This is a genomic window from Paenibacillus amylolyticus, from assembly GCF_003719335.1.
GTDB lineage: Bacteria > Bacillota > Bacilli > Paenibacillales > Paenibacillaceae > Paenibacillus > Paenibacillus amylolyticus_D.
The window spans coordinates 1-57,671 of record NZ_RIAS01000010.1; the positions used below are offsets into that span (position 1 = coordinate 1).

Below are 57,671 nucleotides of genomic sequence, written 5' to 3' on the forward strand. Positions count from 1 at the left end.
GCCGGTGTAGCTCAACTGGTAGAGCAACTGACTTGTAATCAGTAGGTTGGGGGTTCAAGTCCTCTCGCCGGCACCATTTTAGTATTTTGCAATTAGAGGTTTATAAGCTGTATAATATAAGCTCTGATGGTAATACTAAAATACTCATGCATTAATGTTTGATATTATGGCGATCGTGGCGAAGTGGTTAACGCACCGGTTTGTGGATCCGGCACTCGGGGGTTCAATTCCCCTCGATCGCCCCATAGTTTTCTTTATTGGGGATTAGCCAAGCGGTAAGGCAACGGACTTTGACTCCGTCATGCATAGGTTCAAATCCTATATCCCCAGCCATTTACTATGAGTCATTAGCTCAGTTGGTAGAGCACCTGACTTTTAATCAGGGTGTCGAAGGTTCGAATCCTTCATGACTCACTTTTATTATATGCGCGTGTGGCGGAATTGGCAGACGCACTAGACTTAGGATCTAGCGTCTTTGACGTGGGGGTTCAAGTCCCTCCACGCGCATCCCTTATTTTGCGGAAGTGGCTCAGCGGTAGAGCATCGCCTTGCCAAGGCGAGGGTCGCGGGTTCGATTCCCGTCTTCCGCTCCAATATTTGCGCCCTTAGCTCAGCTGGATAGAGCGTTTGACTACGAATCAAAAGGCCGGGAGTTCGAATCTCTCAGGGCGCGCCATTATTTCCTTTATATCGGGATGTAGCTCAGCTTGGTAGAGCACCTGGTTTGGGACCAGGGGGTCGCATGTTCAAATCGTGTCATCCCGATTTTTCGTTTATGCGGGTGTAGTTCAATGGTAGAACTTTAGCCTTCCAAGCTAATAGCGTGGGTTCGATTCCCATCACCCGCTTACGATTCAAAGAGTTCTTGCATAATGCAAGAACTCTTTTTTTATTATTAGTGAGTATCAATGGGCTTACACGGATCAAGTGAACCATATGATGAAATTTTGTGGTAATCTAGTCTTGATAAATATTAGAAAAGATACAGGAGGGTGTTAAATGGGTCCTATTATATTTCTTGTCCTTGTAATGATCGCCATAATTATTTTTGGAAGTACTCAAACGAGAAAATCGAACAGATTAAAGAAAAAATATGGTGCAGCATTACATTCAGTCGGAATTCATCATTCAGGTCTACCTCAGGTGCCGGAGGGTAAGAAAGTGGATATACTGCTAGGTAACGGAAACTTGTACATACAAGCAGATCAACAGATGTTTGAACTTTCACTAAATAAAGTGAGTGGCGTACATCACCCTGACCAACGAGAAATAATGAAATTTCAAAGTTTTCTGATTATTGGTTATCATATGAACGGCAGACATCGAAAAATAAAATTAGCTTTTTTTAAGTCAGCAGTAGCTAAAACATTTTTATGGGAGATCGAGAGACAGTTGTTCACGAATGATTCAAGTAATGGGGTTATTCGATTGTGATTCGTGATTGCTTAGTTTTAGTGGTATAGAATATAAATAGTTTAACTATATCCCCCGAAAAAAAACATTAGTCTTGTGAAAAATAGTTTTTAAGTATCGGCTAAAGATGATGAAAATTAAAAGCTCCTCCTGCTTCTATCTAAAGAAGCAGGAGGAGCTTTCGTTTCTACTGCATATCTTTTTCCATTAATACCGTTCCAGGATGGTCTGTGTTTTCAAACCATCGGCAGGGATTAGCCAGTTTTTGTTTTGAAGCAATTGTAGTAATTGGTTACGTAGGCCAGATACGGCTGCTGAGTCATCTGTTTTAAATGAAACCTCGATGATGTTTTCAGTACCCGTGCCTGCTGCATTTCGGATCGGCCATACTTCCAGGGTAAGCTCCTGACCATTCCATGTCCCTTCGTACCGTTGGAAGATGATTGGGCCGTAGGCACGAGCCTGGGTAAGCTGTTGTTTGCCCCAGTTGGAGGCAGACCAGTTTTTTAATTTGCCGGGAAGCTTGTCCAGCAGCAGGTTCAAGGCATCCTTTTCGGAAGGCAACTGTATGTCTGTTGTTTTGGTGTCTACTTTTTTCGTGTTGGAGAAGCTCAGCGTCTGTTTGCCATATCCCCAGTCAATTTCAGCCTCGTAGTTATCATCTGATGAATCGAACCCTTCCTGATTTGCAAGTGTCAGTGCTGCATTGATATCCCCGTTCATGACAGGGTAACGCTTCTTGTAGGTTAACTCGTAGTTGTTTTTATCATCTTTTTTGCGAAAACGGACGTTCCAACCTTGGGCATCTAATCCGAGAGCATTGGTGTCAAAGTACTCCACATTGATATTTCGTGGCGTAGCATTCAGCCCTAGAGTCTGGATAACCTCACTGCGCGGTGTTCCATTGGTGTTTAACACAAGCTCCGGCTTGGCGAGGAACTTCACTTCATAAGCGGGAACAGCGTTGGCAGCGGCTGAAGCCGGCGGCGTATCCAGAAATGTTAGTCCACTTCCCAGGGTGACGATGCTCAGCATCAACGAGGCGGTTACTTTTTTCCACTTTTTCAAAACCAATCACTCTCCTAATCTGGATTAACGTACAGACCCCACTTTACCGTGCAAGTTTCTGAATGCGATTAACGGGAAACGCACATTACGTTAACCCTGCATAGATTTCATGAATGGCCAGCGATAGTTTATATAGGTTCAACCGATAGGCTGACGGAGTAAAGACTGTGTGTTCATGACTTCGTGCAGGACTTCGATGAACCGATGGACTTGAGCAGAAGGGTGGCGATCCTTGTTATGAACGGTGTAAATATGGCGTGGTGCCTGCTCTCCCGGAATGGGAAGCACCTGAATAAGACCTTGCTGCTCCTCCCACTGAACGGCCATCCGCGACATGAAGGAGATGTGACCGCCAAGTAACACAAGCTGTTTGATCGCTTCCAGGGAATCCATCTCCACGGTACTCCGCAGCCGGATATCATGCTGTACAAGCCATTGGTTAGTCAGCCTGCGTGTACTGGATTCATCACCGTGTAAAGCAAAAGGTATCTGCGCAATATCTTCAGGCAGCAAGGATTCTTTCTGAGTCAGCCCATGTTGCGGAGAGCAGATGAGCACAAGATCGTCCTCACATAGCGTTTCAGCGTATAATACTGACCCAACAAAAGGTTCGGATGAGATGATGCCGAGATCAAGCTGATGTTGGATGACCATCTCGCGGATAACCGGGGCAGGTTTGACAGACAACGTCATCCGGATACCCGGAAACTCTTGAGAAAACGTATGAAGCATGGCGGGCAACAGATAGGTAGCTGGAACATAACTTGCTCCAATATGGAGCGTGCCCCGGTACAGGCTGTCATATTCCTTGACGACGCGGCGGGCCTCCTGGGTCAGGGCATTGATTTTGACACTGTAATGAAGCAAGGCTTGTCCAGCTTCGGTCAGAAATGTTTTTCCACTGCGTGATTCAAATAAACGGACCCCCAACTCTTCCTCTAGTGACTTCATATGAAAGGTAACCGTTGGTTGCTTGATGCCCAGAATCTCGGCCACACTTGTCATATGATGGTGCTTGTCGATCAACTCGATAATTTGTAATTTGATCAGGTTCAACTCTCTCCACACTCCTCAGTGCTAAAAAAATCTCGGTTATGATGATCCGATGCATTTAATGAAAGATCATACCGTGTCTATCTATAGATTTAATCTATGAACATCAACAGAATTCATCTAAAAAGTTAATTCCCATTTTACAAACATAACAAACAACTCTCGAAAGCGAGCGTTAGACTGAAAACAGTGCAAGAGAGGCAACAAGTAAGTAACACATAAGCAATACATGAAAGCAATACATGAAAGCATTACAAGCGCACTACAAGCGCACTACAAGAGAGCAGTACATCAAGGTAGTACAAGAGCAGTACAAAAGGGATAATCTCAAGCAGAGCAACATAAACGAGATAAGCTAAGTCAGAGCAACAGAAGAAATCTAACAGTGTAAAACAAGAGATTAACCAAGAGATGCGTTAAAAATGTTTAGTAAAGAGGACAGGCAGGGATGCTTATGAAACTGGAGATACAGGGAATTCAAAAATCATTTCATCAAATACCTGCACTATTGCCCACCGATCTGACGCTTGAACACGGAAAATTCACCACTTTGCTCGGCCCTTCGGGCTGCGGAAAAACGACGTTGCTCCGCATGATTGCCGGGCTGGAACAGCCGGACGCGGGGGAGATTCGTGCAGATGGGGAGTACTTCTACTCTACAGCAAAGCGGATCGATACACCGACACACAAGCGTAATCTGGGCATGGTGTTTCAGGATTTTGCATTATGGCCGCATATGACGGTATATGAAAATGTAGCTTTTGGCCTGAAAGCAGGCAAACAGAAGTCTGATTTGCGGCAAAAGGTTAATGAAGCACTGGGCATGGTTCGACTGCAAGGCATGGAAGATCGGTATCCTCATCAGCTGTCGGGTGGACAGCAGCAGCGGGTTGCTTTTGCCAGGGCGGTAGCGGTGAAGCCGGGAGTCATCTTGTTTGATGAGCCTCTTAGTGCACTGGATGCAGTACTTCGGGAAGAGATGCGGATCGAGATGATGTCACTGGTAAGGGATATGGGACTGACCGCCCTGTATGTGACGCATGATCAGATTGAGGCCATGTCGATGTCGGATGAGATCGTGGTGATGCAGAAGGGGCGGATTTTGCAAAAAGGTACCCCGGAAACGATCTACTCCGCGCCAAGTGATCCTTATGTGGCTTCGTTTATCGGAAAGTCCAATTGGCTTACGCCAAACGAATCCATGATTCGGCCGGAACATGTCACCTGGAACAAAACAAACCACGATGATCTGGGCTACACTGGAATAATTCTCAGCGTCAGCTATGAGGGAGAACGCTACGAGGTGCGTGTGCAGATGGAAGGACTGGGCGTGTGGACGGCATATGCGAACCACAGAGTAAGCGTTGGAGAGAAAGTGCAGCTCTATGTATCGCCAGAACGAATCTGCCGGATGCATGTTCCGCAGAGCCAGGATGGCAGTCCAAAGCCGGATATGAAGCATGATATGAGTCAGAACACGAGTGCCAGACAACGAGAAATAATCGCTGCAGCTCGCTAGAGAGCGACTTACCGTGAACTAAAACGACAAGCTTTTCAAAACGCGAAGACAAGCAATGAAGAACAATAGAAAAAGATAGAGAAGATATGATCGATGAAGAAATAGAAACAAACCATTGCAGTTTTGCTACTACCAATCCAAGGGAGATGGAATAAACATGTTCGGTATGAAATCAAGTAAAAAGAGTGCAACACTTTTATTAACAGCAGTAATGAGTCTGAGTCTATTTGGATGTAGCACGGGGAACACCACGACTGGAAACGCAGCACAGCCTGCGGGAGAAGGAACAGCAGCGGCAGCGGAAACGAAGGACAAAGCGGCAGGTGGCAAATTGGTATTGTACAGTGCAGGGCCTCAGAAGCTGGCAGACAATATCGTGAATGGATTTACAGCGAAGACAGGCATTGAGGTAGAGATGTTCCAAGGAACGACGGGTAAAATTTTGGCTCGTATGGAGGCGGAAAAATCCAATCCGGTAGCCGATGTCGTTATTCTGGCTTCCTTGCCTTCCGCACAAGCTTTGAAAGCGGATGGACTCACATTGCCATATCCGGAAGCTGCTAATGCGGACAAGCTGAATAAGGAATGGTCGGATGCAGACGGAAACTATTTTAGCAGCAGTGCATCTGCACTGGGCATCGTGTATAACAGCAAACTGGTGGCAACGCCGCCTACAAGCTGGGCTGAACTCGCAACATCAGCATGGAAAGATAAAGTGAATATTCCTGATCCGACACTATCTGGCTCCGCACTCGATTTCATTACAGGTTACCTGAGTGCCAATGGTGAAAAAGGATGGGATCTGCTGAACGCTTACAAAGCGAACGGTGTAGCTATGGCAGGAGCGAATCAGGAAGCCCTTGACCCGGTGATTACGGGTGCGAAAAGCATTGTGGCAGCAGGTGTAGACTACATGGCTTATTCCGCCAAAGCCAAAGGGGAACCGCTGGATATCGTATACCCTGAAGAAGGTACCGTGATTAGTCCAAGACCGGCAGCGATTCTCAAATCCAGTCCTAACGTAGAGAATGCCAAAGCATTTATCGACTATCTGTTGTCGGATGAAGCACAGAAGCTGGTTACAGATGCATACCTGCTTCCAGGACGTGAAGATATCGAAGCAACAAACCGTGCCAATGTGAAGGATATTCCGCAACTGAAAGTGGATTGGAACTGGATGAGCGAGCATGGTGATGAAACCGCAGCACGTTTCTCCGAAACTTTTAAATAAGTGAACACAAATACAGAAACGGTAGGCAACAGGAGATGCTGCTGTCTTGACGTGGAAATTCATGTGAGGTGAGCGTAGTGAAACCTGTTGTAACAGATAACAACCGCATTTTTCGGAGAGTGGGCGTGGTGTTGGCCCTCTTTCTGCTGACGATTAGCATTGGGGTGCCGCTGTTACTCATCTTCTGGCAAAGTGTGTACCCGAACGGGCAATGGGATTGGATGGCCCCGCTCCGTACAATTACGGGGCATCATCTATCCGGTGTGTTGCTGAATTCCGTGTGGCTGGGCATCTGTGTGGTGGCGATGACAACGCTGCTGGCGTTACCGCTCGCTTGGATGATGTCCAAAACCCGAATGGGAGAGCACCGCTGGGTGGATGTCATCCTGATGATTCCGTTCATGACTCCACCGTATATCGGCTCGATGGGATGGATTCTGTTTATGCAAAAAGGGGGATACCTCCAGCAATGGATACCCTCCTCTGCGAACTGGACGGAGCTGTTCTTCAGTTTCTGGGGCATGGTGATGATCATGAGTCTGCACTTGTTCCCCTTCCTCTATTTGCTGCTGCGGGATGCGTTAATCCGCATCGGCGGTAATTTGGAAGAAGCGGGAGCCGTGCACGGTGGGCGTGCGGGATACCGATTCAGACGTATTATTTTACCCTTGTTGCTGTCATCTTACGGGATGGGGATTATGCTTGTTTTCGTCAAAACGATCGCGGAGTTCGGTACGCCCGCGACCTTTGGGCGCAAAATCGGTTACTATGTTATGACTTCCGAGATTCACAAATATATCTCCAGTTGGCCGATTGACTTCGGTAAGGCGACTTCACTGGCGTCGGTCTTGCTGTCCGTCTGTCTGGTGATGTGGTACATGCAGTCCGCAATCAGCCGGAAGTTCACGTATCGCCTGGTGGGCGGTAAAGGGCAACGGTCGAAACGGTATTCCCTCCGAGGCTGGGCCGGATGGTTATGCGGTGCATATCTTGCCGTTTTGCTCATCCTATCCATCGGCATCCCGTATTTCTCGATCATAGCGGCATCCACGATGAAGCTACGGGGAGTAGGACTTGCTCTGGACAATCTGACATTGGAGCACTACCGGGAATTGTTATCCTGGGGTTCAGTAAGTATGAAGGCGATCGGCAACAGTCTCGGATTATCTCTGGCAGCTTCTACGGTGGCAGTGATCATTGGTACGGGGTTTGCGCTGGCGATTGGCAAGTCATCTTCGTTCATGCAACGGGTTATCGACTTGTTCAGTCTGTTGCCCAACACGGTGCCGGGTATTGTTATGGTGGTTGGTCTGATTCTGTTCTGGAACTCGCCGTGGATGCCCGTGACGCTGTATAACACGTATGGGATGGTGGTGCTTACCTATGTTGTGCTGTTCCTGCCATACACCGTGCAATATGTAAAATCAAGCTTCACCCAGATCGATGGCACGTTGTTTCAGGCGGGTCAGGTGTTCGGCGGTAAGCCGCTGTACATTCTGCGGCGCATCCTTATTCCGCTGATCCTGCCCGGTATGGTGGCGGGCTGGATGATGACATTTACGATTGCCACGCGAGAATTGGTCGGCTCGCTTCTGATTCTTCCGCCGTCGATGCAGACGTCGGCGACGTATATTTTTGCCCAATTCGAACAGGGTCAGGTGTCACTTGGGATGGCGATGGCTGTAGTAACCGTCGGGATGACGGTGCTGATGTTACTGGGGATTGAAATGTTGAATTCAAAGAGAAAGTGGAATGCTTCATGATCAAACTGAATGTATGGGGCGGTGCGGGCGAGCATGGACGTTCCGCCTATCTGCTTAGCGGGAGCCGTTATCAACTGTTGCTGGATTGTGGTGTGAAAAAAGAAGGCAACGGCGAATATCCGCTCATCGAACCGGAGGTTGTGCCACAACTGGATGCGGTGCTGTTATCCCATGCCCATGAGGATCACTCCGTTGCCATCCCGCTTCTCTACAAGCTGGGGTATAAAGGTGAAGTGTGGACAACACGCGAGACAAGAGAGCAGTTAACAACTTATTTTCGAGCTTGGCGTAACAGTATGGAACGTGCGGGTCAATCCTTGCCCTATGATGAAGCGGATGAAAGACGGATTCGCTATCGATTTTTGGAGGATGAGGCTGAGCGTGAGTACTGGTTTGAATTGTTGCCTGGTATATCGGTCATGTGGGGGCGCAGTGGACATTTGGCTGGATCAGTCTGGTTCGGGCTGGAGATGGAAGACAAGCGAATACTGTACTCTGGCGATTACACCTCGGAATCGATGCTATTACAGGCAGATGATGTGGCTAACGGATTCAGGCAGGCTGATCTGAAGAGACAGAGACTGAACGAGGTCATGCCCATTGCTTCTGTAGTAGGTGGAGCGCAACGTTTGTCTTTGTCCAGCAATGCATCCGTTACGAGTAGCAGGCATGCCGTGGAGTATTCTCCCTTGGAAGTACAAATGCAGGTGAAAGCACACAAATACCCACACAAGGGCCAGCACAAAGATCAACATAAATACCGAGAAGAAGGCCAGCACAAGCAACCTGCCATCAGACTGGATTTGGCTATTATCGATGCAGCCTATGGAACAGATCGTGATGCTCAGGCAGACAAGTTGCAGCAGCTGGAAAGTGCCATCCAGAATGCTCTTCATCAAGGTGGTAAGGTGCTCATGCCCATGCCTGCGGTTGGCCGAGGACAGGAACTGATTTTGTGGGCGCAAGAACGTTTTGCAGATGTACCTTTGATTGTGGAGCAGAGGCTTGTAGAGGGCATGAAGCAATTGCATCATGCATCCTCCTGGCTCAGAGAGCAGGAAGGTGAAGTCACCGAAAGTGCGCCTGCTCATAGGATTGCAACATTTCTGAGCGGAGAAGGCTGGGAAAGAGTGAGTACACCCCAAGAACGGACAAAGTTGCTTGAAAAATATGAAGCTTCGCTCTGGTTCATTCCGGATGGCATGATGCAGTCTTCACTCGCACGCTGGTATTACGGGATGTGGGCACCTGAAATGCAAAATCTGATTTTGCTCACGGGACATACTTCTGCCGGTACATTTGCACATCAATTGCTCGAAAATCCTGAGCAATACGGCACATGCAGGGTTGAAAAGGTCCGATACAAGGTTCATCAAGGATGGCATGATGTGGAGCGGATGTTGAACCGGGTCTCTGCCCGGCACAACGTGCTGGTTCATACCGATATTGCAGAGACAGGGCGGCTGAGACAGGGATTGCTCGCCGGACAATGTCAATCTGGTACAGATATTGACCTGTTATCTCCTGGGGATGAGTTAATCTTTTGAAGGATGGCTTGAAAAATAACGCCCACTTTGGTGCATGGATAGTCCAACTGAATGAGAAACTACAGTCAGAATTTTGGATGATTACTATTTGGTTTCGTACGATCCTGCAAGTTCTACGATTATATTCCAATCTTCATTTTTAAAAAGGATGTTTTTTTCATCCTCGGGTTCGCCGATCCGCACTTCAAGGATGACCATCCTGGTTTCAGCGAGAATAGAATAGACGCTATCCGAGGTGATCTTGAACTGATTGCCGATTGTCACCTGGGTGACCTGTCCGTTGATAAGCAAGTGACCGCTGCCTGCAAGTACAGTCCACGCGCTACATCCTGCCCGGTGCCAGTGCAATCCGATATGTTTGCCCGGTAGAACCGTTGTGTTCAATGTGGTTACGGTTGTATTTTCATCTTCTATCGAGCTCTCTATGACACGATAACTGCCCCAGGTTGCTTCACCATACATCGGTTTTAGTGGCAGGCTGCCTAACTGCGCTTTAATTTCATTTGAATTATTTTTGTTGGCAATGAGAATGCCGTCTGGACTTGCGGCAGCGATAATACCTGGCACACCAATGATTTGCATGGGGTAGGGAAGCTCATTAACAATATAGGAATCGAAGGATGACTCAGAGATTTCACCATGTCCGAAAACATGGGAATCTAACTGGGCGCATAGCGTATCCCAGCTTCCGATATCCTGCCATACTCCCTTATAAGGCAGAACTACGGCCCGCTGCGCCTTTTCTGCAACATGCTTGTCAAAACTTCGTTCAGGCAACACTTCATACAGGGAGGACAATTGATCATAATGAACCGGAAGTCCCATTTTTTCAATATGGGATATCATAAACGCGACGGTGAACGCGTATACTCCGCAGTTCCATAGTGCCCCACGTTGCAGCAGATTTTCAGCAATGGCGGCTTCGGGTTTTTCTATAAATTGTGTTACTGGCGCATAAGCATTACGTTCTACCCCACCCGGCAAGATGTATCCATACTGTTCTGAAGCATGTGTAGGCCTTGTCCCAATTAAAGCGATATCGGCTTGAGACTGTTTCAATATGTCTGGAAGTGATCGGAAATTGCCGAAAAAATCCTCACCTGCGAACACATCGGCAGGCGCGATACAGATCACATCGTCATTTTTAGCCATTCGGGAGGATTGCAGATATAACGTCGCTAAGGCTGCGGCAGTAAAAGTACCTCGCTTATATGGTTCCCCGATGACTGGTATTTTGTCTTGAGTATGTCGAGCCGTAATGCTAGCCTGATCCCGATGTGAAATAATGATCGCTGAATCTGTCAGGCGTGAACTGTCAAGCTGGCGGCATATTCTGCTGATCATGGATTCCCTACCTCCAGCGGGTGATGGAAGTATATCTACGAACAGCTTGGAGCGGAGCTCATTGGATAATGGCCAGAGCCTTTTGCCAGAGCCACCGCACAGCAGTACGATATGCATAGGCTTCCTCCTTAAGCTCAGGGAGCTTTACTATAGATTTTGCGTTTATGGAAGGAAAGAGAACGATATTTAAGAGCCAGGTGACGGATTTGTTGCTCTTTTAGCGAAGAAGCATTCACATTCAGACTTTTATTCATCGAACTTCTAAGGACCATGCTACCCGGGTTTTTCGTATACATAAAATTGGCATACGTTTCGTACTCGGAGAAACCAAACTGCTTCTTCTTATTGATACTGAAGATGATCGCTTTGTACCATGGCAGCTTATGAACCGCTTCGATTTTCTGTTTTAGGGCAGCGAGTTTCGATTTTTCAAACAGCATATAATGGGTAACAAAAGAGCGGGGACGCGGAGCTTTCATGCCTAATAACTTATGGTAGGTATTGAAATATTCCGGCTGGCTCCAATCACGGCAGTAAAATAACGTTTTGCCTTCTACAATAAATGAATGAGGTTTAATCAGTACGGTATCCGCGTCCATGACTAGAAAGTGCTTTGCTTTCACAATGGAATCTCCGTTCATTTTGAGCAGCTGCTGATATAACCAGCCTGAGCGATTCCAACGGGAGGACTGGTAGTGTATCTCGTTTTTGGTTATAGGCAGAACGGATCGCTCATTAACAAAAATGCAGTTTTTACGGGAGCAAAGTTTTCTGATTTTGGTGCTGGCCGGAGAAACAATATATATGCTTCCGATGGGATGTGTTACATAACGGCGAATGTTATCAATGACGAGGGGAAGGGTAGCCAAATCTTTCTCAATCGCTGGTATAAGAACATCAATCTTGGTCGCAGTATTCAACTGCATTCCACGCCGAACGGACATCTTCTCAACTCCTTGCACATATCGTTATGACTTCTTTCATGGTATGTGTGCAAAAGTGTTTTGGTCAGGGCATGTGCTAATATACATTTTTTACGAATAGGGACTTTTGTAGAGGGTTCCTATATCGGTATGACATATAATGCATGCAGGATCTTGATCAAACAAACAGTAGGCTTTGATGCGGCTGCTGAAGGGAGAGCTTATGGCATGGGTGTTGATAAATTGCAGCCATTAAGAAGCAAGTGGTTAAAAACAAAATTGATTATTAATAATGAATCTATTAAACCGTTTATCCCAGACACACAGAAATTTAACAAAACGAATCTGAAATCCATGATGAGCAAGTATGGAATGGTCTATGTTAAACCCGAGAGAGGTACTTTCGGGATGGGTGTCATTAAGGCTGAAATGGAAGATCATCAACATTTTGTCTATCAGCATGATCAAAAACGTCTGACCTTTAACAGCTTTGAATCGTTCTATACCAGTCTGACACGTTTGGTGAATAAGAGAAGCTATCTGATTCAGAGAGGAATCCATCTTCTTAAGCACAACAAGAGACGTTTTGATATCCGAGTCATGATACAACTAAGCCCGACCAAACAATGGGAAGCTACTGGAATCATCGGCCGACTGGGTCATCCAAAGAAAATCGTAACCAATTATCATAGTGGTGGTACACCGATGGATGTTCACAAGCTGCTAAACTCTCATGCATCCACAAAACGCAGAAATGAACTGATTCAGGAGATGAATGAACTTAGCCTGCGCATAGCTCGTCATATGAAGAAAAAGTACTCTTATCTTAATCAAATAGGTGTGGATATCGGACTGGACCACAGTCTAAAACCCTGGATTATTGAGGTGAATGTCAAACCTGACCCATTCATATTCAATCAATTAAAGGACAAGACGATGTATCGAAAAGTCATACGATATCATCGCCATGCTGCAAAAAAACTAACAAAATAAAAGACCGGATTTTTCATGAGAAATCGGCTGGAGATGGTTACCGGCTCAAGAGTCGCCAATGTGGCGACTTTTTTGTTGAACTGCATTTCAGCTTCCGTATGTGGGGTTGTAATTAAGTTTCACATTTAAATTGACTTGTGAAATTTTGTGTCATATACTGAGTGAAATATGAGCAGGACGGGGCGGGATAAGCATCCGGTCCAGGGGAGGCTGGAAAACAATATGGCTGTTCGCAGGGAGATTGGCAGTTATCCGATGTGGGAGGCGTACCGTTCTAAACGGGAGCACCTGGTGATTGGATTGATGTCTGGCACATCGCTGGACGGAACGGATGCAGCACTGGTACATATACAGACAGATGAGCACGGAGCGATGCAGCGAATGGAACTCGTTGATTTTATCTGTACGCCATATACGAATGAGCTCAGAGAGAGGCTGATTCGCTTATGCTCTCCCGAAACAGCGCGTGTTGATGAGCTGACAACAGCCCATTTCGGTGTATCCGAATGGTACGCACAGAGTGTACAAGAGCTGTTGCAATCAGCTGGTGTCTCAAGCGGACAAGTCGATGTAATCAGCATGCATGGGCAGACAATCTGGCATGCACCTGTTCCTTCTGCGTTTCCAAGCCCGTTGGGTACCGGCAGTTTGAAAGTAAGTTCTACACTGCAAATCGGCGAGTGTGCTGTAGTGAGAGAGCGCACAGGGCTGCCTGTCATTGGCAACCTGCGTGCCAGAGATATGGCGGCAGGCGGGGAAGGTGCTCCGCTCACTCCCTATGCTGACGCATTAATGTTCCGTAGTGCTACGGAAGGACGTCTGGTGCAGAACATTGGCGGGATCGGCAATGTGACTGTACTTCCGGCAGGATCATCCGAGACGGAGGTTTCGGCTTTCGACACAGGACCAGGGAATATGGTGATAGATGCACTGGTTCGTCATGCTACCGAAGGGAAGCAGCATTACGATCCGAACGGGAGCATAGCAGCGAAGGGAACCGTGCACCCCGAGCTGGTGGCCTACTGCTTGAATGATGACTACTTCCGTCGCCACCCCCCCAAGAGTACCGGACGTGAAGTTTATGGTGCAGATTATGCCAAGCGACTTATGGAATTTGCGGCATTGCATGATCTGTCACTGGAAGATCTGTTAGCTTCCGCAACTTGGCTTACAGCAGAGACCATAGTGCGGGCCGTTGAGGATTTTGTGTTACCCAAGACGTCAATCTCGGCAATGCTTACCTGCGGCGGCGGTACGTCCAATGACACATTAATGAAGATGATTCGGTTAAGACTTCCAGAATCCATACGTCTGAAGCGTACAGCAGATTACGGTGTTCCGGATGATGCCAGGGAAGCGATGGGGTTCGCGCTGCTTGGACATGAGGCTTTGATGGGCAGAACAAATACACTTCCTGATGTAACAGGTGCGGCACATGCCGTTATTTCAGGACATCTGACTCTGTAGTGGCCATTGAATTGTCAAGGTAAGCAGTATCTCCAATTAGACGTGGCAATAAATATAAGATAAAATGCTTGTACAGATAACAGTACGGAGAGGAGGAGCGGATGGAAGGTATGAAAGGTGGACTTGTACGTTTACGCGCATTACTGGATGATCTGACTCCGTCAGAACGAAAGATCGGAGCTTACATTCTGGAACACCCCCAAGAGACAGTGCAGTCGTCCGTTGCGCAACTGTCTGAACGAAGCGGAGGCAGTCCGGCCGCCATTATCAGGTTGTGTAAATCCCTTGGTGTAACCGGTTTTCAGGAGCTGAAACTCAAAATAGCGGGGGATTTACAGACCAATGAGCAATATCAATATACAGAGATTCGTCCTAAGGACTCGGTAGAGAGTATTATTCAACATGTGTCTACAAACAATATTCAATCGATCAAAGACACGGTTCATATTTTGGAACCAAGGCTTGTAGATCAGGCGGTTAACATGCTGGACAAAGCCAATCGCATTTTTTTCTACGGCGTGGGCGCCTCTAATTTGATTGCACTGGATGCACACTACAAGTTCATGCGGATTAACCGTACCAGCTTTTCGTTCGCCGATCCACATATGCAGATTTCGTCTGCAACGACGTTGCGTGAGGACGATGTTGTGGTCTGTATCTCTTATTCAGGCGAGACCTCCAATGTGATTTCCTGTTTGGAGCATGCCCGTGAAGGTGGTGCAGGAACGATCAGTATTACCAAGTGGGGCAGTAACACGCTGAGCAGTCTTGCGGATGTTCCTCTCATGATTACGTCGATGGAGAGCGATATTCGCAGTGGAGCTACCTCTTCACGCATTGCGCAGCTTAACGTCATTGATATTCTTTACCTGGCTATTGCCAGCCGGGATTATAATCAGTCGGTGCAGTATCTGGAGAAGAGCAGACAAGCGATTCAGGAGCATAAATGAGCAACGAAATTGTGGTGTGTTTAGGAAATAAAAACGTGGAGAATCCCGTACAGTCATATGTACCAGGGATTTTTTTGATGAGGAATACAATTGTACGCTATGAAAAGTAAAAAAAGAGAAGCCAACCGGGCAGGTAGGCCTTCTCTCATGTAAATAACCATCTCTCAGCGCCAGTAAAGCTGCCTATAAGTACCAAATGACTTGCTGCCTGTGCTTCTTTATCACAAACAAGCTGCCGCACAATCTCCAATGATCCTTAAACAGGTAGAAGATAAATGGTACAGAAACTAGCTAGGGTACCGTTCTAATCAGCCTGATCCGGCAATAGCATGACGTACAAAACCATCTGCATTCTCCAGCCGGCGCCCGGCTTCAGCTGCATCGACATCAGCCATCAGCATCACGATCGCTGTTTTGACATGCCCATTCGCTGCGGTAAAGGCTTGTTCAATTTCGTTTTCCTGTGCTCCAGTTGCAAGCTGTATCATGCGTTTTGCTCGATGTACAAGCTTTTCATTGGACGGATTCAGATCCACCATGAAATTACGATACACCTTACCTAAACGGATCATCGCGGTTGTCGTCAGCATGTTCAGAATCATTTTCTGGGCGGTACCGGCTTTCATGCGAGTCGACCCCATCACGACCTCCGGTCCCATAACCGCTTCAATGCTCACATCCGAGAGTATGCTCATGGGTGTATCAGCATTATTGCTCACCCCGATGACTACAGCACCGAGCTGCCTGGCATAATTCATGGCTCCAAGCACATAAGGGGTGCGTCCACTTGCTGCAATGCCAACGACAACATCATTAACACGTAATTCGTGCTGCTTCAAATCGGTTTCCCCGGCTTCTTCGCTATCTTCTGCGCCTTCTACCGGATCCTTAATTGCCCGAAACCCGCCTGCAATAATACCTTGCACCATAGAAGGTGGAGTACCATACGTAGGGGGGCATTCCGATGCATCTAGAATACCTAGCCTGCCGCTTGTACCTGCGCCTACATAAAACAGTCTTCCCCCCGATTGAAAACTGGCTACAATGCGGTCTGCGGCTTGAGCAATGACTGGAATTAGTGGCTGAATAAGCTCAGCTATGCGGCGATCTTCCCGATTGATGAGTTCCATAATTTCCGCTGAAGGCAGTTGATCCATATCATCTGTCTGTGGGTTAGGCTGTTCCGTTACTAATGAGTTAAGGGTATGATTCATCCGTAAGCCCTCCTTTTTTTGTTTAGAATGATTTATCCAAGTGGCATTGTAGTCTTGCTAACTGTGCCGCACCCACGGCCGGGACAGGAGCATTTTCCAAGCAGACAACCTGCTGTTGATCGTGCACTTCGGTAAGATGGTGAAGGAATGTATTTCGAAACAGGGAAGAGTAGCGAAATATGGAACCGGAAAGTGCCATAGGAGCCGTGGCGAAAGAAACATGTTGGCGTATTAGCGCTTTAGCGGTATCGGCCAGTTGCTTGGCCTCATCCATGAGAAGGAAACGTGCTACCTCATCCCCTCCAGCAGCGGCTTCTATCGTCAGGCGAGCCATGGAAGCCATGCTCGATTTGTTCCAGTCCGCTTGGTATACCACGTATTTTAATTCCGGTGGATGCTTGACTTGCAACTCCTGCAATACGAGTGATGTCAAAATGGTTGTAGGTAAAACGCCATCATGGCTCTTCATAACGCTTTGCAGTGCACGCTGTCCAATTCGATAACCGCTCCCCTCATCTCCGAGTAGATGTCCCCACCCGCCTGCCCGGTTCACTTCACCTTCCGGTGTGATTCCATAGATGATCGATCCGGTTCCTGAAATGGCGAGCAAACCGTGCGGTTGCCCAAGCGAGGCCATTAGTGCGATTTCTCCCTCCGTGACAATATGGATCGTACAGTTCGCATGAATGGAATCAGCCGTGTTTTTCTTGCTTTTCATATAGTCATCAACGTGAGCGGTGATCCATTGTCGCTCCTGATCTTCAGCTATACCTGACATGCCAAGACATATACTCTCACAATTAGACAAAAATTCTACATTGGATGAAAATAGAACATCTAAGAGATGTAATAACTCCTTTACAGCTTCGTGAGGCGGCACACTATGTGGATTCGTTGCACCGCCACGAGCTGTTGCCAGAATGTCCCCAGATTCAGAAATGATTGCTGCATCAGTTTTGGTACCGCCTCCATCAATTCCTGCGTAAACTCGCAAGCGTACTCACCTCGTTAGGGCATATTTTCTTTTTTTCATAGTATAGAGGCTTAAAACGAAAAAGTAAAATTAAATTTTATGAACAAATTTATTGTTGAATTTTTATTTTACACCTCATATAATGAATTCAATCCACAATTTTGGAAGGAATCGATACGATTGATGTTACATTAATTAACGTTAAAGTTTCATTAGTAACACTAGACCTTGCTGAACAGGTCGATCTCCAAGGAGGTGTAGATTTCGGCTCTGTGCCAAGCTGCGAACAGAGGGTTACGAAAGGGAAAGGTAACAGAAGGGCACCAGCAATAGACATTCATAATGGGCGTAGGACAAGAGAAGACGACATGCAAAAGGAGATGAAGGATATGAAAAGGAAGGGTCTTGTTTTGGCGATGGTGTTATTGATGGTCTGGATCACAGCCTGTGGCAACAGTGGTGGAGCAGATTCGAATGATCCGGGTGCGAATGATACGGTGACGGTATGGACATACCCGGTTCATGGCACATACGAGGATGAATTGAAGGACTTAATTGCTGATTTTAATAAGGAACACCCGAATATTACGGTGAAAACGGAAATGCTCTCCTGGGCTGAGGGGCCCAAGAAATTTGATGTCGCTTTAAACGCGGGAAATCCGCCTGATCTGTACTTCCATAGTGTGGACGGTACGTATGTGAATACCGGACTGGCACTGGAACTGGACAGTTATCTGACCCCTGAGATCAAAGATGACTATCTGCCGGGCACTTTGGAACTGGGGCAGATTCAAGGGAAACAATACGGTCTGCCTCTCTATCAATTCCAGTGGGCCTGGGGCGGTAACAAACGTATTCTCGATGAAGCGGGCATTGATTGGAAGACAATCCAGAAGAATGGCTGGACCTGGTCCGAGTTTAACGAAGCCGCGGCCAAGTTGACGAAAACGCTGGATAACGGAAGTAAACAATATGCCTTGGTGACAGATGGTACTTCGCTTGATTTTATTGAAATGCTCTCCCGTAACAACGGCATGATTGATGTGCTGGACGAAAGCGGGAAATTCCAGTGGAATGACGGCCGCATTCTGGACACGCTCTCTTTTATCAAAAATCTGATGGATCAAGGATATATGCCGAAGGAAACGGCCGCACTTGCTCCGGCGAAGCGGACAGACATGTTCTATGCCGGTGAAACGGCAATCATCTCGAAGGCGATTCCTTATTATGATGTCATGATTCAGAACCGCAACAAAGATATTGACGATGGCAAGGTGCAGGGGGAGAAGATTGATTTTGTATTGCTGCCCGTACCGCACAATGATAATCAGCCTGCGGCAACAACGATGGGCGGCGAGGGTTATGTGGCTTTCAAACAGAAGAAGGACAAAGGTGAGCAGCATGCCAAAAATACCTTCCTCGTTATGGAGGCACTGAGTGGTGCCAAAGCGGGTAACTCGGCTAATGAGCTGGCGCTTCCTTTTGTAAGACAATCTCAAGCCGATCTGTTCAAAGGCAAGGAACTGGGACAGCAGGTCAATCTGGATGCGGCCAAAGAGATGGCGAAACACATCGCAATGCCAGTCGTGCTCAAGCTGGATATCGACAAGGCTTCACAGCAGAAACAGTTCAAGGAACAGGTCGTGAAGCCTAACATTCAGGCTCTGTTCTCGGGTGAGAAGACACCGGAGCAGATTGCGGAAGATTTTAAAGGCAAAGGTCAGCAGATGTTCGGACAATAACCAACTACGCAGTGACACATTGATTCGGAGAGGAGGATTCGCCATGCAGACCGCCCTTGCGCCGGAGCCTGCGCCCCGGCATTCCCGGGTTGTCCGGTTCTGGCGAGATTACGGGTGGGCGTATTTGTTTATTTTGGCGCCTGTCCTGCTGTTTCTCGTTTTTACACTGTACCCCGTATTAACAGCTCTTGTTATGAGCTTTCAGAAATACAACATCATGAACTCCACGTGGGTGGGACTGGATAATTACGAACGTCTGGTGAAGGATGAAACCTTCTGGAAGTCGATTAAAAATACCGTCATTTTTACACTTGGAACAGTACCCGTCAACATCCTGATTACGTTTGTGCTCTCGTATTTTATCTTCCAGATGAAAAGCAAATGGCAGACGTTCTTCAAGGCCACACTTTATCTGCCTGCGGTAGCGTCGGGAGTGACAATCTCGATCGTGTGGCTCGCCATTTTTGACCCGACGGATTCGGGACTGCTCAATCGCTTCCTGAGCTTTTTCGGCCTTGACCCGATCATCTGGCTTGGTCAGTCAGGCACAGCCCTCTTTTCTCTAATCTTGATGAACTGGCTTGGATCCCATGGTGCGGGCATCATTCTGTATCTTGCGGCTATGGGAGGTATCCCAAAATCGCTGTATGAGGCTGCCGATATCGATCATGCGAGCGGATGGACACAATTCAGCAAGATTACATGGCCCCTTTTGAAACCGACGACGCTCTACTTGCTTGTAACTGGCGTCATTACGTCCTTCCAAGTGTTTATTTCTGTATACCTGATGACCCAAGGCGGGCCAAACTTTGCGACCACTACAATTGCTTATTTAATTTATGAGACGGCCTTTAAGTTCTACGAGTTTGGATTAGCCTCGGCACAATCCTTTGTACTGGCAGTCATCATTATTGTCATCTCCGTGATTCAATTCAAATATTTCTCCAGTGATATCGAGTATTAAACAAGGCTTTCATTAGGCATCCGGGGGTGAATACAACGTATGAATTCAACACGAAAAAAGATTCTGCTTGTTATAGCGTCTGTTCTGTTGGCTGGCTGGGCACTGATTACGATTATTCCTATGTACTGGATGCTCGTCGGATCGGTGCAGGATACAACGATGTCAGCTTCGTTCAAGCCACAGATGATACCTGAGCAGCTGTCCATGTCGCCGTATGAACGTTTTTTTGCCAAAACGGATGCATGGCGCTGGCTCTATAACTCGTTACTGATCTCCGTTATATTGACGGTCACCAATGTGTTCTTTGCTTCGCTGGCAGGATATGCGTTTGCTAAATTAAAATTCCCGGGCAGTCAGGCCGTGTTCTGGGTGTTGCTTGGAACGATGATGATTCCTGCACAGGTGACGCTGATTCCACTCTACATTTTGATGGTCAACGTGTTTGATCTGGGGGATACGTACACAGCGATTATCCTCCCCGCAGCAGTCAGTGTTGGCAACATCTTTCTTATGAAACAATTTATGTCCACCCTGCCGACTTCACTCATTCATGCCGCTCGAATTGATGCGTGCAGTGAGTTCGGCATCTTCTGGAAGGTCATTCTACCTATGGCAAAGCCAGGTATAGCAGTGCTGGCGATTTTCACTTTTGTTGCCTCGTGGAATGAATTTTTCTGGCCTTTCCTGATCACCAATTCGAATGAGATGCGCACGGTACAGGTTGGACTCGCATCCTTTGTTTTTGCTGAATCCACCGACTTCGGTGCCATGATGGCTGGAGCCACAATCGGTGCATTGCCGATGATCATTCTCTTCTTCTCATTGCAACGTTATTTCTTGCAGGGTATCACGATTGGAGCTGTGAAAGGATAACCATGCAACATTTGCAAGTACAGCAGGTGACAATGTAAAGGGGGATTAACCTATGGCACGCGTGGAGTTTCGCCAAGTGCGCAAAGAGTTCAAAGACGACCATAAAGGAACGTTCACGGCAGTCGCCGGTTCGGACTTTGTAATAGAAGATAAGGAATTTGTCGTGTTTGTTGGGCCTTCGGGCTGTGGTAAAACAACCTCACTGCGAATGATCGCGGGGCTTGAGAAACAGACCAGTGGGGACATCGTAATCGGGAATCGGATTGTGAATGATCTGCATCCCAAGGATCGGGATATCGCCATGGTCTTTCAGGATTATGCCTTATATCCGCATATGACCATTCGGGAGAATCTGTCCTTTGGTCTGAAAAATCTGAAGAAACCCAAAGCCTATATCGATGAGCAAGTACAGAATGCTGCTTCGATTCTGGGGCTTGAGGCTATGCTGGAGCGTAAGCCGCGCGAATTGTCCGGAGGGCAGCGCCAGCGTGTTGCCGTGGGACGTGCAATTGTGCGTGATCCGCAGGTCTTTCTGTTCGATGAGCCGCTCTCTAACCTGGATGCCAAGCTGCGTGTGCAGATGCGTGTAGAGCTTGGGGAGCTGCATAAAAGGCTGGGCGCGACGATCGTTTATGTTACACATGATCAGGTCGAGGCTATGACGCTTGGGGAGCGCATTGTAGTGATGAATCATGGGGACATTCAACAGGTTGCATCACCGAAGGAGCTCTATGCCAGCCCGCGCAATATGTTTGTGGCCGGTTTCATCGGCTCACCAGCAATGAACTTCATTGATGCCCACATCGAAGGTACACAAGTGAAGATAGAGGGTACATCCTTCACGTTATCAGCCAATGTGTTAGAGCGCTTAAGCAATTATCAGGGTAAACGGGTCATTCTCGGACTGCGTCCAGAGCATATTTTTGGTGATGATGTGGCACCCAATATTCCGCAAGATCACATGCTTCAAGCACGTGTTCAAGTGGTGGAGCATCTAGGGTCGGAAAATTTGATCTACTTCCATCTGGGGAGCCGAACGGTGACAGCCAAGGTTCATCCTGAGACCCATGCATATGTGGGGATGGATAAGACCTTTGTGCTAGATATGCGTAAAGCCCATTTCTTTGACCCGGAGACGGAGATGGCGATTGGACTGGAATAGATGTTGAATGACAGAAGGGAGAACAACACCTATGCGTAAACTGAGTGAAGTGCTGGTCAAGTCAGGGGTGGAGATCTACCGGGATATCATTCCGGTGGCACTGTTCAGTGCGGGCAGCTCCGTGCTGCTCATTCCGATTCTCATGTTTGCACCGATACCGGTGGCCGTGCTGCTGCTTGCCATCATGTATATGCCGCTCTTGTTTGGTGTCTGTTACGCAGTGCATCATCGGCTGGAGCGGAAAGAGCGCCGGAACGGGCTGCGTGATATGTGGGAAGGCACGTGGAGAGGGTTGCTTCCGGGCGGTGTGACAGGGCTGCTGTTCGCACTGCTGGGTTTCATCCTCTGGTCAACCTGGTGGTATTACGGAGGGAAAGGCAACATGACGGGCATGGCAGTAGGCATGTTTCAGACGTTTTTTGTCATCTTGGCGTTCATTTCACAGTTCTACACTTGGCAGCTTATGTTGCAAAAAGGAATGGGCATCCTTCAGGCGATGGGAGAGAGTGTGAAGTTGTTCTTCCGTTATCCGGGGTATACGATTGCTGCCTGCTTCCAAGTGGTGTGCCTTAGCGCACTGCTTATGCTGACGGTTGTGGGATTCGGAGCGTTGTTTGCAGGTATGTTTGCCATCTATCAGCATAAGGCCGCAAGTAATCTGATTGAACCTGAAGAGGAGCCAGTTTCGTCCCGTGGTAACGATCATCAGCAAGTCGGTTGGGTAAGCGAAGGTCATGTATCATGAGGGTGAAAACAGGAGCGGATGTGCTGGCTGAGGGAACTGCACATCCCTGGTTAACTGGTGGTGCACGAATTGGTTTGGTGACGAATCCGACGGGCATCACAGCAGACTTTGTCTCCACGGTGGATGTATGTGCAAGCTTAGTGGATGCCCAGCTGACGGCTTTGTTTGCATGTGAGCATGGGTTGTCTGGAGAGCTGCAGGCGGGTATTCCTTTTTCAGACTCGGAACACCCCCGTTATGGCATTCCGGTATACAGCTTGTACGGTATACATAAGAAGCCGCAGCCTTACATGCTTGCTGATGTGGATACGGTTCTTTTTGATATTCAGGATGTGGGTGTGAGGTATTATACGTATGCTTCAACTTTATTTCAGATGATGGAGGCGTGTGGCGAAGCGGGAAAACGTCTACTGGTGCTGGATCGCCCCAATCCGCTTGGCGGTGTGGAGGTGGAAGGCGGTTTACTTAAGGATGGGTTTGAATCCTTTGTAGGAGCCTGGGCTACATCCATTCGAAACGGTATGACGATTGGGGAACTGGCTTTGCTTGTCAACGCCGAGCATCATGTGCCCTGTGAGTTAGAGGTCATAGCGATGGAGGGCTGGCGGCGAAGCATGACTTTTACTGAGACGGGGCTGCCCTGGATGATGCCTTCGCCTAATATGCCAACGGTAGATACCGTACGTGCTTATGCGGGAACGTGTCTGTTGGAAGGGACTAATGTATCGGAAGGTCGAGGCACGACGAGGCCATTTGAATGGCTGGGTGCCCCGTGGATCGATGGGCAACAGCTAGCAGATGCGATGCAGTCTCATAAATTGGGCGGGGTACATTTCCACCCGGTGTATATGACACCGGCCTTTTCCAAACATGCCAGAGAACGATGTGGGGGTGTAAGGCTGTTTGTCACAGAAGAAAGGCACTTCCGTTCTGTTGAAACAGGTTTGTTGCTTTTGCATGAGATAGCCATTCGATACCCCGAACAGTTTGAGTGGCTTGAACCTCCACGTAAGGGCTCCCGATATTTTATTGATTTACTTACTGGAGGGGGAGAGGTTCGCGAGACCATTGGAGACGGTCGTGGTTTATTTCGTTTAATGGCAGCTTGGCGTGAGCAGGAGAAGATGTGGCAGGAACGCCGCAGACCCTATTTGCTATACGATGAATGACGCGCTTAATGGGCAGGTAGGAATGAAGAGTAGCATGGCAGACAGGGATGCTGCTCTTTGGCACGAGGGTTTGAGGTTCATGGGAGGAGGACACGTAATGCTAATGCGTAGCTTGAAGGACAGGGTGAAGCAAAGAATCGGGCAGATGAGCTTAAGAGATAAGGTCGGGCAGATGTTGTTATGCGGATTTCATGGAACAGAGCCGGAAGGTGAGATAGAGAAGCTGCTTGGGGATTATCCGATTGGCGGCATCGTTTATTTTGCAAGGAATGTGGTTTCGCCTGAGCAGGTAGAGCGGCTATCTGGTGGTTTGCAGAACATTGCGCAAGCAAGGGGCAATGTACCTCTCTGGATTGCTATTGACCAGGAAGGCGGCATGGTGGCTCGAATTACAGAGGGGATTGCACTTATGCCTGGACAGATGGCCATTGCTGCGGCCGGATCGGTGCAAGATGCTTATGAGGCAGCTCACATTAGTGGAATGGAACTGCGATCGATGGGCATTAATATGAACTTTGCTCCTGTACTCGATGTGAATAACAATGCGAACAACCCGGTTATCGGTGTGCGTTCTTTTGGGGAATCCGCGGAAAAGGTAGCCGACTTCGGTGCGGCATCCATTGCGGGCTTTCAGAATGCCGGTATCGCTGCGACAGCCAAACATTTCCCAGGTCATGGCGATACGGATACCGATTCTCATCTCGATCTTCCTGTAATCACCCATGACAGAACAAGGGTCAATCAGGTGGAGCTTGCACCGTTTCGAGCAGCGATAGCGGAAGGCGTGGATGCCATGATGTCTGCTCATATTTATTTTCCGGCACTGGAGCCAGAGCGCCTACCTGTCACATTGTCCCATTCGGTATTAACCGGATTGCTTCGAAAGGAGCTTGGATATGAGGGTATGATCTTGACCGACTGTATGGAGATGAAGGCGATCGCGACTCACTACGGCACGGTCGATGCGGCGGTGATGGCGGTTGAAGCTGGAGCAGATATGGTACTGATCAGTCATACAGCACAGTTACAAGTGGAAGCTTTCGAAGCATTGATGAATGCGGTGAAAAGTGGACGTATCAGTGAGCGGCGGATTGATGAGTCTGTTAGACGTTTGCTGACATATAAAATGAAGCGTGGGCTAATGAATGTGGAGATGGGGCTGGAGAGCGACACGGCAGTAGAGATATCTGTCAGTATGAGCGGCAAATTTGGTGTGGATGATGTCCATGCAACCCCGGCGGTGGTTCACGATTCCATGAATGCAAATCAGCCATTTGCCGAGCCGTTTCAACGTAATAGTCCACTGCATCAGGAGGTAGCTCAGCGAATCAGTGAGAAGAGCATTACATTAATTCGGGATGCACAACATATGTTGCCGCTAAAACAAGAGCGAACACTTGTCATTACGGTTGCCGCAGAAGTAACAAGTATTGCTGATGAACAGTTGGATGGAGGGGTAACACTGGGAGCGGCTTTGTCTGCTCAAGGCTTGGAAGTGGTGGATATGAGGGTAGCGGCGGATGAAGTTGCGCTGTCCTCGGCTCGTCTGCTTCAAGCCGCAGAAGCGGTGGATATAGAGCAGATTGTGGTCGGCACCTACAATGCAGGCAGCCCTTCGGGCGACCCGCAATGCCGATTGATCGGCTGGCTTCTGCAACTTGGCAAACCGCTGGCTGTAATCGCACTTCGCAGTCCGTATGACCTACAGAAGCTGCCGGATGTGCACACTTATATCGCGGCATATGAGAGCAGGCCTCTCGCCATGAGCAGTGCAGCGAAAGCGATGATGGGACAGATCCTTTTCAAGGGCCAGCTTCCTGTCACGATTGAATAAATAGATGCAGATTTGGTAGATTTACAGGTAGAGAATCAAGATATATGAGTCTACTATGACGCAATATAAAGAGGTATAAAGCAAATAAAGAGGTATGAATATATATGAAGCGATTGACGCGATCTGACGTGACTTGACGTAACGCAAGGTAGATGAAACCGGACTTTTATGTATATGAGGGATGAGCTGGTGTCTCCTCACACTGCCGGTATAGCAACGATGTATGAGAATAACAAAAGGGACGAGGCTTTTCATGCTTCGTCCCTTTGCGTGTTGCATACTCTTATTATTGTACGTGCAGAAAGCGTTATTAATGGGATAACCCAAACCGTAACCGATTATAGTGATCACGGATGATGATATTTGGTTCATTTTGGTGGGTTCTAAAATCTAACGATCTCCAGAAACGTTATTTGGGTGATATTAGCCGGTTGTATATTCTAACGATCACAGGAAAGCTTAATTAGAGAAATCGATACGAAAATGGGAATTGAGCATGTGTTTTTAGAGAAATAAGGTTACTGGTGATCGTTACAATTTCTGAAGGCTGATTATAGCTCAAATAAGCTCATCTGAGATCGTTAGAATAAACAGGGGGTGGGTGAAGGGGGTTACCCAATCCCCAACCTCAACCCAACCTCAACCCGACCCAACTCGACCTAACTTTAACCTCAATTAACCCCCAACCCAAACTCGAACTAATCCCTGAGCTCAACGTAATCTGGTCCCCGAACCATCAACACCAATCAGAGCATCAACCACAAACCAAACTACAAACCAAACTACAAACCAAACCACAAACCAAACCACAAACCAAACCACAAACCACAAACTTTCAACCCCGCTGAATGGGTGGCTTCGTGCGGCTCCTTTGTGATGCTTCAAGCGACCATTATAATTGCAAAGCTTTGGCCGTTCGTGCCTCTACATCACTTAGCAGTGTGGTCATATCCATGCCCGCATGATTACCGAGCAAGATAATGGTAATATCATCGGATAGATTACGTGAAAATGCTGTGGAAAACCCGCCGCCGCTTCCATTATGGAAGACGATGCGTTTTGTTGCGTTTTCCTTGAGAATCCAGGCATAGCCGTAATTTTTGTTGGAATAGGGCTCATACATCGTTTCAATCGTTTCCTGACTTAGAATCTGGTCAGTGTATAAGGCCCGATCCCATTTCAACAGATCATCCACGGTAGAGTAGAGCGTACCTGAACCGGATTGTGAAACATAGTAAGGTGCAGGTGTCCATCCTTTTCCTTGCTGGACAAAGCCGCTGTTCGTATGCACTTTGCGTGATGCTTCTCCCGAATCTTTCATGCCGAGCGGTTCCAAAATGGTTTGTTGTACATAGTCTGCATAACTCATGCCAGATACCTGTTCCACAACGTACGCAAGCAACACGTAACCGCTATTGCTGTACAGGTAGGCACTGCCGGGTTCGAACTTCAAGGTTTTGTGACGAATCTCTTCTACCGTTTGTTCAAGTGTATTGCCTTCCCCGCGACCGAAGGCCGACGGCAGACCCGACGTTTGGGACAGTAACATATGCAGAGTAATCTGATTTCCCTTCGGGATGCCGGAAATATAGGTGGAGATCGGATCTTGAACATCTAGCTTGCCTGCTTCTGCCAAACTCAAGATGGAAGCCGCAGTGAATGACTTGCTCAAGGAGGCGATACGGGTCTTCTGGTCCGGACGATTCATTGTCTGTTCATCCGCGAGACCATACCCCTGTTTCAGCAAGGCTTCGCCCCCCCGTGCAATCAGAGCCATCCCCGGATAGTTGATCTCACGCAGATAGGCATCCACGCTAGCGACTTCAGGATCGAGCAAGCTGACCTGGTCAGTCATTATACCAACATTCATCTGGCCTGAAGGCGTTCGCTGGACTTCGATATCGGCCTTCAAAGCATTGGCCAGAGTACGGACAGGAACCATTAATGTGCCGTTAATGGTGCGTGAATTCGCTGGAGAGGCCAGAGAAACCTGGTTTACTTTAATGGACTTACTTCCGGCTTGATGCACCAGCTTGTCCCTGCCAACGGTAATTGTAGCTGTATTGGTACGGGCATCCCACTTCAAATTCCCTTTAACAGATTGGACTACATCTCGTAAGGGAACGAACGTTGTACCTTTTAGAATAAGCGGAGCGTTGTTCCAGAATTGCGGCTCCCCGTTAACTTCAATATGCACGGCTTGTGTAGTCTGCGCTGCAGAAACCGTAGAGGTGTTAGACAGCCCGAATACCGTGCCTGCGCATAGAATGAACGTGAATAGAAAACGAAGCATGGATGGATAGCCACTGCTAGATACAGGTTGTTGCTTGTGAAACTTGCCTAAGATTTGGATCCTCTCCTTCCAAGTGTTTCTTAATAAACCATTATATAAATATTGTAAACGATCCCAACAAGGGGGTCAAAAAGAGAGTGTACCTAAAGTAATAGGATCAGACCATTAAAAATGGGATTATTTAATATGGATACATAATGTTTCGCGGTGAACTTTCCGATAAAAAGAGTTGAACTTAAAGATGGGAGATAGATAGATAATGAGAAAAGGGCTTCAAAAAAGGCTTCTAACAGGGCGAGAAATGAAGGTGAGGTTTCAATCACGGTTTACGTTGACGGTAAAAAAACGGCTGATTGCCGCATTCCTTTTATTCCTGATCGTACCTAGTCTTAGCGTAGGGTGGCTTGCTTATCTTAAGGCAGCAGATCAGGTTAGAATGGAGATTACTCGTTCTGCACAGGCCAAAACGGAAATGCTTAGTCTGCAGATTGATCAGATGCTCAATATGGAGAAGGACAACGCTGTACAGATGGCATCGGGGATTACCTCCGAAGACATTATTAATAAGAGTCCTGCGCTTCAAGCTCAGATGGATCGGATGTCGAAAAACCATAAAGAACTTGGTGTGCTTACGGCTGGAGCCGAGGATGGCAGCTGGATGAAATCTCCTGATGCCGGAGACCAGATTTATGATCCTCGTGAGCGTCCATGGTACAAAATGGCGATATCACAATCGGGGCCGGTGATCTCGGATACCTATCAGTCTTCAGCAACAGGGGAATGGGTGGTTACAGCAGCAGCCAAACTGGCAGATGGAAAGGGTGTTTTTGGAGCTAATGTAAGCTTGAATCATTTGAAAGAGACCGTAGACCAGATCCATATCGGCGAAGCGGGGAAACTGTATATGTTGGATAATGGCGGGAAATTTTTGTTCCATTACAAGATTGAATCCGGCACGCAGTCCGATCAAGGCTACATTAACGAGATGTACACGAAAGATCAGGGAACCGTGAAGTATATATATGATGGTCAACCGATGGAGGCGGTATTTTACACAAATACGGCCACGGGCTGGAAAATTGTCGGCGAGATGATTCCCTCCGAAGCGGCGGAGTCCGTGAAACCGATTATGATTCGTGCGATTACACTTGTAGGCGTAGCCATTATTGTGGGTATTGTGCTGTTGATCTTTATTATCCGCAGCATTCACCGTCCATTGCAGCAGCTAACACAAGCAGCATCTCAAGTAAGTGCAGGAGACCTGACGGTTCGCGTAGGCCTGCGGCGCAAGGATGAGTTCGGTCAGCTTGGTGATAGTTTTGATACGATGACCACTTCACTGCGTAATGTACTTGGCGAGGTACATGATACATCCAGTCAACTGGCAGCATCATCGGAAGAGCTGATGGCAAGCTCTGAGCAGACCTCCAAAGCAACGGAGCAAGTAGCGGAGTTGATGCAAGATGCAGCGGCAGGAACAACGATGCAGAATGAAAGTCTTGCAGCGACAGAGCAGCTTATCGGTGAGATGTCACTTGGCGTGAAGGAGATTTCTGCAAGAGTCGGAGATGCGGAGCGTATTGCGATCGAAGCCTCCTCCAAATCGGAAGCGGGAATGGTCACGATGCAGGAGGCCGTATCCCATATACAGCAGGTGAATGATGAGAGCAAGGCTATGGAGGCTGTTATCGAAGATCTGCGAGCGAAAAATGATGAAATTCTGGAGATTGTAGCAGAGATTACAGCCATTGCCAAGCAGACGAACATTCTGGCACTGAATGCTTCCATTGAGGCTTCGAGGGCAGGCGAGCATGGCCAGGGATTTGCTGTGGTTGCTAACGAAGTGAAAATGCTTGCGAACAGCTCAGGTGCTTCGGCAGAGCGGATTAATGAGCTTATGCGCGAGATGCATGAGAAGACTCATGCTGTTCAATCTACCTTTGCACGCACAGGTGAAGGTATGGAGAAAAGCTCACAGATGATCACAGAAGCTGGAGAAGCCTTCCAAACGATTCGTGATGCGGTTCGAACCGTTGCGGCTCAGGCTGAAGAGGCAGCTGCAGCTTCCCGTCAGATTGATCAAGGAATGGGACATGTGAACAAAGCTGTAAACGAAACGATGGTTCTCTCTAACCGGATTGCCGCGGGAACCGAGGATGGTTCGGCGGCCGCTCAGGAGCAACTTGCTACAATGGAAGAGGTTGCTGCATCTTCAGCCGCCTTGTCTCGCATGGCAGAGGATCTGCAGAGCATGATTGAACGATTCAAATTGTAAGTGAGTGAGTATGAAAGCAGGTATGAAGACTGTCGGGGTGATGAACCGGCAGTCTTTTTTCTTTACTGCTAGAGATTGAATTTTGATCAAGGTGCCAGTTTTTTGATTTTGTTTGACAATAAACAAACATAATAATATTATATCTATAAATAAACTAACAATACGAAATTTTTATAGGTGGTTTTTAATTATAAATCAATAAAGATTAACTTAGAACTCAAAGTAACTCGTAATTCAAAATACATTGGATGAATGATAGAAAGGACGGCGACGAATGAAAGCCTCGGATTCAAGATTGCAGACAGCTTCTCTCGAAGAGATCAAACGCGGATACGTGGAGGAAGGAACGGCCTATTTCTGTGTCTGTTGTGGTTTTACAACGGAACCGGGAATTGTTTACCCCGACGAAGGTGTGCTCTATGATGCGGTTCGTTACATGCGTGTTCATATTGAGAAGGTCCATGGGTCTGTATTTGAATATTTGCTGGAGCTGGATAAAAGTGTGACAGGATTGTCCGATGTACAGCGAGGTCTGCTGGCCCAGTTCTATGAAGGGAAAAAGGATGCAGAAGTGCAGCAGGCTCTAGGCATCGGCAGTGCGTCTACCATTCGAAACCATCGATTCGTTTTGAAGGAAAAGGAGAGGCAGGCCAAGATATTTCTGGCGTTAATGGAACTGTTGAAAAATAAAGACCTGCATGCTCCGGCAACATGGGTATCGCCGATTATGAAACAAGGGCATACGATTCATCAGCATTCCTTTGACATATCGGAAGAGGAAAAGAAACAGGTGTTACATACTTATTTCCCGGAAGGTACAAGTGGTCCGATGACTACGTTCCATATGAAGCAAAAACATAAGTATATCGTGCTCACAGAGATTGCCAAACGTTTTGAACCCCGGCGTCAGTACACCGAAAAACAAGTGAACGCACTCTTGAAGAAGGTACATGCCGACTATGTTGAGATTCGGAGATATCTGGTGGATTATGGTCTGTTAGAGCGAAAGGAGGATGGCAGCCAGTACTGGCTGGGTAGTGCAGCAGAGGAACAAAGGAACGATAGAGGGGATGGTAAGCAAACGAAAGGAACATCAGTAAAATTATCAGATAATTCGTCTGCATCCTTAGCGGTGGAACAGCAAGTTCCAGAAGAAAGAACAGGTAAAGGAGAGAAGAGTATGAATCGACGCAAAGAGTTACAGGAGCAAGCCAAAGAAGTCAAAGTAGAAGCAGGGATTTATCAAATTCGGAATGAGCGAAACGGCAAAGTGTATATCGACAGCACGCCTAATCTGAAGACCATTAACGGACAGCAATTTATGCTGCAGATGGGGAGCCATCTGAATCGACGTTTACAGGCAGAGTGGAATGAATACGGTGAGAGTGCATTTACGATTGAGGTATTAGAAGTAATGAAAAAGGATGACAATCCCTACGCCGATCCGAAGGATGCGCTTGCCAAATGTTTGGAAAGCTGGTTTGAGAAGCTGGAGCCTTACGGAGATCGTGGATACCACGGGGAGCCCAAATCGTCAAATTAGTAGGTGAGTAGAGTTCAATTTCAGTATTGAACACTACGGATGTAACATTTTAATATTGGAAAATAGCTAATTTCGTTCTCAGCTTGAAGCATAGTATAACGGAACGGCAATTCTAACGATCTCAGATGAGCTTAATTTGGCGATACCCGGTTCTCTGGAATTGTAACGATCACCAGAAACCTTATTTCACTAAAAACACACGATTTATGCCCAATTTCACTTTGTTTTTACTAAATTAGCTTCCCTGAGATCGTTAGAAAATAAAACGGTATGATATTACCCAAATAGCGATCCTGGGAATCGTTAGAAAATTATCCGGCTAGATCAGGGCTATGCAGGGCAGTCACTTATGGGCTGAATATTGTGATTTAGCCGTAGTAGTAAGTAAGTAAGTAAGTAGTGAGTATGTATGACTATCCCAATAAAAAAGTCCCTTTGCTGTTGAGTCGGCAAAGGGACTTTTTCGTGGTGATGTGCTCTAATGTGCTCGCCAGAAGGCGAAAGATTTGTGTTGATCCTTACAGTTTGAATTGCTCTACCAGCTTCTGCAACTTATTAGCCAGATGCGCAAGGGAATCGGCAGAGGAGGAGATTTCCTGCATCGAGGCCACTTGTTCTTCCGTCGCAGCGGAGATATTCTCTGTGCCATCGGCATTGGTTTCCGATATGGTATGAATGTGGTCAATAGACTGCACCACTTCTGCTGTGCTGGCAGACATCTGCTCGGATGCTGCTGCAATATTTTCAAGTTGCTGATTGACCACCCCAACAGCCTCGCTAATCTGCACAAATGCATCATCGGCAAATTGTACAGCTCGGATGCCGCTGTCTACATCTTTTTGTCCCAGACGAACATTCTCATTAGCCCTGGAGATTTCTTGCTGAATGGATGCGACCATCTCCACGATCTTCTGACCGGATTCGCTGGACTGCTCCGCCAGTTTGCGGACTTCGCTTGCTACAACGGAGAATCCGCGTCCATGCTCGCCTGCACGAGCTGCTTCAATGGAAGCATTCAGCGCAAGCAGGTTGGTTTGGGCTGCGATATCCGTAATGACAGAGACCATCTCACCGATGGAGCTGGAATGCTGATCGAGCCGTGTTGCAGTTTCTGCGATGCCTTGCACAAAGTGCTGGATGGAGCCCATCTCCGATACCGCCGTTTTAATCGTCGAGTTCCCTTGTTGCGCGAGTTCGCTCGCTTGCATAGCGGCTTCGGACACTTGCTGTGTACTGTTCGTTACTTGTCCAACCCCTCCGGCAAGTTCATTCATCTGCTGTGCGGTATGTTTCAGGCTGTTTGCCTGTTTTTCAATGCCAGCCGCAGACTGTTCTGTAATGAGGGCCACTTGCTCCGTAGCTTTGGTTGTCTCGGACGAATTGATGGCAAGCTGTGCAGAAGATGTTGTAAGTTCGTCAGCTGTATTACGCACATCCTGAATGACTGTTCGTAGAGATTGACTCATTTTGTTAAAGCTATTGCTGAGTTTGCCGAACTCATCCTGACCGTGCACAGCAACCTCGATCGTCAGGTTCCCATCGCTGATTTCGTTGGAGGCTTTGACAAGTCGATTGAGCGGTCTCGTAATGGCTTGTACAATCCAGAAAATAATGATGGAGCTGATAACTACAGCAATCGCAATAACAATCAGGGTAGTATACAGGATTGGACGAACGGTTTCCGTAACTTCGTCATTATCGATAACACCGACGACTGTCCAGCCTGTCGTTTCATTGGTAACGAAGAAGGCATGCTCGTTTTTTCCGTTCAACGTATACTGCAGATCACCATTCTTTTGATCGAAAATTTGTTTATAGGGTTCCATCGTGCCTTCGGTACCTGGTTTTTCGGTTGGATGCACGATGATTTTATTCGCATTATCAATAATATAGATATATCCTCTTTTCCCGATTTTCGTGGAATTTACCGTCTGGGAAAGAGCTTCAAGGGACAGACTGACCGAAACAACACCATGACCGTCACCGGTCGTCTGAGCAACCGAAGCAACCACATTACCTGTATTGCTTGAGATGTAAGGTGTAATTACAGAAGGCACGTCTTTGTTCTCCGAAGCAGCCTTAAACCAAGGACGTTCACGGGGATCATATCCCGGCTTATTCACGGCGGTGACCGGGGAGTTGATATAGACACCTTTATCCGTTCCGACGGAGGCAAGTTCCACGTCATCGTGGGTATCCTTGTAAGCATCAAGTAAGGTACGAATCGTTTCCGTTTCGTCCCCTTGAACCGGACCTACATTACCAGCATCCAGCTGACTTGCCAGAAAATCGACATTTTTGCGTGTAGCCCCAATAATCTGGTCAATGGTCTGATTCAGTACACTCACGCTACTGTTGGCATTCTCAAACATTTTTTCTTCGACCTTGGTAGCCGCTGTCTGGAATGAAATGATGCCTAGACTGATAGTTGGGATCAGCAGCACGATAGCAAATGAAAGTATCAGTTTCTCTCTCATCTGTAACGTTCGTTTCCCCTTTGGCTGCTTCACTTTCTTCATAGTACATTCTCCCCCTGTCAACTCTCCCGAACTGACATAAAATATGGTATATTTCTAAGTTAATGCAAACCAATTCTGCATTCATTATTCCAAATCACTGATTCAGAATGGTATGTATCGATATATATCGGCTGATAGTGATTAAAATTAGAGAGGAGTTGTACGAGAGTTGAATGAAAGTGCACCAAGATTATCTGCACATGAAAACAGTGTGGAAATTCAGGATCAGGCAACTTTTATGCAGGGGGTTCGGGATTGTATACCGACATTGCTCGGATATCTAAGTATCGGCTTTGCAGCAGGAGTTATTGAAATGACTGCAGGTCTCAGTTTTGCCGAAACGGCATTGTTGAGTCTGATTTTATATGCAGGTTCAGCCCAGTTCATTGCGGCAGGGATGCTGGCTTCCAATGGATCGGCGTTAGCGATCATCTTCACTATATTTTTTGTGAATCTGCGTCATCTGTTGCTTAGCGCAGCCGTATCTCCGTATTTCAGACATCTGACCCCGCTTAAAAATATGTGGATCGGCTCACTGCTTACGGATGAGTCATTCGGTGTGGCGATGACACGTGCAATCGGCAGAAAAACACTCAGTGAGCGCTGGATGCATGGTTTGAACATTACCGCATATTTAAACTGGTTTATCGCGAACATGGCGGGAGCATACTTTGGACGCTGGATCACGAACCCGGATCGGTTCGGACTGGATTATGCGTTGCCAGCAATGTTTATCGGTCTGATCGTACTTCAGCTGGTACATCGCAAAAGCAAAAAAATACATATTAATGTAGCCATCATTGCGGTCGTGTGTGTCATCTTAGCAAGCATGGCTTCACTAGGTAGTCTGAGCATTATCATAGCAGCAGTGGTTGCAGCAACGATGGGAGTGTTTATGGAACGATGGAAGTAAGATGGGATGTATTCTGGATTATTATGGGCTCGGCATTGCTTACATTTATCCCCCGGGTGTTGCCGCTTATGCTCTTCAGTAAAATACAGATTCCGGTGTGGCTGATGCGCTGGCTCGAATATGTGCCTGTTGCCGTCATGGCCTCACTCATTGGTCAGGAATTGTTTATGTCAGGCAATCGCCTTGTCCCCATTACAGAAAATGCCGCTTTGTGGGCAGCACTGCCCACAGTGGCTGTAGCCATCTGGACACGCAGTCTGCTCGGTACTGTGCTGGTTGGTATTGTATCGATGATGATATTACGTTACTTCATGGGATAGGAAGATGGGATCGTGATGAAAACGCTATTTTCTAATGAACCTAAAAGGGATAAGATGGAGAAAGCGGCATGAAATCGTCTGTTGCAGCCATGGATAAATCATCAGCATTTCATCATCTATTTTGAGCGAAAGGAACGATGTCTAAGATGAAACCAAGTCCATCGACGATTTTGTTTCAAGGGGATTCCATTACCGACGGAGGAAGATCACGGAATGAGGATCTGAATCATGTTCTTGGTCACGGGTATGCGTATTTGATCTCAAGCAGACTGGGCATGGAACTGGCGAGTAAGCACAAAACGTTCTATAACCGAGGCATAAGCGGAAATCGGGCATCCGATCTGTACGCACGCTGGAATGAAGACACATATAGTCTGAAACCGGATCTGATCAGTATCCTGATTGGGGTTAATGATGCCTGGCGTTTCATGAATGATGAACCAAGAGGATATACAGATCGTTTTGCCCGGGCGTATCGTCACTTGCTGGAGGAAACACGGGAAGTTATACCGGATACCGGGCTTGTGCTGATGGAGCCTTTTATTTTGAAGACGGGGGCGACGCTGGACCAATGGGAGGGCTGGGAAAAGCTTATGGCTGAATACCAGCAACAGGTTCGGGAAATGGCCGAGCACTACGGAGCGGTATGGGTTCCGCTTCAGCAAACGTTCAATGCGGCATTGGAGCAAGCCGATGCTTCATACTGGTTGTGGGATGGCGTTCATCCTACTGCGGCAGGTCATGAGTTAATTGCTCGTCAGTGGTTGTCTGTGGTGCAGCAATCTCCACTTGCTATTGTGTAGCTTATTTTAAACTCCATTAGTGAAGCGTGGTGAATCCTTTGCAAGGCTCTGATCACGAAATTGGAAACGAACATCATGAAATGCGCTTAAGACACGCTGTAGATGAATCTGGGGTACTCGACTGGCTAGACGAACAACGGATCAGGCAGGTGTTTGGTAACATGAACAAACAAAATCATGGTCAAGATGGTGCAGGAATTAAGGCTGATGAGCTTCGGGAAAAGTTGTTCCGGCCCGAGTTCGCTGAGATGCTCACCGATTTACGAAGGTATGGAGAGCAGGCATTACGAGAACCGTTGCCTCTTCTGACATTTCACCTGTTTCGACAGTTCGGCAGGGCGGGAGACCGCAAAGCATACGAGCAGGTTTACTTCGAAAGGCGCGGTAGATTAGCAGCCGTTGCCATGCTTGCTCTCGATTCCGACGCCCCTCATATGGTTCATGCTCTCGAAGAGATGTTGTGGGCGGTATGTGATGAATATACGTGGTGTCTTCCGGCACATCTGGGAACGGGGGAGGCGGAGCATGTGGGAGGCAATATTGACCTCTTCGCCGCAGAGACGGTACATATGCTTGCGGAGATTGTAGTACTTCATCGTCATCATCTCGATTCTCTGATTGTTGAACGGATACTTCTAGAGGCGGAGCGACGTATCTTTACGCCGTTATACAGGGAGAAGAGGGCATATCACTGGCAGACAGCAGAGCACAACTGGTCTGCTGTCTGTGGGGGATGCTGCGGCATGGCTGCTATGTTATTGCTGGAGGATCAGGCGATGTTGCTGGAGTCCACCAGACAGACAATCGACTGTATGAAGGCATTCTTGAGCGGGTATGGCGAGGACGGCGGCTGTGCTGAAGGAATTGGGTACTGGGTGTATGGCTTCGGATATTACGTCTATTATGCCGAGATGTTACTGGACTACACAGAGGGAGCGTTGGACTTGCTGCAAGGTTCCAAAATAGCGGCGATAGCGGCATTTCCGCTGCGAATCCATCTGTCGGACGGTACATTTATCAATTATTCGGATAGCTCGGAGTATGAGGAGATACCTTCGGGGTTGCTGTCTCTGTTAGCTGTACGTTTCGGAATGGAAGTGGATTTGCCTCTGCGGATTCCTCAGCTGACAGACGATCCTTGTCGTCGCTGGGCACATTTGTTACGGAACGTGATGTGGAGCGATCCGGCGGTATATGAACGTATACATGGAGAAACGGCTAGGCGGGCGAATGGAGGGTTTATTTTTCAACAGCTGGAATGGATGGTTGCCAAACATGCCCTTCATATGCCTACGAATGTATGGGTAGAGACGAGCAGACGGTGTTCAGACCGGGAGTGGATTCAGGTGGCGTGTTCGTTTAAAGGCGGTCATAATGATGAACCCCATAACCATAATGATCTGGGACAAGTGATTATCCATTGCGGTGGCGAAAATATACTGTGTGACCCTGGAGCAGGGGTGTACACGCAGGCTTATTTTGCTCCAGGGCGTGAGCAGTTATTTCATATCTCATCTGCTGGGCATAACGTGCCCTTGATTGGAGGTTGCGAGCAGCGTTCGGGTAGAGAGGCTGAAGCCAAGTTGCTGGAATTCAGGCTTGAGCCAGATGGAAGTGAAATGCAGGCTTGTTTGGATCTGACGCATGCATATCCCGAAACAGCAGCATTGCACCGGTACACACGCCATCTGAGCTGGAAGGTCGGACAAGATCGTGATGGTATGAACAGGATCACAGGAATTAAGGAAAGAGGCGGTAGGGGTTGTAGTACGGAGAATCCCCCCGATCCAGTTGATTTGGTGGAACGGATCAGGAGTACGGATCGGCAAGTTGATGTCGATTACGCTATGGATGTGAACTTGGACGTGACGGTGGCTATGGATACGGGTGTGCATGTAGATATGGCAACCTTGCGGATTATAGACAAATTCCAATGGAAGATGGACACAGAAGCTGATGTTGCGAAGTCTTCGTTGAACGAGTCATATGTTGAATCACAAGTCGTTGAGCGCTGGATAAGCCGGATACGCCCGGTGATAGAAAAGGAAGGCAGGCTTCGGTGGCAGGCTTCGCAGGCTCATTTGTACATGATATATGATGCTGTCCAGTGGCGGGTGCAGACAGAAGCTGTGCATACCGTGGATCATGACCAAGTGCCTGTTACATTTTATCGTACATCACTTATTTGGAAAGGGAACGGAGTTACAGCGACAAAGGGCGAGGATGGAAGAGTTGAGAATGAAAGAGTTGAAGATGCGTTAGAGGCGTCGGAAAATTCGAAAATCCTAGAAAGCGCAGAAACGGTAGAAACCTCCAACGTTGCTCCGCTAGAGATTGTATGTCAGGTTGATTTTATTGTTGAACCCCATCAAGGAGAAGCCGAGGTGAGTCCACGTGAGTAGTTATACAGCCACAGCGACATATCCATGGAAAAATGAACTTGAAAAGTATCGTGCTTTGGCAGCAGAGGCTGGTTCCGCATCGGCAGATGGCTGGAGCAGGGAGCGCAAGCTGGCTCTCGTCAAACAAATTGTTTGCGCTTACACCAAATATCAGGATAGTCATGGTGCAATTATCGATCCGTACTCAGGCATGGAACGGTACTACTCCACACCAGCCTATGCTATGGCAGCTGCAGTACTGGTGGATGCAGGGCACATCGAGCTGCTGGATTCCGCATCGGCAGCTCTGTCATATAGCATTGATGCGGTGGCAAGCGGGAGTGCCCCAGACAATCATCCGGATTTTTTCCCTGTACTGATGATGCGGGCATACATGATGCTAAGGTCTTATCGACCCGATCAGGCAGCCATCTGGGCTGAGGCACTTCGGACGATTGATCCCGAGAATGATTATGTATTTACGATGAGTAAGATGAATAATGCCAATCGCATGATTAACTGGAATGCCATTATGATCTCGGGTGAGTATCTGCGATGGAGCGAACACCTTGCGAGTGAGGATACAACTTGGATGGATCGTTATCTGGAAGCATATCATCTGCCGCGGTTTACCCCGCTTGGTCTGTATCAGGACGGCCCGCTGGATCGACCGAATTGTCCATTTTCCTATGATATCGCTACCCGCTATCATCTTGAAGTGATGCTTGATGGAGGTTACGAAGGGGCGGTCGCGGATGCATTACGAGAGAGATTGAATCATGGTGCGTTCAGCTCATTGTTGATGTTGTCTCCGCTGGGAGAAATACCGCCGCGTGGTCGCAGCTCTCAGCACCAATGGAATGAAGCAGCGGCGGCATATGTTTGCTCGGTGCACGCCAAGCTGGCGATGCAGGCTGGGGATTCTGTAATGGCCGGGGCGTTTGCACGAGCGGCAAATCGTTGTTTTGAAGCCGTAGAGCGCTGGCTGATGCCGGATGGACGTTTGAAAATTGTACGCAACGAATATGCGCCTGAGAAACGTCACGGCTACGAAGTATACACCAATCACACCTGTTACAATCTATGGACGGCAGCTGCGCTGGCACATGCCTGTCTTCGTGATTCAGATGAGGGGATTGTGCAATTCTATCTTCCCTCCGAGATTGGAAACAGGGTACTGCAGGCGGACGGCTGGTTCGAAACCGTGCTGGCCTCTGTGCCAGGTCAGCAGCTGGTTCTGCACACTGCGCTGAATGACCCGTATACGATCCCAGGGCTGGTACGAGTGCAACAGGCAGGTCTGCCGGGATTAATAGGCCCGTCCGCAGCCGGTCATGTACAGGCAGGATTTACAGAATTTGCTGAAGGTGTTGTGCGGCCTTTGAGTTATTGCCCCGCTTGGAAGACAACGGATGGGGTGTGGCATAGTCTGGCTGAGGGTATACCATCAGGTAGTACGTATGACCGTGATGCGGGAATAGATCCGGCAAACGGTGGCGGTTCAATCCTGTTTAAAGTGGCGACCCGGACGGGTGAGAGTTCGGCAGAAAATGAGCTACAAGAAACCGTGACAGCAGTTAGTTCGAATATTGTGAAGAGCCCTACTGAGCTAGCTGCGAGAACAGCTGCCGAGCAAGCTACGGGGAGAACTGCTGAGGAAGCCACGTTGAACCATGAAGAGAATGATTTCGAGGTCATCTGGACGGGCCCTTTACCTGGGATGCGCTCTATAATTACCCGTTATGTGCAGCAAGCAGATGAACTGATGGTGACGTATACATTCGAGGGTGAGATTGAGGCGGTGGGGGCTGTGATCCCACTGATGTTTAGCGATGGTCGGGAGCAGGCTGTGATTACCTATACGGAGCATAGTGTGCGCACAGAATACCTTGGAGCGTACGTTGAATCGACAATTCAAGATGCAAAAGCGGTGATTCAGCTGAGTCCACAGGAAGTGGCTTCACGCAACGGGCTGTTAAAGCAGGCACGAATGGAAGTTTATGATGCACAGCAGCTGACATTCACTATTCGATTGGGACGCATCTAAGGAAGTCCGGAAGCAGTCTAGTTATTATCCATTTCATGATGTATACGCGGGCGATCTCATATAGGAACAGGAGGGACATGATCATGAATACCTCAACATCGGCAACGTGGCTGGAGGAAGCATGGCAGCAAGGGGTTCACAAGACGATTCGAAATGCGAAACGAATCCAGGATACCTTTCCTCATATTTCACCGCAGGGTGTGTACGACAAAAATGATCCGGAATGGTGGACAGCCGGTTTTTGGCCCGGACTGTTGTGGCTGGTGTACCGGGATGATCCACAGCATGAAGCGGCCGCCGATCTGCAGCGTATCGCGGCTAGCTGTGAGCGGCAGCTCGAAGATTGTCTGCGTGATCCAGACCTGGTGGATCACGATCTGGGTTTCGTCTGGCTGCTTAGCGGCGTAGCCAGGTATCGCCAGATGGGCAGCGAGGATGGGCGTCGCCGCGGCATGCTTGCCGCGAATCTGCTCGCTGCCCGCTTTCACGTGCGCGGTGAGTTCATCCGCGCATGGAACTTCCGCTCGTCGATGATGGACACGCGCGGCGTTGCCATCATTGACAGCATGATGAACCTGCCGCTGCTCTACTGGGCATCCGAGCAGAGCAGCGATCCTCGCTTCCGATGGCTGGCGGAAGCGCATGCGGACACCGTGGCGCGCGAATTCGTCCGCGCTGACGGGTCCATCTGCCACGTGGTGGAGTTTGATCCACACACGGGGCAGAAGTTGCGGGAGCATGGCGGCCAAGGCCATGCTCCCGGGTCCGCCTGGGCGCGGGGCACCGCCTGGGCGTTGCACGGGTTTGCGCTGTCTTTCCGGTATACGGGCGAAGCCCGATATCTGGAGACAGCGGAACGGGCGGCCGATTTCTTCCTCGCCATGCTTGGCGAAGACATCGTGCCGGTGTGGGATTTTCGCGCGCCTGCGGAGCATCGGGCGGCGTGGGACTCGTCCGCTGCGGCGATTGCCGCAAGCGGCCTGTTCGAGCTCGCGAAGCTGTCGCCACGCGGGCCAACCTACGCCGCCGCGGGAGAGAGGATCGTCCGCGGCTTGTATGAGCGCTACAGCCCTGCTGAATCTGTAGCGGAGGAAGGGCTGATTATGCAGGGAACGGTGCATTATCCGGAAGGCCGGGGAATCAATGTGCCGATTATTTACGGCGATTACTTCTATATGGAGGCGCTGGCGAAGCTGCGTGGATACGAGGGGTTATTTTAACGGAAGACGTTCAGAGCAGAAGAATTTAGATGCCGTTCTCATGGTTATGTCTTATCCGAAGATAAGAAATGACATAGGGAACGATGACAATCTAGGGCGTGTCTGAAAACGCTGAAGAAAGCAGATTTTGCCGAATTTTCGTTCCAAGCCAGGAAGTTTCCCGCAGGCGTGCCGGGGCACGTCAAGGGGAAGTGACGTAGCAGGGGGCGAAAAAGGGGTAAAAGATGCACTTCAGTAGCTTTCAAGACACCCCCTAGTCAACCGCCCTGCATAGGGCGGTTATTTATGTTGTTTTCTCTATATGTATTTACAGAAAGTGAACTCACTTCGCCGGCGAACGTCTCAGAATGACAAAGTCGGCAGAGGACTGCTCGGGATATCGCTGGCGAATGATCTCATGCACTTTGAATTCGGGATAATCAAATAGATAGTGGAACAGATTCCGATCTTGTATGGTCTGCACGCCATTATTTCCTTGCTCCTTCAGCCTTGTATAGAGCACTACCCATTGAGTTGAAGCATGGAGAACATCACTTAGCGTAGCCCGAAAGTCCGTTTCATCTGTAATATGATACAGTACATCCAGACACACGGTTAGATCCGCTTGGAGAAAACCGCGATTGACCCATAGGCCCGGTGTGTACACCATGAAACTTTTGGAAGGATCGCTGGCATATAGCGAAGCACATTGTTTTATAGACGAGGATGCCACATCCATGCCCAGGTATTCGCCATAGTTCATATAGTTCAACTGGTTTCCATCTCCGCAGCCGAATTCGATGACCCGATGAATCCCTTCGCGCTGGATTAACGCATTGACCACCTCAGCTTTGAATTCCGCCAGCACACCATATGAACCTCTGCCCGATGTATTACCCGAAGAATAAGTCTGCTCCCAATAATGGATGTAATCAAATGACTGATTCACACCGATTTCCCCCGATACTCAAAAATGACGTTGCGTAAGATCATAAGCCTTATATTCAGGTTATGCTCAGCGGGAATCGTTATGAATTAGACTTAGCAAATCGGCAACTTTTCCTCCACTACGTGTTCGCATGGCGTCTATCGTAGATGATAGATGAGACTATAGTATGAATTTCCATATAATTACCTGAAAATTTCCTGAAAGTCTAAACATCCGGAAAGTTCTTGCCGACATTAATTAGAGTAGGAAAAAATTGACGATTAATCGGAGGGAAATGATGTTAAAGCCAAGATTGACCAAGTACATGGTGATGATGCTGGTGTTGATGCTGAGTATTTCCAACGTAGGCTTGGCCACTGCGGCAGAGAAAGAACTGTCCAAAATTGTGGTTTCCAAAAATGAAATGTCGCTCGAAGTTGGCGATTCCGGGTCAGTTACCGTAACGGGGGTATATTCAGATAATACCTCGGCAAACGTTACGATCAGTTCATCCTGGACAAGCAGTGATGCTTCGGTAGCATCTGCATATAATGGTTCAATAACAGCCAAAAAAGAAGGTACAGCCACAGTTACGGTGGCATATCAGGGGCAAAGTCAGCCTATTCAAATCAAAGTGACAAAGAAAGTCAAAGCCCTTTCTAAAAATGTGCAAGATCTTGATCTCCGTACAGGGGATACCAAGGATATTGTGCTGACTGCAACGTATAGTGATAATTCAACGAATGCGCAGGCGGCCAGCAGTGCTGAATGGTCGACAAGTGATGAGAAAGTTGCTACCGTTGTCAACGGTAAAGTAACAGGTCAAAGCGCAGGAACAGCAGTGATCACAGCCAAGCTGGGCAGTCAGAGTGTAGCGGTTGACGTCAGTGTGGAAGTGGTCAAACGTGTGGATGTGGACAAAAATCAGATTAACCTGCTGCTGAAGCAACAGGAAAGCGTGAAATTAACAGCTACTTACCCAGATGGAACCACCAAGGATGTAACGAATCTTGCAGAATGGACATCGAGTAACGAAAAGGTTGCAGATGTACTGAAAGGCAATATTACAGGTTATTTAGCAGGTTCCGCCAAAATTACAGGTAAATACGGTACCAAGTCGGTATCCATAGATGTAGACGTTGATCAGACGAGCAAGTTGAGCGTAGCGAAACAGAGCATCTTCTTCCGTTTAAGCGATACCAATAAAACGGCTACGGTTGCGGTTACGGCTTCATATCCAAACAGTAGTGATGTGAATGTAACGGATCAGGCAACATGGACATCCAGCAATGAGCAAGTGGCTACGGTGTTCAAAGGCCAGATTACGGCAGCAGGCGCAGGATCAACAACGATTAAGGCCGCGTACAGTGGCAAAACGGTAGAAATCGCCGTTGATGTCGATACGGCAAGATATCTGGATATCAAAGATATTACCGACAAACTTGCCATGAGCGTTACCGGTGACAACAAAACGAAACAACTGACAGCGAATGCTGAATATATTGACGCCAGCAAGGAGGACGTTACGTCCAAAGCGACATGGACGTCCAGCAATGCTGATATTGTATATGTATCCTCTGGTGGTGAACTGATCGCCTACAAATCTGGTACAGCTACAATTACCGCAGCATATGGCGGAAAAACGGTGAAATTTACGGTAAACGTAGATGTGCCTGACAAGTATGAGATGGATAAAAAGAAAGCAACCGTTGCTGTTGGCGGAACCACCTCTGCCAAAGTGCTTGCCGTATACGGTGAAACTTCCAAGGACGTATCCGACAGTGCAACGTGGAGCAGCAGCAGTGAGAAAATCGCTGAGGTAGACAGCAAAGGGAGTATTACGGGTGTAGCGACAGGCAAAGCGACGATTACGGCTAAAATCGAAGGAAAAACGTTGACACTGCCTGTAGAAGTAGGCATGGCGAGCGGACTGGAAGCGGATGTGAACTTTGTCGTGCTGTCGGCAAAAGAAACTCAAGCCATTGTCCTTACAGGTACGGATGGGGACGGTAATACGAAAGACGTCACAGCCGATGCGACTTGGAAATCGAGCAATGCCCGTGTAGCCGATGTGAAAAAAGGTGTAATCACGGGTAATAGCAGTGGTAAAGCTAATATCACCGCTGAATACGGCTCACAGAAAATCACAATTCAGGTTGAAGTCGATGTCATTTCTCGGATTGAAGCATCCGAACCAGTTCTTTCCCTGAAATCAGGTGACACTGTAGATTTGAAGTTGATTGCTACTTTGAGTGATGGCAGTGAGCGGGATGTTACAGACAAAGCAGAGTGGAAAACAAACAGTTACAAAGTGGCTCAAGTGACCAAAGGCAAAGTGAAGGCACTGAGCTCAGGTAAAGCAAGAATCACTGCGAAGTACGGCAGCAAAACGGTTACAATTGCGCTGGATGTAGATACATTGAAGTATTTACAGACGGATAAAGTCACGTTGACGATGAAAGTTGGCGATAAGGCAACCGTAGTCGCCACCGCAACATATATGGATGGAAGTGAAGCCAATGTGTCCAAACCAGCACTGTGGACTTCTTCCCGCATTGCGACGGCTTCCGTAAAAGATGGTATCATTCAAGCGAATGGTAAAGGTAAAGCGACCATTACAATCTCCTATGCAGGGGTAAAAACAAAGGTCAACGTTGTGGTTGAGGACAAGTAAGGTTGGCATACGGATTAGAAATAGTAAATGTCAAAAAGGTGATATCAGCATTCAAGCTGATATCACCTTTTTGAGTAACATCCAGATTTGAAAACATACGTTTTCCCGAATTCACAAATAAGTTAAATTAGCGATCTAATTGGTCACATCGTATGTGACAGTACCAGAGCACCATAGGCAAAGGCAATAAGGATAAGAATTGCCGGGTGCAGCTTGGTTTTGGTCATGACCCAGAGGGAGATGCCTGCAATAATAAGCGTCTGCCAGATGCCGATGGAGTCCGTGGATACTTGACCGAATTCCCAAGTGAGTAGAATCATGAGCACAGCGATCACCGGCTGCACAAGCAGAGTCATACCTTTGACCTTAGGTGAAGTCCGGTGTTTGTTCAACAAACGAAGTAGTAGAATAAGTGCAACTGCCGACGGTACAACGGTAGCGAAGCTGGCGATTAACGCACCAAACCAGCCTGCGACGTGATATCCGACAAACGCAGCAATTTTCGTGGCAATCGGGCCTGGGAGCGCATTGCCGATCGCCAGTACATCACCGAACTGCTCGGTTGTCATCCAGTGGTAGTGATTCACAATCTCTTCCTGCATCAATGGAATGGAAGCGGGGCCGCCCCCATATCCGAGGATGTTCGCTACGAAAAATCCCCAAAATAATTCCCACCATGTCTGAAGCATCCTACGATACCTCCTTGTCGGAGTTACCTTTGGATTTTACACGCTGCACCAGCCCGAAATGGAAGAAACCATAGGCTAGGAACACTGTAATCACCAGTCCCGGATGAATATTGAGTAACTGTAATGCTGCAAAGGCAATCACACCGAATAAAATAGCAAACCACTTACCCAAGCCTTTCCAGGCTTTCATCGCAAATTCATAAGCCATCATACCAAGCATCACAAAAATGACAGGCCGCACGGCTGCTACCATACCTGCGACAATCTTGGATTCACGCAGGGCGTACATTGAACCGAGCAGAGCAATAATTGCGATGCTTGTCGGCAATATATGAGCGAGTACGGACACAATAGCGCCTAGAACACCCTTCGTTTTATAGCCAAGATAGGCAGCCATTTTGGTTGCAATAGGTCCGGGCAGGGCGTTGGCAATCGCCAGAATCTCGCCGAATTCATCGTCGCTGACCCACTTGTACCGGGTAACGGCTTCATAACGGATTAGCGGAATAACCGAGGGGCCGCCGCCATATCCCAAAATTCCGGTTCGTACCATGCCGACCACGAGACCGTTGTAATCTTTCCAACTCATGCTGATATCCTCCTAGAGTCTCATGCCCATGCGGCTTTTATATCGTTTTAAGAGCAGCTGTGATTCCACTTTGACGATGCCAGGCATCTTGTAGAGTTTCTCCAGTATAAACTGCTCCATCTCTTCCATATCAGCAAAAATACCGTGCATATGCAGGGTACTTGGGCCTGTCATATGATAGAGGCTGGTCACCGCTGGCTCATCATCCAGCATCTCCGCAACTTCATCCAGGAATCGCGGTTCCACATCGACATTAAAAAAGGCAGAGACCTGCAGCCCAACCTTGCCTGGATTAATGACAACGGTGAATCGTTCAATGATTCCTTTTTCCGATAATGCATTGATGCGAGCTTGAACGGCCACGCGGGATAGTCCGATCTGTGTACCCAGGTCTGTATAGGAAATCCGGCTGTTCTCATGGAGCGCGGCGATGATTTTGCGATCCATCTCGTCCAGATTGTACATTTGCGGAATTTCTCCGCCTTTGGAGGAACGTTTGTGAGACATGTTTAAACCATCCTTTACGTTTTCCTGTATGGAGTATCATTACAGCATTCATAGTTTAAAGACGAAACGTAACCTAAGTCAACAGGTTTTATGGATATTGTTAAAAATATATGAGAGAGTACCTTCATTTTGTCGCATGTATACTTGTTAAAGTGGCATGCCTATAAGTAATCATTAAATAAAAGAAGATTAGAAGTGTAACTTTTCCAAGTGTTACGTGTTTTTATTGATGAATAGGAGGAGGGTCAATGATATGAGAAAAAAGATTATGTTCTCAGTCTTAACTACGGTTGCAGTAATGTCAGGGGTGCTGGGTTCGGCATACGCAGCAGGAATGATTAAATTGAATGTGAATGGAACCCAACTACAAACGGATGTAGCTCCCAAGATGGTTAATAACCGTGTCATGGTTCCACTCAGTTCTGTGTCTAAAGCGCTGGGAGCATCGGTCGCGTGGAATGATAAAACCCAAACAGTTTCCATCGATACAACAGGTATCCCTTACGAAAATGTGTGGGATGAGAACATGAAGGATATTGGGCCCTTTGGATTAGCAGGTATTAATAATACAGTACAAGTTTTCATGGCTGGAATGGATACGGGAATTGAAGATCTTCTGGAGAAATCAACACTCAATATGGATGTGGATCGCTTGAAACAAGTTCACTTCTCTATGGGGCCAACGATGTTATCTACCAAGATTTTGGATATGAAAACTCTTAAAAAAAATGGTCAGACACCGGAGTATTCAGTTAGAGTGGGTATTCAAGCAGGAGGAGATGAATTAAGAGTTGAGTATTGGGATCTAACGGTCAGACTGGCTCCATACGTAGATAATGGAACAACCGTCTCGACTGGAGGAAAGATGGATTACGTAGTTACCAAACGGGAAGTCGTGAAAACTGTTCCGGTAAGTGTTCAACGTGTTTTTTCTGGATTTATGCTAGAAGAGTCTAAATGGACGGAACCAAGTAGCTAGATGCCAAAGAAACAGAGATGGTTAGCTACCACCTCTGTTTCTTTAATCTATAAGATGAAAATAAGTCGCAATCATGGTTTGGTTTATATGATCTCTTTAGAATGTAAAATGGTAGCCCTTATACAAGCACTGTCTTAGGCAGCAGTAGCGTAACCGTAGTTCCTTCGCCGGGTTCCGACGATACACGCAGCGTACCGCCTGCTCCCCTTGCACGTTCCTCCATGCTGAATAGTCCAACACCATTGCCCGCAGTAGCGTCGTTAAATCCGGCACCTTGATCTTCAATAACAACGAGCGTGAGCTCTTCCGTATCTTCTACGGTCACTTGTGCCTCGGCAACGTCAGCATATTTGGCTACATTGGTTAGGGCTTCCTGGATGATGCGATAGATGGCGATCTCCCGGTTCATCGCGAGCCGTTTGCGCAAATTGCATTCGAGAGTAACCTCGATACCGTAATGGCGGTTATAGTTCTCGATATAGGTTCGAATTGCAGGAACGACACCCAGATCATCCAGCACAGACGGCCGCAGTTCCCAAGCCATACCGCGAACATCTTCCATAATGCCGGTAACCTGTTTCCGTAGTGCTTCTACACCCGGGTTTGCTTGATCTGCCAGTAGGCGATCCATCTGAATCACGAGAGAGAACAGGCTTTGTCCAATCCCGTCATGAAGGTCACGAGAGATGCGCCGCCGCTCTTCTTCCTGAATGTTCATGACTTGCGACATCATCTGCTGCAGCTCAGCCTCCACTTGTTTCAGCTTGGTCACCTCACTGCGCACGGCTAAATACTGATATGGCTCACCATCGTTATCGAGGAAAGGCACAATCGTGGTATTCACCCAGTAATAACTGCCGTCTTTCGCACGATTCCGAATCTCGCCATTCCACACCTTGCCAGCAGAAATCGTGTCCCATAACGTCTTCATAAAGGTTTTACCATGGTAACCTGAGTTAATAATCCGGTGATCCTGACCAATGAGCTCTTCACGGTTGTATTGTGAAATTTCGCAGAATTTATCGTTCACGTACTGAATTTTACCTAAACGATTCGTCAGCGCTACGATAGAAGATTCGTCGAGTGCAAACTTCAAATCACTAAGTTGATGCAGCGAACCTTTCAGTTTGCTTCGGAATTCATCATCCGAGATGTGCCTGTCAATTTCGCTGAGTAGGAGCTGAACAGGTTGGTCAGCTAATCCGCTGAGTCTGTTTTTGCGTGGCTTACTCAAAGTTCAACAGCCCCTTTTTCATCGCAAACTTTACCAGTTCCGGTCTGGTGCGCAGGCCAAGCTTTTCCATCAGATTGCTTTTGTGGGATTCCACCGTTTTGACACTGATGACCAGATGCTCGGCAATTTCCTTATTGGCGTATCCTTTGGCAATCCAGGATAAAATCTCTTTTTCCCGATCAGAGAGTGTATCGTATGGCCCGGCATTTTCCTGCTTTGCTTTGTCCAGATACTCGCTCATTAATCGTTTGGTTGCACTTGGATAGAGGTAGGCGCTTCCATCGGCTACAGAACGAATGGCAGCCAGCAATTCCTCGTGTGGCGCGCTTTTGAGGATATACCCGGAAGCTCCCGCATGGATGGCACGGAACAGGTATTCCTCATCATCATGCATCGTAAGAATTAAAATCGATACATCCGGCATTAGCTTTTTTAACTCCGCCGTAGCGGTCAATCCATCCTTGCCCGGAGGCATACTGAAATCCATCAGAACGACATCGGGATTCACCTCCTGTGCTTTGGCAATAGCCTCGTCGCCATCCGCTGCATCGCCAACGATATGTATATCGTTCTTACCTTCAAGCAGGGCGATTAGCCCAGAGCGTACAACCACATGGTCGTCCACAACTAACAGTCGAATCACATTCATTTCCCCCTGTCCGATTCCATCATCTGTCTCCATCATACCAAAAAAAGAGGCTTTTCAGAGGGGGAATCTCCGAAAAGTCTCTTATTGCGTGTTTTAAACATCAGGCATACATGGTTGATAGAAGAAAAAATAAGCAACAATCCCATGAATGCAATTTAATTCTGCTTCCTTAATCTGCTCATGCATATTGTTCCAATTGTCTGGCGGTTTGCTCGGTTTGTACAACCATCTCGGGGGAAAACGTGCAAGGGGTTCTGCTTCCCACCAGCAATACACCATTGGGCAGACCACCATCCTTGAACATGGGCACGGCTATAGCACATACGAGTCGTTCAGCAAGCATAAGCGGGCAGCGGTCCGGGATATATTCTCCACGGGACTGCTCATCCAGCATAACCGTGCGTCCGGTTCGTATCGCCGTGCCTACCAGATCTTGTCCAGGGCGCATAGCCATGCGTTTGACACGTTCATTGGTTGCCCCGAAGGTATATTTCCAGCGCAGCATTGATCCAGACACACAAGCCATTCCGCAAAAATCGCCGGCGGTGCTCTGACACAGGCCGCTCATCATCTCCTGAACGGCAGATGAGACTTCATCATGCATGAGGGACACTTCCTTTTTCAAATCATATGATGATCTGTTCTTCACTCGTTACGTTTCATTCATTATCGTGGTCGTTCATCGTTGTCACAACATATGGGTAGCCTTGAACTCAAGGTGCGTTGGATGAGAAAATCAGTTTACAATCAGGTTATTCCGATGTTAGTTCTATTGTAGACTGTTTCGTCAGCCTTGTAATTCAGGGAAAACCCCTATTTCCCTTCTGGAAACTGCTGAACGTGGGCACCGGATCACTCCGAGGAGCATAAGAATGAAAAAACAGCCGGCAATCAGCCAACTGTCTCGTTTGAATGTGTATTCTGGAATACGTTATATATCTAGGAAGACTCTCATGCAGATCAGAAAATGTACACGTATCTGTTTTCTACATTGTAAATGTGCTCAGTAATGCCGGCCATACTGCGATATTCTCATGGCAAGAGGGACATGTTGTTTTGCCTGCCAGATAGGGCAGATGTGCGGCTAGTGTCTGTTCTCCGATCCTTGCTGTCCGTTCTGCTAAAACTTGTGTCTCCTCATCTGTCCATGAAGAAGCTGGAATAATGGCTTGAGCCTCCTGATCAGGTTGAAAAACAGGATCTTCTGCATAAGCTTTCAGAGGCGCAGCATGATTTTCGTCAGGCCATATGTACACTTCATTTTCGCAAGCTGGGCACTCAGCTACATACTCATCCCCTTCCGAAAATGTCATCAGCATATTCGCGACAGGATAGGATTCGCGGAATGCAGCATCCGCAATGAGGATGTAACGTTTCTCCGTATCATCTGTGGATAACTCAGCAGCTTCGGTCAGCACTTGTTCTGTCAGCGATCTGAGCTGGTCGATCGCTTTTAGATATTCAATATGCATCTGCGTGCAGACAGTACTGCCCACCACATCGGCCAGCTCGGTCCAGGATGGTGGATATGGCGCTTGGTGCTGCTCATCGCGGCTTGCTTCAATAATACCGCAGTGGATAAACAGTTCTTTGCGCACCGCTACATCGGATGTCGTACAAGCGTAATGTGCCAGAAATGGCATGACGGCGTAGGTAGCCGTATAGATTGAATTTTGATGAAACAGATATTCCTGAAACAGATCGTTAAAAACCTCTTGGCTGAATTCCTGCTCCAGTTGTTGCAACAAGCCGGGTACATGTTTTGCTGAGCCGTACGGGCCAGATAGTCTTTCCCAAACGTCATTATCACGGGATAACATAGGATTTCCTCCTGTCTGGATATGGATAAGATGAAAGACTTGAAAATTTGAAGATTCACACGAATGAAGACTTATAAGGGTTTAAATGTATGCTAGCACTATCATGAAATATTGACAATTCAAGATTGGATTACTCGCAAACGAGGCCTTTAATGGGGATATGTGACTTTTCTCACAGCGAATTGGGGGAGTTTCCCCGCAAAGATCAGGTAATCCCCCGATAACCTTTCGAACTCTTTCACGGTATGATGTAAACATAAGGAATCACCGAGGGGGACGAAAGTTATGGGTACAGTATTTGTGGAAAGAATCACCCAAAAAGCAGAGCGTGCACAGACGGAGGCGGGCAAGATGACTCAGAGAACAGGTGGGATTCTGTCTTTTGTTACACCGGAGCAGTGGGATCTGATCGAAGAGAAAATGCAGCCTAAAAAAGTGAAGTCGGGATACAGCCTCTTTTTGGAAGGTGACGAAGCTGGATATCTGTACTACATTCGTTCGGGACGTGTGAAGTTGACCAAATCGACGGAAGATGGCAAAGAGATTATTCTGTCGATTCAGCAAAGTGGCGATCTGATCGGTGAATTTGGCGGTATTGGCGGATTGAACCACAGTTACAGTGCAGAGATGGCTGAAAAAGGGGAACTGGCTATCATCTCGCTGACGGATCTCGAAAGTGTGATTAGTAAAAATGGGGATCTTGCGCTGAAATTCTTGCAATGGATGGCACTTGCACAGCGAATTACACAGTCGAGATTCCGTGACCTGCTGCTCTACGGCAAAGCGGGTGCACTTGCTTCGACGCTGATTCGTGCCAGCAATACGTATGGCAAGATTGTTCCAGATGGCATCGTGCTGGAGATGAAGCTGAACCACACTGAACTCGCTGAGATGATCGGGGCGACTCGGGAGAGTGTTACACGTATGCTCGGAGCGTGGAAAGAGCAGGGCACCCTCGATATGATGGACGGCAAATTAATGATCCGGGATATGGCTGCGCTCCGCTGCATGTGTGGATGCCCTTCGTTCCCAAGTTGCCCGAAAGAACTGTGTCGTCTGTAGGGCAATTACAGTGGATTCAGATAGCAGAACAGATAATTAGAGAGAACGCACGGGTGGGGAGAACGCGATCGGAACAGAACGGAATGAATCGGACGAATCGGAATTGAACTGAACGGATACGGAACTGAAAGGCACTGAACAAAACGTAAACGGAACTAAATTGAACGTATAGGACAAAAGGGAACTAACGGAACGAAATAGAACAAAATGAACAAAACAAAATGAACAAAACAAAATGAACAAAACAAAACAGAACAGAACGAACAAAACAAAATGGAACAAAGGAATAGGAAAAAACGGTAAGAAGGACAAAGCGGCGAGAGCTGTTTCGTCCTTTTTTCGTACTTTTCGGTATGAGGCTTTAGTAAACTATCGGGTCTCGATCCCCCGGCGGCTAACGATCACAGGTGACCTTATTTTATGTATTTTAGCCCGTTCGAAAATCTAACGATCAGGAGAAACGTTATTTCTCAAAATTTACAGGAAAATGCTACTTTCTTGCGGTTTTTTGGTGAAATAGCGTCACTGGTGATCGTTAGAATCCCAAACAGCTACAAAACAACCAAATAAGCTTCCTGGTGATCGTTAGAATCTTGGTTGCTACCTCCGTACCTCGCTTCACCCACAGGTAATCATACCTGTTATTTTATACTAACTCCCGATCCAGCATGGAGTAGAGTGCCGAGTCATGATATGACCCTTTATAGAACCAGTGCTCTCGCATTAAACCTTCACGCTGCATTCCGATCCGTTGCATGACGCGCTCAGAGGCCGGGTTTTCTGGACGGCATTTGGCATAAATCCGGTGAACGCCAAGTTCCTTGAAGCCAAAATGAAGTAATGCGCGGCAGGCTTCGGTCACATATCCATTCCCCTGATAGGCAGGGTGAAGGACATAGCCGATCTCAGCATTGGTCTGATCGACAAGGTGGAGCCCTGTGCCGCCGATGAGAAGTCCTTCCTTTTTCAAAACAATCGCAAGTTCATATCCTTCTCTCGGCTGGGCCAGCTGCATACGAAGTACATCCTGTACATAAGCCCGGGTATCCTGCTCCGTGTTCGGTCCCCATGCGGTGTGCTCTGTAACTTCGGGCATCGAAGTATACGTATGGATGTGAGGCCAGTCACTTTCTACAATCTCACGAAGAATTAATCTTTCTGTTTCAAGCTGCATCATGTACACTCCTTTGCTCCATTTCAGGTTCTTCTTCCCACTTGGAGTGGGTCATATAACCCTGCCTGAATGGATTCCGTATCGTATTTCATCCTATTGTAACGCACCATATGCACGCAAAAAAGCCCACGACCGAATTCATACATATGAATTCCTCGTAGGCTATTGGAAGATTACCAAATTCGTTCATGAGACGGTATGTTATTATGGTTGGTTGCAAGTCGTTGCAGGATAAGTGTAGGACAGCTTGCGGATGATCTCCTTTTGCCATCTTGTGTCACCCAGGTTAATCGCCAGGTTCAGAAGATCCAAATAATCGTCAAGCTGCAGGACAGCCTTTTGCAGAGTTGTGTTCATTCGATGTTCGTTCCCCTTTATCTATAAAGTCGTAAGCATGGTTGGCATCATCATCAGAATTGAAAATAAACAAGCTCAAGAATGATAATCATTATCATATATAATGACATTATGCATCGAACGTAGGTAAATTGCAATGCCTAACCGCGCTATAACTCAACTTTTTTCGAAAATAGGCTTTTCCAGAGCACATATGGGATATAAACGCCCAAGTAGGAAGCAGGGACCAGAAACCAGCGGTTAAGCAAAAAGTGATGAATTTCCGTAGTGAACGTCGTCATATGAGCATTAGTGGCATAAACATCGCTGGCGATGACCGTTGCCACACTGTAGAAGCATAGAATAGCAAGGAGATGGAACAGCCGTATGGCCCATTTGGTTCGAAGAGCTATGAACGTCATGGCAAGCGGTACGATGATGAGGAGTAACAAAAAAACTATTTTCATAAGGGAAATCTCCTTAACTATTAGAGATAATTCTAGACTTAACCAACAGTATTCATTATCGACTTATTTAGTAGTCAGTATCCACGAAAGGGAGCTATCCCAAACTTTTTCAAAAAATTTACATAAATCGAGAGGAATTCATCATGTGAAGCTTTAAATTAAAAAAGAGACAAGTTTAATGAAAGCAATATGGAGGAGGAGAAAGGGTATATGAAAAAGGCGTTAAGGCAGCACTGGATCGGGGCATTCCTGGTCTTTATAATGATGGTAACAACGTTACTCGCTCCGGGGTATCAGGCTCCGGTTCAAGCCGCAGCACCACTTACCGTATCACAAGCGATTGCTGCCCAGAGCAGCGGAGGCACAGCAACCGTCGAAGGTTATGTTGTGGGACATGCGACCGGATCACTGACGGCCAAGTTTACCTCTCCGTATGCCAATGATTTCAATGTGCTGATTGCGGATTCTGCATCCGAGCGCTCGAACGCCAAACTGCTGGATGTGCAAGTATCTTCTTCTTTCCGTGCTCAATACGGACTGGCTTCAAACCCAGGTCTGGTAGGCAAAAAAATTATCGTGACGGGAACGCTTGGCGCCTATAACAGCTATGCCGGTGTCAAAAATCCTACGTCGATTACCCTCTCTTCAGGTACCACGAACCCTGACCCAGAGCCGAATCCGGGCACACCTCTTCCGGGCGGCAACGGCAAAAAAGTGCTGTTTGATAACACGCATGCTCAGACCGCAGGTGCGGCTGACTGGATTATCGATGGAGCTTTTTCAGACTTTGCGAGTGGCTTGCGAAACGCAGGCTTTACCGTGGATCAGCTGGAACGCAGCATCCCGTATACATTTGGTGAGCAAGCTTACACCTATAACAAATTGAAAGACTATGACGTGTTTGTCATTGGCGAAGCCAACGTGCCATTCAAGGCAACAGAGCAGGCTGCGCTCCTGCAATATGTACAAAATGGCGGAAGTGTCTTCTTCATCTCCGATCACTATAATGCAGACCGGAACAAAAACCGCTGGGATTCTTCCGAAGTGTTCAACGGCTACCGCCGCGGTGCTTTCCTGAATCCAGCCAAAGGCATGTCCTCCGCCGAAGCGGAATCCCCGGCGATGCAAGGCGTGACCAGTTCCGACTGGCTCGGAACCAACTTCGGCGTTCGTTTCCGCTATAACGCGCTGGGTGATGTGAATGCTACGGATATTGTTGCACCATCACAAGCGTTTGGCATCACGACAGGTGTACAAGCTGTAGCGATGCACGCGGGATCAACGATTGCCATTCTGGACCCAACCAAAGCTAAAGGTTTGGTGTATGTTCCGGCGGGCGTGTCCAAATGGAATAACGCTGTCGATCAGGGTGTATATAATGGCGGCGGAAGAGCAGAAGGAGCGTACGCTGCGATTGCCAAAGTAGGCGCAGGAAAAGCGGCGTTCATCGGTGATTCCTCTCCGGTTGAAGATGCAACACCCAAGTATTTGCGTGAAGAAAACGGAGCCACCAAGAAGACGTATGATGGTTTTAAAGAGGTGGACGATGCTACGTTCCTCGTGAATACGGTGAAATGGCTGGCGGTCAAAGAGAGTTATACCAGCCTGTCCCAAGTGCCAGGTCTGACACTGGATACAGCAACAAGCTTGTTGCCAATGGAGATACCGGCAAACTCCACCGAGCCACAGCTTGAGCCGTGGGCTGCGCCAGCTGCAGGGTACAAATGGTATGACCCAACGACATTTAAAGTTGGTTCGTACGGCAAGGCTCAATAATGGGGAGGTCAGGGCTAAATAAGAATTAGATAAGGATTTAGAATGACAATAATTCAAAATGCGAAGCAATGTTAACAAACGCAAAGAAGCTGGTGATGTCACTCAGCTTCTTTGCGTTTGTTCATTTTAAATAATCATGAATGATCTTCCCATCGAAGTTACTTGTAATTTTATACTTCATGGATGAGTTCTTCTTAGGAGATGCCTCGTAATCATAGACATCGATATACTTGTTATCATATAAAAACATCCCAATTCTTGCGCCTCGATCTACATAAACCAGCAACCTATAAACGTCATTAAAATCCTTGGAAATACTCGAATCTTTCTTCACTTCAAGGGCTGACAGAGTACTCGTTATTTTATAAATATCAGCTTTGGCTGTAAGCGTGACTTTTTGGTCATGCCCCTTTTCGATTTCAATGGAGGTTATCGTGTCGAAGTCAACATCGTTCCATGCAGCTTCCTGTAGAGACTTTGTTGAATTCATTGTAAAGAACCATAGTCCAACAGCTAAAAGGATGATCATACATGCCAGGATGTAGTA

The 57,671-nt window shown here is 47.6% G+C and carries 47 protein-coding genes and 9 tRNA genes (1 of these 56 running past the window's edge); 36 read left to right on the plus strand and 20 right to left on the minus strand.

From position 1 onward, the window contains the following. The 10 genes from EC604_RS17725 to EC604_RS17770 all read left to right on the plus strand — a co-directional run bounded on the left by EC604_RS17725 (position 1) and on the right by EC604_RS17770 (position 1,434). A tRNA-Thr gene (locus tag EC604_RS17725) sits at positions 1 to 76 on the plus strand. A 93-nt stretch (positions 77 to 169) separates the two neighbouring features. Then, positions 170 to 245 (plus strand) — tRNA-His (locus EC604_RS17730). 13 nt (positions 246 to 258) lie between these two features. Further along, positions 259 to 333: transfer RNA gene (locus EC604_RS17735), tRNA-Gln, on the plus strand. Between the two features lie 8 nt (positions 334 to 341). Further along, positions 342 to 414, plus strand: a tRNA-Lys gene (locus tag EC604_RS17740). Between the two features lie 12 nt (positions 415 to 426). Next, positions 427 to 507: transfer RNA gene (locus EC604_RS17745), tRNA-Leu, on the plus strand. An 11-nt stretch (positions 508 to 518) separates the two neighbouring features. Further along, positions 519 to 593: transfer RNA gene (locus tag EC604_RS17750), tRNA-Gly, on the plus strand. A gap of 6 nt (positions 594 to 599) precedes the next feature. After that, positions 600 to 676 (plus strand) — tRNA-Arg (locus tag EC604_RS17755). A 15-nt stretch (positions 677 to 691) separates the two neighbouring features. After that, positions 692 to 765 (plus strand) — tRNA-Pro (locus EC604_RS17760). A gap of 12 nt (positions 766 to 777) precedes the next feature. Next, positions 778 to 848, plus strand: a tRNA-Gly gene (locus tag EC604_RS17765). Between the two features lie 151 nt (positions 849 to 999). Beyond that, on the plus strand, positions 1,000 to 1,434 hold the full coding sequence (locus EC604_RS17770) for a hypothetical protein (RefSeq protein WP_123065437.1): 435 nt from the start codon (positions 1,000 to 1,002) through the stop codon (positions 1,432 to 1,434). 186 nt (positions 1,435 to 1,620) lie between these two features. Here EC604_RS17770 and EC604_RS17775 read toward each other — a convergent pair whose 3' ends face one another. Together EC604_RS17775 and EC604_RS17780 are read right to left on the minus strand one after the other, a co-directional pair. Then, the gene (locus EC604_RS17775; protein ID WP_123065438.1) at positions 1,621 to 2,481 is read right to left on the minus strand and encodes a hypothetical protein; all 861 of its coding nucleotides are present in this window, start codon (positions 2,479 to 2,481) and stop codon (positions 1,621 to 1,623) included. A 138-nt stretch (positions 2,482 to 2,619) separates the two neighbouring features. Next, on the minus strand, positions 2,620 to 3,537 hold the full coding sequence (locus tag EC604_RS17780; protein WP_123065439.1) for a LysR family transcriptional regulator: 918 nt from the start codon (positions 3,535 to 3,537) through the stop codon (positions 2,620 to 2,622). A gap of 451 nt (positions 3,538 to 3,988) precedes the next feature. On the opposite strand from EC604_RS17780, the gene EC604_RS17785 reads away from it, so the two are divergent. The 4 genes from EC604_RS17785 to EC604_RS17800 all read left to right on the plus strand — a co-directional run bounded on the left by EC604_RS17785 (position 3,989) and on the right by EC604_RS17800 (position 9,594). Then, entirely contained in the window at positions 3,989 to 5,053 is a 1,065-nt protein-coding gene (locus EC604_RS17785; RefSeq protein ID WP_240037018.1) for an ABC transporter ATP-binding protein, read from the plus strand. A 157-nt stretch (positions 5,054 to 5,210) separates the two neighbouring features. Next, positions 5,211 to 6,284 (plus strand): ABC transporter substrate-binding protein, encoded by a 1,074-nt coding sequence (locus tag EC604_RS17790; RefSeq protein WP_123065440.1) that lies wholly within the window; start codon positions 5,211 to 5,213, stop codon positions 6,282 to 6,284. Between the two features lie 77 nt (positions 6,285 to 6,361). Further along, positions 6,362 to 8,047, plus strand: coding sequence for an ABC transporter permease (locus EC604_RS17795; protein WP_123065441.1), 1,686 nt, complete (start codon positions 6,362 to 6,364; stop codon positions 8,045 to 8,047). Next, the gene (locus tag EC604_RS17800; protein WP_240036993.1) at positions 8,044 to 9,594 is read left to right on the plus strand and encodes an MBL fold metallo-hydrolase; all 1,551 of its coding nucleotides are present in this window, start codon (positions 8,044 to 8,046) and stop codon (positions 9,592 to 9,594) included. The genes EC604_RS17795 and EC604_RS17800 overlap by 4 nt, the downstream gene beginning before the upstream one ends. A gap of 84 nt (positions 9,595 to 9,678) precedes the next feature. Here the strand turns inward: EC604_RS17800 and EC604_RS17805 are convergent, their stop codons facing one another. Then, entirely contained in the window at positions 9,679 to 11,055 is a 1,377-nt protein-coding gene (locus EC604_RS17805) for a sugar phosphate nucleotidyltransferase (RefSeq protein WP_123065442.1), read from the minus strand. A 17-nt stretch (positions 11,056 to 11,072) separates the two neighbouring features. After that, on the minus strand, positions 11,073 to 11,882 hold the full coding sequence (locus EC604_RS17810; protein ID WP_123065443.1) for a DUF6492 family protein: 810 nt from the start codon (positions 11,880 to 11,882) through the stop codon (positions 11,073 to 11,075). Positions 11,883 to 12,035: 153 nt separating this feature from the next. Here EC604_RS17810 and EC604_RS17815 point away from each other — a divergent pair, with 153 nt between their 5' ends. From EC604_RS17815 to EC604_RS17825, 3 genes are all read left to right on the plus strand, one after another. Then, complete coding sequence (locus tag EC604_RS17815; RefSeq protein ID WP_240036994.1) at positions 12,036 to 12,854, plus strand: YheC/YheD family protein; 819 nt, start codon at positions 12,036 to 12,038, stop codon at positions 12,852 to 12,854. Positions 12,855 to 13,076: 222 nt separating this feature from the next. Then, positions 13,077 to 14,321, plus strand: a complete 1,245-nt coding sequence (locus EC604_RS17820; RefSeq protein WP_240036996.1) for an anhydro-N-acetylmuramic acid kinase — start codon at positions 13,077 to 13,079, stop codon at positions 14,319 to 14,321. Positions 14,322 to 14,431: 110 nt separating this feature from the next. Beyond that, positions 14,432 to 15,271 carry a MurR/RpiR family transcriptional regulator gene (locus tag EC604_RS17825; RefSeq protein ID WP_123065632.1) on the plus strand — a complete coding sequence of 280 codons (840 nt, stop codon included), beginning with the start codon at positions 14,432 to 14,434 and terminating at the stop codon, positions 15,269 to 15,271. A gap of 308 nt (positions 15,272 to 15,579) precedes the next feature. Here the strand turns inward: EC604_RS17825 and murQ are convergent, their stop codons facing one another. Together murQ and EC604_RS17835 are read right to left on the minus strand one after the other, a co-directional pair. Next, positions 15,580 to 16,485 carry an N-acetylmuramic acid 6-phosphate etherase gene (gene murQ / locus EC604_RS17830; protein ID WP_123065444.1) on the minus strand — a complete coding sequence of 302 codons (906 nt, stop codon included), beginning with the start codon at positions 16,483 to 16,485 and terminating at the stop codon, positions 15,580 to 15,582. 22 nt (positions 16,486 to 16,507) lie between these two features. Next, complete coding sequence (locus EC604_RS17835) at positions 16,508 to 17,479, minus strand: BadF/BadG/BcrA/BcrD ATPase family protein (RefSeq protein WP_123065445.1); 972 nt, start codon at positions 17,477 to 17,479, stop codon at positions 16,508 to 16,510. Positions 17,480 to 17,847: 368 nt separating this feature from the next. Between EC604_RS17835 and EC604_RS17840 the strand changes: the two genes are divergently transcribed. The 7 genes from EC604_RS17840 (at position 17,848) to nagZ (ending at position 25,947) form a co-directional block, all read left to right on the plus strand. Next, positions 17,848 to 19,200 carry an ABC transporter substrate-binding protein gene (locus EC604_RS17840; RefSeq protein WP_123065633.1) on the plus strand — a complete coding sequence of 451 codons (1,353 nt, stop codon included), beginning with the start codon at positions 17,848 to 17,850 and terminating at the stop codon, positions 19,198 to 19,200. A gap of 43 nt (positions 19,201 to 19,243) precedes the next feature. Then, positions 19,244 to 20,164, plus strand: coding sequence for a carbohydrate ABC transporter permease (locus EC604_RS17845; RefSeq protein ID WP_123065446.1), 921 nt, complete (start codon positions 19,244 to 19,246; stop codon positions 20,162 to 20,164). 39 nt (positions 20,165 to 20,203) lie between these two features. After that, entirely contained in the window at positions 20,204 to 21,037 is an 834-nt protein-coding gene (locus EC604_RS17850; protein WP_123065447.1) for a carbohydrate ABC transporter permease, read from the plus strand. A 52-nt stretch (positions 21,038 to 21,089) separates the two neighbouring features. Next, the gene (locus EC604_RS17855) at positions 21,090 to 22,199 is read left to right on the plus strand and encodes an ABC transporter ATP-binding protein (RefSeq protein WP_123065448.1); all 1,110 of its coding nucleotides are present in this window, start codon (positions 21,090 to 21,092) and stop codon (positions 22,197 to 22,199) included. A 7-nt stretch (positions 22,200 to 22,206) separates the two neighbouring features. Next, a complete protein-coding gene (locus tag EC604_RS17860) occupies positions 22,207 to 22,944 on the plus strand; it encodes a hypothetical protein (RefSeq protein ID WP_240036998.1) in 738 nt (245 codons plus the stop codon). Continuing rightward, the gene (locus tag EC604_RS17865; RefSeq protein WP_123065450.1) at positions 22,941 to 24,113 is read left to right on the plus strand and encodes an exo-beta-N-acetylmuramidase NamZ family protein; all 1,173 of its coding nucleotides are present in this window, start codon (positions 22,941 to 22,943) and stop codon (positions 24,111 to 24,113) included. The genes EC604_RS17860 and EC604_RS17865 overlap by 4 nt, the downstream gene beginning before the upstream one ends. A 97-nt stretch (positions 24,114 to 24,210) precedes the next feature. Beyond that, positions 24,211 to 25,947 carry a beta-N-acetylhexosaminidase gene (gene nagZ / locus EC604_RS17870; RefSeq protein ID WP_240037000.1) on the plus strand — a complete coding sequence of 579 codons (1,737 nt, stop codon included), beginning with the start codon at positions 24,211 to 24,213 and terminating at the stop codon, positions 25,945 to 25,947. An 892-nt stretch (positions 25,948 to 26,839) separates the two neighbouring features. Here the strand turns inward: nagZ and EC604_RS17875 are convergent. Next, positions 26,840 to 28,240, minus strand: coding sequence for a serine hydrolase (locus tag EC604_RS17875; protein ID WP_123065451.1), 1,401 nt, complete (start codon positions 28,238 to 28,240; stop codon positions 26,840 to 26,842). A 331-nt stretch (positions 28,241 to 28,571) separates the two neighbouring features. Between EC604_RS17875 and EC604_RS17880 the strand changes: the two genes are divergently transcribed. Together EC604_RS17880 and EC604_RS17885 are read left to right on the plus strand one after the other, a co-directional pair. Then, positions 28,572 to 30,515 (plus strand): methyl-accepting chemotaxis protein, encoded by a 1,944-nt coding sequence (locus EC604_RS17880; RefSeq protein ID WP_161556970.1) that lies wholly within the window; start codon positions 28,572 to 28,574, stop codon positions 30,513 to 30,515. Between the two features lie 274 nt (positions 30,516 to 30,789). Further along, the gene (locus EC604_RS17885; RefSeq protein WP_123065453.1) at positions 30,790 to 32,058 is read left to right on the plus strand and encodes a DUF2087 domain-containing protein; all 1,269 of its coding nucleotides are present in this window, start codon (positions 30,790 to 30,792) and stop codon (positions 32,056 to 32,058) included. 518 nt (positions 32,059 to 32,576) lie between these two features. On the opposite strand, the gene EC604_RS17890 is transcribed toward EC604_RS17885, so the two are convergent. Then, positions 32,577 to 34,577, minus strand: coding sequence for a methyl-accepting chemotaxis protein (locus tag EC604_RS17890; protein ID WP_123065454.1), 2,001 nt, complete (start codon positions 34,575 to 34,577; stop codon positions 32,577 to 32,579). 238 nt (positions 34,578 to 34,815) lie between these two features. Here EC604_RS17890 and EC604_RS17895 point away from each other — a divergent pair, with 238 nt between their 5' ends. The 6 genes from EC604_RS17895 (at position 34,816) to EC604_RS17920 (ending at position 42,261) form a co-directional block, all read left to right on the plus strand. After that, positions 34,816 to 35,490, plus strand: coding sequence for an AzlC family ABC transporter permease (locus tag EC604_RS17895; protein ID WP_123065635.1), 675 nt, complete (start codon positions 34,816 to 34,818; stop codon positions 35,488 to 35,490). Further along, a complete protein-coding gene (locus tag EC604_RS17900; protein ID WP_123065455.1) occupies positions 35,481 to 35,810 on the plus strand; it encodes an AzlD domain-containing protein in 330 nt (109 codons plus the stop codon). The genes EC604_RS17895 and EC604_RS17900 overlap by 10 nt, the downstream gene beginning before the upstream one ends. Before the next feature lie 146 nt (positions 35,811 to 35,956). Next, positions 35,957 to 36,613: an SGNH/GDSL hydrolase family protein gene (locus EC604_RS17905; RefSeq protein WP_123065456.1), complete on the plus strand. Its 657-nt coding sequence runs from the start codon at positions 35,957 to 35,959 to the stop codon at positions 36,611 to 36,613. An 80-nt stretch (positions 36,614 to 36,693) separates the two neighbouring features. Then, positions 36,694 to 39,015, plus strand: coding sequence for a heparinase II/III family protein (locus EC604_RS17910; protein ID WP_151458089.1), 2,322 nt, complete (start codon positions 36,694 to 36,696; stop codon positions 39,013 to 39,015). Further along, positions 39,008 to 41,041: a glycosyl hydrolase gene (locus EC604_RS17915; RefSeq protein ID WP_123065458.1), complete on the plus strand. Its 2,034-nt coding sequence runs from the start codon at positions 39,008 to 39,010 to the stop codon at positions 41,039 to 41,041. The genes EC604_RS17910 and EC604_RS17915 overlap by 8 nt, the downstream gene beginning before the upstream one ends. 83 nt (positions 41,042 to 41,124) lie before the next feature. Beyond that, positions 41,125 to 42,261: a glycoside hydrolase family 88 protein gene (locus EC604_RS17920; protein ID WP_123065459.1), complete on the plus strand. Its 1,137-nt coding sequence runs from the start codon at positions 41,125 to 41,127 to the stop codon at positions 42,259 to 42,261. 322 nt (positions 42,262 to 42,583) lie between these two features. Here the strand turns inward: EC604_RS17920 and EC604_RS17925 are convergent, their stop codons facing one another. After that, positions 42,584 to 43,189 (minus strand): class I SAM-dependent methyltransferase, encoded by a 606-nt coding sequence (locus EC604_RS17925; RefSeq protein ID WP_123065460.1) that lies wholly within the window; start codon positions 43,187 to 43,189, stop codon positions 42,584 to 42,586. A 277-nt stretch (positions 43,190 to 43,466) separates the two neighbouring features. Between EC604_RS17925 and EC604_RS17930 the strand changes: the two genes are divergently transcribed. Further along, positions 43,467 to 45,842, plus strand: a complete 2,376-nt coding sequence (locus EC604_RS17930) for an Ig-like domain-containing protein (RefSeq protein ID WP_123065461.1) — start codon at positions 43,467 to 43,469, stop codon at positions 45,840 to 45,842. A 143-nt stretch (positions 45,843 to 45,985) separates the two neighbouring features. Here EC604_RS17930 and EC604_RS17935 read toward each other — a convergent pair whose 3' ends face one another. Genes EC604_RS17935 through EC604_RS17945 form a run of 3 tightly spaced genes read right to left on the minus strand, consistent with a single transcriptional unit; the run spans position 45,986 to position 47,627 of the window. Then, positions 45,986 to 46,531, minus strand: coding sequence for a chromate transporter (locus tag EC604_RS17935; protein WP_123065462.1), 546 nt, complete (start codon positions 46,529 to 46,531; stop codon positions 45,986 to 45,988). A gap of 1 nt (position 46,532) precedes the next feature. Beyond that, positions 46,533 to 47,120: a chromate transporter gene (locus EC604_RS17940; RefSeq protein ID WP_123065463.1), complete on the minus strand. Its 588-nt coding sequence runs from the start codon at positions 47,118 to 47,120 to the stop codon at positions 46,533 to 46,535. 12 nt (positions 47,121 to 47,132) lie between these two features. Then, positions 47,133 to 47,627 (minus strand): Lrp/AsnC family transcriptional regulator, encoded by a 495-nt coding sequence (locus tag EC604_RS17945; protein ID WP_090918940.1) that lies wholly within the window; start codon positions 47,625 to 47,627, stop codon positions 47,133 to 47,135. A gap of 253 nt (positions 47,628 to 47,880) precedes the next feature. On the opposite strand from EC604_RS17945, the gene EC604_RS17950 reads away from it, so the two are divergent. Then, positions 47,881 to 48,606 (plus strand): copper amine oxidase N-terminal domain-containing protein, encoded by a 726-nt coding sequence (locus EC604_RS17950; protein WP_161556971.1) that lies wholly within the window; start codon positions 47,881 to 47,883, stop codon positions 48,604 to 48,606. Positions 48,607 to 48,724: 118 nt separating this feature from the next. Here the strand turns inward: EC604_RS17950 and EC604_RS17955 are convergent, their stop codons facing one another. From EC604_RS17955 to EC604_RS17970, 4 genes are all read right to left on the minus strand, one after another. Continuing rightward, a complete protein-coding gene (locus EC604_RS17955; RefSeq protein WP_123065465.1) occupies positions 48,725 to 49,840 on the minus strand; it encodes a PAS domain-containing protein in 1,116 nt (371 codons plus the stop codon). Continuing rightward, positions 49,833 to 50,483 carry a response regulator gene (locus tag EC604_RS17960; protein ID WP_123065636.1) on the minus strand — a complete coding sequence of 217 codons (651 nt, stop codon included), beginning with the start codon at positions 50,481 to 50,483 and terminating at the stop codon, positions 49,833 to 49,835. The genes EC604_RS17955 and EC604_RS17960 overlap by 8 nt, the downstream gene beginning before the upstream one ends. A 184-nt stretch (positions 50,484 to 50,667) precedes the next feature. Then, complete coding sequence (locus EC604_RS17965; RefSeq protein WP_123065466.1) at positions 50,668 to 51,093, minus strand: GAF domain-containing protein; 426 nt, start codon at positions 51,091 to 51,093, stop codon at positions 50,668 to 50,670. Positions 51,094 to 51,475: 382 nt separating this feature from the next. After that, positions 51,476 to 52,309, minus strand: coding sequence for a hypothetical protein (locus tag EC604_RS17970; RefSeq protein ID WP_123065467.1), 834 nt, complete (start codon positions 52,307 to 52,309; stop codon positions 51,476 to 51,478). Between the two features lie 285 nt (positions 52,310 to 52,594). On the opposite strand from EC604_RS17970, the gene EC604_RS17975 reads away from it, so the two are divergent. Continuing rightward, entirely contained in the window at positions 52,595 to 53,371 is a 777-nt protein-coding gene (locus EC604_RS17975) for a Crp/Fnr family transcriptional regulator (protein WP_123065468.1), read from the plus strand. Positions 53,372 to 54,017: 646 nt separating this feature from the next. On the opposite strand, the gene EC604_RS17980 is transcribed toward EC604_RS17975, so the two are convergent. From EC604_RS17980 to EC604_RS17985, 3 genes are all read right to left on the minus strand, one after another. Beyond that, positions 54,018 to 54,545, minus strand: a complete 528-nt coding sequence (locus tag EC604_RS17980; protein ID WP_123065469.1) for a GNAT family N-acetyltransferase — start codon at positions 54,543 to 54,545, stop codon at positions 54,018 to 54,020. A gap of 204 nt (positions 54,546 to 54,749) precedes the next feature. Then, positions 54,750 to 54,902 (minus strand): hypothetical protein, encoded by a 153-nt coding sequence (locus EC604_RS30185; RefSeq protein ID WP_192895129.1) that lies wholly within the window; start codon positions 54,900 to 54,902, stop codon positions 54,750 to 54,752. A 149-nt stretch (positions 54,903 to 55,051) separates the two neighbouring features. Then, the gene (locus EC604_RS17985; RefSeq protein ID WP_123065470.1) at positions 55,052 to 55,348 is read right to left on the minus strand and encodes a hypothetical protein; all 297 of its coding nucleotides are present in this window, start codon (positions 55,346 to 55,348) and stop codon (positions 55,052 to 55,054) included. A gap of 261 nt (positions 55,349 to 55,609) precedes the next feature. Here EC604_RS17985 and EC604_RS17990 point away from each other — a divergent pair, with 261 nt between their 5' ends. Continuing rightward, positions 55,610 to 57,124 (plus strand): DUF6359 domain-containing protein, encoded by a 1,515-nt coding sequence (locus tag EC604_RS17990; RefSeq protein WP_429351890.1) that lies wholly within the window; start codon positions 55,610 to 55,612, stop codon positions 57,122 to 57,124. Positions 57,125 to 57,245: 121 nt separating this feature from the next. Here EC604_RS17990 and EC604_RS17995 read toward each other — a convergent pair whose 3' ends face one another. Further along, positions 57,246 to 57,671, minus strand: the 3' portion of a protein-coding gene (locus tag EC604_RS17995; protein ID WP_123065472.1) for a hypothetical protein. Its footprint extends 15 nt past the window's final position; the window shows 426 of its 441 coding nt (coding positions 16–441); its start codon lies off the right edge, out of view — the gene reads right to left on this strand; it ends in the stop codon at positions 57,246 to 57,248.

Excerpts from the sequence above, each read along its gene's own strand:
- EC604_RS17875 (WP_123065451.1), bottom strand. The coding sequence starts at position 28,240 with ATGCTTCGTTTTCTATTCACGTTCATTCTATGCGCAGGCACGGTATTC.
- EC604_RS17985 (WP_123065470.1), bottom strand. The coding sequence starts at position 55,348 with ATGAAAATAGTTTTTTTGTTACTCCTCATCATCGTACCGCTTGCCATG.
- EC604_RS17905 (WP_123065456.1), top strand. The coding sequence starts at position 35,957 with ATGAAACCAAGTCCATCGACGATTTTGTTTCAAGGGGATTCCATTACC.
- EC604_RS17800 (WP_240036993.1), top strand. The coding sequence starts at position 8,044 with ATGATCAAACTGAATGTATGGGGCGGTGCGGGCGAGCATGGACGTTCC.
- EC604_RS17810 (WP_123065443.1), bottom strand. The coding sequence starts at position 11,882 with ATGTCCGTTCGGCGTGGAATGCAGTTGAATACTGCGACCAAGATTGAT.
- EC604_RS17805 (WP_123065442.1), bottom strand. The coding sequence starts at position 11,055 with ATGCATATCGTACTGCTGTGCGGTGGCTCTGGCAAAAGGCTCTGGCCA.
- EC604_RS17950 (WP_161556971.1), top strand. The coding sequence starts at position 47,881 with ATGAGAAAAAAGATTATGTTCTCAGTCTTAACTACGGTTGCAGTAATG.
- EC604_RS17970 (WP_123065467.1), bottom strand. The coding sequence starts at position 52,309 with ATGTTATCCCGTGATAATGACGTTTGGGAAAGACTATCTGGCCCGTAC.
- EC604_RS17920 (WP_123065459.1), top strand. The coding sequence starts at position 41,125 with ATGAATACCTCAACATCGGCAACGTGGCTGGAGGAAGCATGGCAGCAA.
- EC604_RS17890 (WP_123065454.1), bottom strand. The coding sequence starts at position 34,577 with ATGAAGAAAGTGAAGCAGCCAAAGGGGAAACGAACGTTACAGATGAGA.
- nagZ (WP_240037000.1), top strand. The coding sequence starts at position 24,211 with ATGCTAATGCGTAGCTTGAAGGACAGGGTGAAGCAAAGAATCGGGCAG.
- EC604_RS17980 (WP_123065469.1), bottom strand. The coding sequence starts at position 54,545 with ATGCAGCTTGAAACAGAAAGATTAATTCTTCGTGAGATTGTAGAAAGT.
- EC604_RS17930 (WP_123065461.1), top strand. The coding sequence starts at position 43,467 with ATGTTAAAGCCAAGATTGACCAAGTACATGGTGATGATGCTGGTGTTG.
- EC604_RS17845 (WP_123065446.1), top strand. The coding sequence starts at position 19,244 with ATGCAGACCGCCCTTGCGCCGGAGCCTGCGCCCCGGCATTCCCGGGTT.
- EC604_RS17990 (WP_429351890.1), top strand. The coding sequence starts at position 55,610 with ATGATGGTAACAACGTTACTCGCTCCGGGGTATCAGGCTCCGGTTCAA.
- EC604_RS17770 (WP_123065437.1), top strand. The coding sequence starts at position 1,000 with ATGGGTCCTATTATATTTCTTGTCCTTGTAATGATCGCCATAATTATT.
- EC604_RS17910 (WP_151458089.1), top strand. The coding sequence starts at position 36,694 with ATGCGCTTAAGACACGCTGTAGATGAATCTGGGGTACTCGACTGGCTA.
- EC604_RS17940 (WP_123065463.1), bottom strand. The coding sequence starts at position 47,120 with ATGAGTTGGAAAGATTACAACGGTCTCGTGGTCGGCATGGTACGAACC.
- EC604_RS17785 (WP_240037018.1), top strand. The coding sequence starts at position 3,989 with ATGAAACTGGAGATACAGGGAATTCAAAAATCATTTCATCAAATACCT.
- EC604_RS17865 (WP_123065450.1), top strand. The coding sequence starts at position 22,941 with ATGAGGGTGAAAACAGGAGCGGATGTGCTGGCTGAGGGAACTGCACAT.
- EC604_RS17975 (WP_123065468.1), top strand. The coding sequence starts at position 52,595 with ATGGGTACAGTATTTGTGGAAAGAATCACCCAAAAAGCAGAGCGTGCA.
- EC604_RS17885 (WP_123065453.1), top strand. The coding sequence starts at position 30,790 with ATGAAAGCCTCGGATTCAAGATTGCAGACAGCTTCTCTCGAAGAGATC.
- EC604_RS17825 (WP_123065632.1), top strand. The coding sequence starts at position 14,432 with ATGAAAGGTGGACTTGTACGTTTACGCGCATTACTGGATGATCTGACT.
- EC604_RS17895 (WP_123065635.1), top strand. The coding sequence starts at position 34,816 with ATGCAGGGGGTTCGGGATTGTATACCGACATTGCTCGGATATCTAAGT.
- EC604_RS17935 (WP_123065462.1), bottom strand. The coding sequence starts at position 46,531 with ATGCTTCAGACATGGTGGGAATTATTTTGGGGATTTTTCGTAGCGAAC.
- EC604_RS17965 (WP_123065466.1), bottom strand. The coding sequence starts at position 51,093 with ATGCATGATGAAGTCTCATCTGCCGTTCAGGAGATGATGAGCGGCCTG.
- EC604_RS17860 (WP_240036998.1), top strand. The coding sequence starts at position 22,207 with ATGACAGAAGGGAGAACAACACCTATGCGTAAACTGAGTGAAGTGCTG.
- EC604_RS30185 (WP_192895129.1), bottom strand. The coding sequence starts at position 54,902 with ATGAACACAACTCTGCAAAAGGCTGTCCTGCAGCTTGACGATTATTTG.
- EC604_RS17855 (WP_123065448.1), top strand. The coding sequence starts at position 21,090 with ATGGCACGCGTGGAGTTTCGCCAAGTGCGCAAAGAGTTCAAAGACGAC.
- EC604_RS17790 (WP_123065440.1), top strand. The coding sequence starts at position 5,211 with ATGTTCGGTATGAAATCAAGTAAAAAGAGTGCAACACTTTTATTAACA.
- murQ (WP_123065444.1), bottom strand. The coding sequence starts at position 16,485 with ATGAATCATACCCTTAACTCATTAGTAACGGAACAGCCTAACCCACAG.
- EC604_RS17820 (WP_240036996.1), top strand. The coding sequence starts at position 13,077 with ATGGCTGTTCGCAGGGAGATTGGCAGTTATCCGATGTGGGAGGCGTAC.
- EC604_RS17900 (WP_123065455.1), top strand. The coding sequence starts at position 35,481 with ATGGAAGTAAGATGGGATGTATTCTGGATTATTATGGGCTCGGCATTG.
- EC604_RS17850 (WP_123065447.1), top strand. The coding sequence starts at position 20,204 with ATGAATTCAACACGAAAAAAGATTCTGCTTGTTATAGCGTCTGTTCTG.
- EC604_RS17945 (WP_090918940.1), bottom strand. The coding sequence starts at position 47,627 with ATGTCTCACAAACGTTCCTCCAAAGGCGGAGAAATTCCGCAAATGTAC.
- EC604_RS17840 (WP_123065633.1), top strand. The coding sequence starts at position 17,848 with ATGAAAAGGAAGGGTCTTGTTTTGGCGATGGTGTTATTGATGGTCTGG.